The organism is Cupriavidus sp. 2SB (genome assembly GCF_005503625.1).
Lineage (GTDB): Bacteria > Pseudomonadota > Gammaproteobacteria > Burkholderiales > Burkholderiaceae > Cupriavidus.
The window spans coordinates 1-42276 of sequence record NZ_SCMX01000062.1; the positions used below are offsets into that span (position 1 = coordinate 1).

At 61.0% G+C, this 42276-nt stretch carries 37 protein-coding genes and 2 pseudogenes; 25 read left to right on the plus strand and 14 right to left on the minus strand.

Annotation, left to right across the window (positions count from 1 at the left end; translation table 11 throughout):
• The coding region (locus FFS21_RS32300; protein WP_212745266.1) for a hypothetical protein at positions 1 to 230 on the plus strand (230 nt) is incomplete at its 5' end.
• Between the two features lie 39 nt (positions 231 to 269).
• Here FFS21_RS32300 and FFS21_RS23645 read toward each other — a convergent pair.
• A complete protein-coding gene (locus tag FFS21_RS23645) occupies positions 270 to 581 on the minus strand; it encodes a hypothetical protein (RefSeq protein ID WP_017513085.1) in 312 nt (103 codons plus the stop codon).
• 120 nt (positions 582 to 701) lie between these two features.
• Positions 702 to 1106 (minus strand): hypothetical protein, encoded by a 405-nt coding sequence (locus FFS21_RS23650; RefSeq protein WP_227874024.1) that lies wholly within the window; start codon positions 1104 to 1106, stop codon positions 702 to 704.
• Between the two features lie 311 nt (positions 1107 to 1417).
• On the opposite strand from FFS21_RS23650, the gene FFS21_RS32965 reads away from it, so the two are divergent.
• From FFS21_RS32965 to FFS21_RS23665, 3 genes and pseudogenes are all read left to right on the plus strand, one after another.
• On the plus strand, positions 1418 to 1744 hold the full coding sequence (locus tag FFS21_RS32965; RefSeq protein ID WP_011229381.1) for a hypothetical protein: 327 nt from the start codon (positions 1418 to 1420) through the stop codon (positions 1742 to 1744).
• Positions 1636 to 2340, plus strand: a pseudogene (locus tag FFS21_RS32970) (IS3 family transposase); the annotation flags it as partial. The gene FFS21_RS32965 and the pseudogene FFS21_RS32970, both read left to right, overlap by 109 nt.
• A 148-nt stretch (positions 2341 to 2488) precedes the next feature.
• Positions 2489 to 2806, plus strand: a complete 318-nt coding sequence (locus tag FFS21_RS23665; RefSeq protein WP_017515035.1) for an H-NS histone family protein — start codon at positions 2489 to 2491, stop codon at positions 2804 to 2806.
• A 125-nt stretch (positions 2807 to 2931) separates the two neighbouring features.
• On the opposite strand, the gene FFS21_RS23670 is transcribed toward FFS21_RS23665, so the two are convergent.
• Together FFS21_RS23670 and FFS21_RS23680 are read right to left on the minus strand one after the other, a co-directional pair.
• Positions 2932 to 4572 (minus strand): P-loop ATPase, Sll1717 family, encoded by a 1641-nt coding sequence (locus tag FFS21_RS23670; protein WP_017515034.1) that lies wholly within the window; start codon positions 4570 to 4572, stop codon positions 2932 to 2934.
• Between the two features lie 1047 nt (positions 4573 to 5619).
• The gene (locus FFS21_RS23680; RefSeq protein ID WP_011229384.1) at positions 5620 to 6498 is read right to left on the minus strand and encodes an alpha/beta fold hydrolase; all 879 of its coding nucleotides are present in this window, start codon (positions 6496 to 6498) and stop codon (positions 5620 to 5622) included.
• A gap of 341 nt (positions 6499 to 6839) precedes the next feature.
• On the opposite strand from FFS21_RS23680, the gene FFS21_RS23685 reads away from it, so the two are divergent.
• The 6 genes and pseudogenes from FFS21_RS23685 to FFS21_RS23705 all read left to right on the plus strand — a co-directional run bounded on the left by FFS21_RS23685 (position 6840) and on the right by FFS21_RS23705 (position 14888).
• Positions 6840 to 7859 (plus strand): tripartite tricarboxylate transporter substrate binding protein, encoded by a 1020-nt coding sequence (locus FFS21_RS23685; protein WP_011514836.1) that lies wholly within the window; start codon positions 6840 to 6842, stop codon positions 7857 to 7859.
• Positions 7860 to 7979: 120 nt separating this feature from the next.
• A complete protein-coding gene (locus tag FFS21_RS23690) occupies positions 7980 to 9236 on the plus strand; it encodes a TolC family protein (RefSeq protein WP_011229386.1) in 1257 nt (418 codons plus the stop codon).
• The gene (locus tag FFS21_RS32730) at positions 9233 to 9514 is read left to right on the plus strand and encodes a hypothetical protein (RefSeq protein WP_051069083.1); all 282 of its coding nucleotides are present in this window, start codon (positions 9233 to 9235) and stop codon (positions 9512 to 9514) included. Before FFS21_RS23690 ends, FFS21_RS32730 begins: the two co-directional genes overlap by 4 nt.
• Before the next feature lie 21 nt (positions 9515 to 9535).
• Positions 9536 to 10426 (plus strand): annotated as a pseudogene (locus FFS21_RS23695) (efflux RND transporter periplasmic adaptor subunit); the annotation flags it as partial.
• Complete coding sequence (locus FFS21_RS23700) at positions 10423 to 13653, plus strand: CusA/CzcA family heavy metal efflux RND transporter (RefSeq protein WP_008642698.1); 3231 nt, start codon at positions 10423 to 10425, stop codon at positions 13651 to 13653. The pseudogene FFS21_RS23695 and the gene FFS21_RS23700, both read left to right, overlap by 4 nt.
• Before the next feature lie 8 nt (positions 13654 to 13661).
• Positions 13662 to 14888 carry a Mef(A)/Tet(V) family efflux MFS transporter gene (locus FFS21_RS23705; RefSeq protein ID WP_008642699.1) on the plus strand — a complete coding sequence of 409 codons (1227 nt, stop codon included), beginning with the start codon at positions 13662 to 13664 and terminating at the stop codon, positions 14886 to 14888.
• Between the two features lie 652 nt (positions 14889 to 15540).
• Here FFS21_RS23705 and FFS21_RS23710 read toward each other — a convergent pair.
• Complete coding sequence (locus FFS21_RS23710; RefSeq protein ID WP_008642700.1) at positions 15541 to 15786, minus strand: hypothetical protein; 246 nt, start codon at positions 15784 to 15786, stop codon at positions 15541 to 15543.
• Between the two features lie 272 nt (positions 15787 to 16058).
• Here FFS21_RS23710 and flgB point away from each other — a divergent pair, with 272 nt between their 5' ends.
• The 3 genes from flgB (at position 16059) to FFS21_RS23725 (ending at position 19138) form a co-directional block, all read left to right on the plus strand.
• On the plus strand, positions 16059 to 16481 hold the full coding sequence (gene flgB, locus FFS21_RS23715) for a flagellar basal body rod protein FlgB (RefSeq protein WP_008642701.1): 423 nt from the start codon (positions 16059 to 16061) through the stop codon (positions 16479 to 16481).
• A gap of 194 nt (positions 16482 to 16675) precedes the next feature.
• A complete protein-coding gene (locus FFS21_RS23720; protein ID WP_008642702.1) occupies positions 16676 to 17011 on the plus strand; it encodes a hypothetical protein in 336 nt (111 codons plus the stop codon).
• A gap of 9 nt (positions 17012 to 17020) precedes the next feature.
• Positions 17021 to 19138, plus strand: coding sequence for a putative bifunctional diguanylate cyclase/phosphodiesterase (locus tag FFS21_RS23725; RefSeq protein WP_011229389.1), 2118 nt, complete (start codon positions 17021 to 17023; stop codon positions 19136 to 19138).
• Positions 19139 to 19234: 96 nt separating this feature from the next.
• On the opposite strand, the gene FFS21_RS23730 is transcribed toward FFS21_RS23725, so the two are convergent.
• Positions 19235 to 20515: an MFS transporter gene (locus FFS21_RS23730; RefSeq protein ID WP_008642705.1), complete on the minus strand. Its 1281-nt coding sequence runs from the start codon at positions 20513 to 20515 to the stop codon at positions 19235 to 19237.
• A 513-nt stretch (positions 20516 to 21028) separates the two neighbouring features.
• On the opposite strand from FFS21_RS23730, the gene FFS21_RS23735 reads away from it, so the two are divergent.
• Positions 21029 to 21871 (plus strand): class I SAM-dependent methyltransferase, encoded by an 843-nt coding sequence (locus FFS21_RS23735; protein WP_223277385.1) that lies wholly within the window; start codon positions 21029 to 21031, stop codon positions 21869 to 21871.
• A gap of 736 nt (positions 21872 to 22607) precedes the next feature.
• Here FFS21_RS23735 and FFS21_RS23740 read toward each other — a convergent pair.
• From FFS21_RS23740 to FFS21_RS23755, 4 genes are all read right to left on the minus strand, one after another.
• Positions 22608 to 25778, minus strand: a complete 3171-nt coding sequence (locus FFS21_RS23740; RefSeq protein WP_011229391.1) for an efflux RND transporter permease subunit — start codon at positions 25776 to 25778, stop codon at positions 22608 to 22610.
• Complete coding sequence (locus FFS21_RS23745) at positions 25775 to 27340, minus strand: efflux RND transporter periplasmic adaptor subunit (RefSeq protein ID WP_011229392.1); 1566 nt, start codon at positions 27338 to 27340, stop codon at positions 25775 to 25777. The genes FFS21_RS23740 and FFS21_RS23745 overlap by 4 nt, the downstream gene beginning before the upstream one ends.
• Entirely contained in the window at positions 27337 to 28644 is a 1308-nt protein-coding gene (locus FFS21_RS23750; protein ID WP_008642714.1) for a TolC family protein, read from the minus strand. The genes FFS21_RS23745 and FFS21_RS23750 overlap by 4 nt, the downstream gene beginning before the upstream one ends.
• A gap of 72 nt (positions 28645 to 28716) precedes the next feature.
• The gene (locus FFS21_RS23755; RefSeq protein ID WP_008642716.1) at positions 28717 to 29112 is read right to left on the minus strand and encodes a copper/silver resistance protein SilD; all 396 of its coding nucleotides are present in this window, start codon (positions 29110 to 29112) and stop codon (positions 28717 to 28719) included.
• A gap of 281 nt (positions 29113 to 29393) precedes the next feature.
• Between FFS21_RS23755 and FFS21_RS23760 the strand changes: the two genes are divergently transcribed.
• The 7 genes from FFS21_RS23760 (at position 29394) to FFS21_RS23790 (ending at position 36042) form a co-directional block, all read left to right on the plus strand.
• Positions 29394 to 29789 carry a hypothetical protein gene (locus FFS21_RS23760; RefSeq protein WP_011514840.1) on the plus strand — a complete coding sequence of 132 codons (396 nt, stop codon included), beginning with the start codon at positions 29394 to 29396 and terminating at the stop codon, positions 29787 to 29789.
• 278 nt (positions 29790 to 30067) lie between these two features.
• Positions 30068 to 30838 carry a class I SAM-dependent methyltransferase gene (locus FFS21_RS23765; RefSeq protein WP_171020481.1) on the plus strand — a complete coding sequence of 257 codons (771 nt, stop codon included), beginning with the start codon at positions 30068 to 30070 and terminating at the stop codon, positions 30836 to 30838.
• Entirely contained in the window at positions 30835 to 32460 is a 1626-nt protein-coding gene (locus FFS21_RS23770) for a glycosyltransferase family 39 protein (protein ID WP_011229394.1), read from the plus strand. The genes FFS21_RS23765 and FFS21_RS23770 overlap by 4 nt, the downstream gene beginning before the upstream one ends.
• Positions 32457 to 32840, plus strand: coding sequence for a GtrA family protein (locus FFS21_RS23775; RefSeq protein WP_011229395.1), 384 nt, complete (start codon positions 32457 to 32459; stop codon positions 32838 to 32840). The genes FFS21_RS23770 and FFS21_RS23775 overlap by 4 nt, the downstream gene beginning before the upstream one ends.
• The gene (locus FFS21_RS23780) at positions 32837 to 33940 is read left to right on the plus strand and encodes a glycosyltransferase family 2 protein (protein WP_011229396.1); all 1104 of its coding nucleotides are present in this window, start codon (positions 32837 to 32839) and stop codon (positions 33938 to 33940) included. Before FFS21_RS23775 ends, FFS21_RS23780 begins: the two co-directional genes overlap by 4 nt.
• A 204-nt stretch (positions 33941 to 34144) precedes the next feature.
• Complete coding sequence (locus tag FFS21_RS23785) at positions 34145 to 35212, plus strand: porin (protein WP_008642729.1); 1068 nt, start codon at positions 34145 to 34147, stop codon at positions 35210 to 35212.
• Positions 35213 to 35745: 533 nt separating this feature from the next.
• Positions 35746 to 36042: a hypothetical protein gene (locus tag FFS21_RS23790; protein WP_008642731.1), complete on the plus strand. Its 297-nt coding sequence runs from the start codon at positions 35746 to 35748 to the stop codon at positions 36040 to 36042.
• A 225-nt stretch (positions 36043 to 36267) separates the two neighbouring features.
• On the opposite strand, the gene FFS21_RS23795 is transcribed toward FFS21_RS23790, so the two are convergent.
• The 3 genes from FFS21_RS23795 to FFS21_RS23805 all read right to left on the minus strand — a co-directional run bounded on the left by FFS21_RS23795 (position 36268) and on the right by FFS21_RS23805 (position 38076).
• Positions 36268 to 36846, minus strand: a complete 579-nt coding sequence (locus FFS21_RS23795) for a site-specific integrase (RefSeq protein ID WP_223277383.1) — start codon at positions 36844 to 36846, stop codon at positions 36268 to 36270.
• A 404-nt stretch (positions 36847 to 37250) separates the two neighbouring features.
• Positions 37251 to 37460, minus strand: coding sequence for a hypothetical protein (locus FFS21_RS23800; RefSeq protein ID WP_008642736.1), 210 nt, complete (start codon positions 37458 to 37460; stop codon positions 37251 to 37253).
• Positions 37461 to 37659: 199 nt separating this feature from the next.
• Positions 37660 to 38076, minus strand: coding sequence for a copper resistance protein CopE (locus FFS21_RS23805; RefSeq protein WP_223277382.1), 417 nt, complete (start codon positions 38074 to 38076; stop codon positions 37660 to 37662).
• A gap of 391 nt (positions 38077 to 38467) precedes the next feature.
• Between FFS21_RS23805 and FFS21_RS23810 the strand changes: the two genes are divergently transcribed.
• Positions 38468 to 38929, plus strand: coding sequence for a CzcE family metal-binding protein (locus FFS21_RS23810; RefSeq protein WP_011229397.1), 462 nt, complete (start codon positions 38468 to 38470; stop codon positions 38927 to 38929).
• Positions 38930 to 39051: 122 nt separating this feature from the next.
• Complete coding sequence (locus tag FFS21_RS23815) at positions 39052 to 39288, plus strand: hypothetical protein (protein ID WP_008652083.1); 237 nt, start codon at positions 39052 to 39054, stop codon at positions 39286 to 39288.
• A gap of 109 nt (positions 39289 to 39397) precedes the next feature.
• Here FFS21_RS23815 and FFS21_RS23820 read toward each other — a convergent pair whose 3' ends face one another.
• Positions 39398 to 40663, minus strand: a complete 1266-nt coding sequence (locus FFS21_RS23820; protein WP_008652084.1) for a type II restriction enzyme NmeDI-related protein — start codon at positions 40661 to 40663, stop codon at positions 39398 to 39400.
• 161 nt (positions 40664 to 40824) lie between these two features.
• On the opposite strand from FFS21_RS23820, the gene FFS21_RS32735 reads away from it, so the two are divergent.
• Positions 40825 to 41097, plus strand: coding sequence for a DUF2933 domain-containing protein (locus FFS21_RS32735; protein WP_008652085.1), 273 nt, complete (start codon positions 40825 to 40827; stop codon positions 41095 to 41097).
• On the plus strand, positions 41090 to 42276 hold a 1187-nt coding region (locus tag FFS21_RS23830), incomplete at its 3' end, for an HAD-IC family P-type ATPase (RefSeq protein WP_137927171.1). The genes FFS21_RS32735 and FFS21_RS23830, both read left to right, overlap by 8 nt.

Consider the following 42276-nt stretch of genomic DNA (forward strand, 5'->3'; position numbering starts at 1 on the left):
TCGCAATGCTCCGGTTGCCGAAGGTTGCCGAAGGTCGCCAGCGTGCCAAGAGCCAAGAGCCAAGAGCCAAGAGCCAAAAGCCAAAAGCCAAAAGCCAAAAGCCAAAAGCCAAAAGCCAAAAGCCAAAAGCCAAAAGCCAAAAGCCAATGCGCCAGTCAGGAAATCACGGCGTGACGCATGCGCAAGAAGTACTGCCGCTATCGCCTCCAATCGGCGGTTACCGACCCTGAGCAGACACCCAATTCGCCACGCTGGTCACCGCGAAGCGGTCATCCACGCAAGGACCGAGCTATCGTATTGAGCCAATCTGGATAAGCGTCATTTTCAGCGTAGTAGACAATCGCTGCGACCCGTTGAGCCGGTGAGAGTTGGCTCGCGAGTTCGCCTAGTACTTCATCGAGAGCTATTGACACCTCAAGAAAATACTCAAAGCCCTCTTGCAGTACGTTGCTAGGAATGCGGTACTCGTCGGTCAATGAAACCAACCGTGCGTCCGAGTTTGCGGTCCATGGTCGTTTTGCGACGATGGTGAGTGTGTTATCGACCGACTCCAGGTCCGCGATGAGGGAAGCGAGGTTCATGTAAATCCGATTCTCTGTCGTCGTACGTGTGCAACGCGAAGCAGCCTCTAGTGAGCGACCGGTGCTGGCCGATAGGCGGTAGCCGCAGCAAAACACTTCTCCATCACGACGTTGGACAGCCTAAGCCCCGATGAGCATACGCAGCTTACCTAAGTCTGTGGTCTCTGATTCGATGTGAAAAAGGTCGTCGGCCACGCCGCTTGCGTTATCCGCAATGCCAATGACGAAATCGCGCCCGAATTTCGAATGCAGTTGGGCCAAGCGCGCCACAACTCGTTCGATGTCAGCAAACCAATCAGTTGGCTCGAATTCAGGCTCGGGCAGGGTCAAGTTGACTCCTAGGTCCCAGTCCGGCAAGTCATCTGGTCGGCTACCAGCGTGCATGCTCTTCTGGTTCACCACAATTGGGCGCGAAGCGACCCAGCCTGACGAGTCTGCAAGTGCGACGAGCTCCCGCTCGATAGCCACTGCAACGTCGTCGAGGTCAGTCCCATCTACATACGCATACAGGGTGTGTCGTTGCATGGTGCGGTGGATGCCTTTGAGGACCAGACTACGTATTGTGTGCAATGTGGTGGTGGTTGTCGACTGGCCGCTTCTGGCCGGTCCCCGTCGTCCGCCCCAGTCACAGGCCAGGCCCGGCTCCATCGGCGGCTCGCGACGCTGAGCGGTCATTGGGATGGGCCAGAGAGTGATATCCATTAGACCGGGAGAATGCCCTCAGCGCTTTGTTTTCAGCGCCTCTTGTATTTGCTGGATAACGAGGGCTTCGATATCCCCCTGAACCGCCCCGGGATTTGGCTTGAGGAGGCTCCAACTCTTGAGAGAATGGAGCCATGAACAAGACGAACAAGTTCTCACCCGAGGTGCGCGAGCGTGCCGTGCGCATGGTGCAGGAGCATCGAGGCGAATACCCCTCGCTATGGGCAGCCGTTGAATCCATCGCGCCCAAGATTGGCTGCGTATCGCAGACGCTGCTGGACTGGGTCAAGCGTGAGGAGGTCGACAGCGGGCAACGCGAGGGCCTGACCAGCAGCAAGCGCGAACGCCTCAAGCCGAGCGGCCCAATCAACTATGGGTGTCGGACTTCACCTATGTCTCGACCTGGCAGGGTTGGCTGTATGTGGCGTTCGTCATCGACGTATTTGCGCGGCGAATCGTAGGCTGGCGCGTGAACAGCACCATGCGTACGGACTTCGTGCTGGATGCCCTGGAACAGGCTCTGTATGACCGCCAACCGGCCAGCTCCGATGCCTTGGTTCATCATTCCGACAGAGGCTCCCAATACCTGTCCATTCGCTACACCGAGCGCCTGGCCGAGGCTGGCATCGAACCCTCGGTCGGCAGTCGTGGCGACAGCTACGACAACGCGCTGGCCGAGACCATCAATGGGCTGTACAAAGCCGAATTGATTCACCGCCGAGCGCCCTGAAAGTCCAGGGAATCCGTGGAACTGGCCACCCTGCAATGGGTGCGCTGGCTCAACCACATCCGACTGCTTGAGCCCATCGGGTACATCCCTCCGGCTGAAGCTGAGGCAAACTACTGGCGGCAACTCGCCAGCGAGGCGCTGTGGCGGCCTCAACTTAAACCAATCGGCCTCCTCGAAAACCGGGGCGGTTCACAAGGTAATCTGTCCAGGGAGCAAGCGCGAGCCGACGTGTTCGACTATATCGAGCGGTTCTACAACCCGACGCGCCGACATTCGACGCTCGGCTATGTCAGCCCGATAGAGTTCCAAAAGGCGCAAGAAGCTTAGGTCGGTGTCCACCGGACCGGCAGCAGCCCAGTACTCAATCGCTAGCGCGTAGCGCGTTGAAATGGCATGGGCCGGCTTAGGAACTTCTATACTGGACGAGATTCGGTAAAATTTTAGACTTCTCTAACCGCTCCATTGAGGATTTTGCATGGCAACCTACAAGCAACTGCTGGTGCAGAAGGAAGCTCTGGAAGCTCAACTCGCAGAAGTTCGCGCAACAGAAGTGGCAGGGGTCATCGATCACATCCGGACGCTTATGGAGCAGTACGGTCTGTCCGGCGAAGACATTCAAGGCAAGCGCCGTCGGGGTCGACCCGCCGGTAGCGGAGCCGCCAAGGTAGCAAAGGAACCGCTGCCTCCGAAGTATCGTGACCCGAAGACAGGTGCGACCTGGTCGGGCCGCGGTCGCGCACCGGCGTGGCTGGGAAGGAATCCGAACAGGTTCCTGATTGAAGAAGCTGCCTAAGCACCGAATGGATGGGGACCACATTTGAGGCCCCCTGATTGTCCGGCAGTTCGCACGGTGTTCATCCATCATGGACGAACCGAATGGCACTTAGAACCGCGAGTTGCGGTCGAGGTGTCACTTAATTAGGCTACCTTCGTTTTGAGTTCCTTGCTGGCAGCCTTCTGCCGGTCGTCGCGCCGGCGACTATCTATCCGAACAGGCTGAACGATATCCAAGGCGCGCCAAAGCATTGGATGCACATTGATTGCCGAGCTCTTCTTGTACTGGCCGTCGGAGATTCCGCGGTCATCGAGATGCGACCAGCTCACCCGTTCCGTGGCCTCTGGTTTGATGCCGATTATCGATGTCGTGTAGAGGACCTTCAAAATCTGAATAATGCAAGAGTTGGCAGAGCGCGTGCTCTGCATGTAGTCGTTTGCTGCAATCCTTAAAGGGTCAGTCTCCTCGATTTCAGTCCAATGCTCCTGGACGCAATCAGCCAAGTCTTGTTCGGTGATTTCGGAGTACTTGAAATGGGATTGTCTCCCCCGGATGAGTTCAGCGCATGCGTTGAGCGAAGAATAGTGGCCACTCCACTCGTCACGGAGAGATCGCAATCGCCCCATAGAGTACTTGCGCTCTGCGTCTTGAACGACGGAAGGTGGGACCGCCTCCTTTCCCTCGCAAAGCTCAATGCAGCAGTTGACGAACGAGATGGCGTCGCGTGGTCTGAATAAAGTTCTGCTGAGAAGGTAGTCGATGGCGGATTCGTTTCGAACTGCGCCCCGGAAAACGTCGTCGAATGTGACCTTCCTCTGCGTGAACTGTTCTCTGATGAGCTTCTCGATACGAAGGTCCAGGAGCTGCCTAAGCTGGGCTTTGCTCCACCTCAGGCGGAGGATAAGGCTTTCGAATTTTTCTTCCTGGAAGCCTGCCTCGCGAGTTGACTCGAAGACCGTCCGCAGCAGGTCTTCCCGAACCGCTATAACGACCTTGACTGACCTGACGCGCTGGAATGCCCTGATTGTCTCAACGAGAGCTCGAATCAGCTTGTATCGGATGCGATCGTCAACCCAAGACTCGTCTAGCCTGTCGATGACGATGTAAAACCTATTTTTGGGGTCGGTGAAGATCTCATCCGCCAAGAGCGTAATGATCTCTCCAAGCTCCCGAACCTGATTCTCGTTGACGACGGACTGGGCCTTATGGATGACTTCTGCCTTTACCTCGTCAGTAAGGTTTTTCGCCGCTGAAGCATTTAGTGAGAAGCCATGAACCTTTGCATCCAGCGTACCGGCAAGCTTGCGCTCGAGTTTGGTGGTGAACTCTTTGACGCGTGTCTCCGTGTCCTGCCAGAATTGGTCGTTCCACTGGCGGAGATACTCCACGGCGCGTTTCTTTGCCTGGTCTTTCTGGAAGAGATCCCGGAAATTATCCAAAAAGCCCCAGGGTTCATGCTCGGTAATCTTGTAACGCCGCCGAAGTAGTTCCACCACGAAAACATGCTTCCACAGTAACTGGTAGAAGAGGTCAAGCTTGACGCCGGCGGACTCGAAGAACTGGATGATGTCGGAGTTCGCCACATAGCTCAGCGATAGTGTCTCCGCGCGAAGCTCGAAGGCATTCGACTGGGTCTCCAGGAGCCGCGCAAGTAGAGCGCTTTTCCCTGCGCCAACACGGCCAACGACAATACGTTTGGGGTTGTCGGAGTCAATCAAAGACTCCAAGTCTCCCGTGTCGAGAAAGCAGTCGCGCAAGAACTGCTCGTCGGACTCGGCGTCCATGGCCCCCACTGAGCTGTTTCTGCGAAAAACATACTTCATGTGACCCCCGTTCTATTTGTTCGATGGGATGCGTATTTTTGCCGGCAGTTATGAAGGCGAGGATGATCGTGCAATTATCCGCGATTACTGCTTACATTGCCTTCACTGTCCGCTGCTTCCCGTCCGCCTTCGGGTTTACGTAACCAGGCGCGAGTGGGGCGCTGTCGGCGCCATACAACGCTAGCGGATCAGCAAGCCAGAGCGCGAATTGTGGACCCGTAGACTGTGGTCCGGTGAGCAGTCGACATTCTAGCGTCTTAGCATGTAGCCAGCATTTGCAGCCCGTACTTTCACCTTGCGTACCCCCTCCGGCGTGTCGTAGTCCAAGCAAGCTGCAAGACCACCGGATGCGGAACTGCCTCTGTAACGGCTTCCGGCGGGGGAACGGGAGCCCTGCAATCGGGCACGTCGATAGTACCCGAGAACTGAATGCCCGTTTTGGGGGGTACGTTCGCAGTGACCGTTCCTGGCCGAACGCGGAAGTTCGTCGGTCGCCAAGGCCCGCCGGAACCGTGGACTTCCGTTCCCGACCCATTTCGGCCACTGGGGCCTACGCATCATCAGCGGAAGCTCCCAGTTGTAGAGCAGTCGTTCGCCTTACTAAGTCGGCCAGCAGGCATATCAGCCGCGTCAAGGGATGGCGCATCTTCAGCAAGACCCGGAAGCATGTCGGTCAATGAGTGCGGTCAAGGTCGGCCCCCGAGTCGTCAGCGCTGTACCGTTGGCTGCATCGGCGCCGGCACGCAGGCGTTGCGAAACCTGTCTTGCCCGGCGTCCCGCCGGGGCCTAGCACCCCGGTCAGATCATGTCGTGGCGGGCGATCGCGAAACGCGATCACCTGGCGCAGAATGCACCTGATGGTGCTTAACGAGGAAGCGCCGTTCTCGTGTCGGTCGGACAGATAGCGGACGCACGGCGTCGCGAGTCGGTTCCCTTACCTGTCGCGCGCGCGGTCAGCGCGGTAGGCGTTCGGGCCAGTCCGAAACAGGTGCTTCAGGTGACCACCGTTCAGCTTTCGGTCAAAGCCTGGTCCAACACCTTATCGAATGCCGCGGCTTCCTCGAACTGCACCCAGTGGCCCGCGTTGGGGATGATGCGCAGCCACCTGAATGCCGGTGCCTTGCTCAGCGCACCGGCGATCAGGTCCGTGCGCCCCCGATAGAGCGCATCCTGTTCGCCCCAGATGCCGAAGAGCGGGCACCGCACGGCAGGCAGGGTACGCTGGATGACGTCCGTCTGGTGCAGACGACGCTTGGGCATGCGGTCGCGCAGCAGGTCAGCGCGGTAGAGATGGAAGGCAAGGCTGTCGTCATCTGTCGTCGCCTCGCGCGCGAGCATCAGCGCGCGCATATTGGCGTGCATGACATCGTCACGCTCGGGCCCGGGAGACAGATGCATCCACGCACGCAGGCCCAGCGGATTCGCCGGCCCGATGCCGAGCGCAGGCGCACCGACCAGCACCAGCCGTCTTACGCGATGAGGCCAACGCGCGGCGATGAAGCTGGCGACCATGGTGCCGAACGAAAAGGCGACCAGATCGTACGCGGCGCCGTCCAGCAGTTGGTCGAGTGCCCGCTCGACAGGTTCAGGCAGCGCGTCAGCATCGGTGCCCAAAGGCGGCCGCGCAGAGTCACCGAAACCGGGCAGGTCGGGCACCCAGACGCGCCGGCCGGCACTGACGAGCGCGCTGATGTTGCGCGCCCAGTGGACCCAACTACCCGAGCCGCCGTGCAGCAGTACCGTAGGCCGCCCCCCAGGCAGGCCCCAGGCACGCACAAGGATGTCACCGTCGCCGCAGGGCACCACAAAGCGACTCGACGCCGCATCGAGCGCCGCCGCATCGGCCAGGGTAACGACGGCGGTGGGAAGCGTGCAAGCTGTTGACATGGAGATATGGAACGCCAGGGTTCCAAAGTCAAAACACCCTACCCTACCACGGGCGACCACCACGGATTGACGACGCCCTCCACCGATAAGCTCGCTCTCGGTCAGTCCCCGCTGCCTTGATGGAGGCCGGCCCCTTGTCGGCCTCCATCTCGGGGAATGTACCGAGAGTTTCACACGTGCTGTCGGCCGCTTCGAATTCGACTCTTAGATTCGGCAGTTCATCAGCTCTGTCGCTGCGACAAAGGTAACGGTCGGCCGCCCAAAGCCTGATACATGCACAACGATCAAGAATCGCTGAAGATTTTGCGATAGACGCCCATGCGTCGCCGAAGGACCATTGCTTGTTTTCAAAGGAGACGACGTTGACGCAAGTAGATAGGAGCGAGTTTTGCCTGAGCCGGCGAGCAGTTCTGCGCGGAGCTGCGGCCGCGGTTGCAGCGGCTGCCCTCCCTGCGCCTGCGCAAGGTGCTTGGCCGTCAAGGCCTGTGAGAATCGTCGTGCCGTTTGCGGCCGGAGGCGGCTCGGATGCCATCGCGCGCTTTACCGCCTCCAGGCTCAACGCCGCGTTGAAGCAGCCGTTCGTGGTCGACAACAGGCCAGGAGCAGGCGGTAACCTTGGCACGGAGCAGGGATTGCACTCAGCGCCCGATGGCTACACGCTGACCCTCATCGCTTCGAGCTACAGCGTGAACGCTGCGGTCTACAACCTTGGGTTCGATCCTGTGGCAGACATGACGCCCATCGTCCAGATCTCGAATGGCCCGCTGCTCATCGTCGCTAACCCGAAGACCAACATCAAGACGATCGGTGACCTGATTCAGAAGGCCAAGACCAACCCGGACAAGATCAACTATGCGACCTCCGGCGCGGGCGGGGTTGCTCACGCTGCGACGGAACTCTTCATGGATCGCGTAGGCATCAGAATGACGCACATCCCCTACAAGGGCGCCGCGCCTGCAATGTCCGACACTCTTGCAGGCACATGCGACGTCTACTTCAGCAGTGTTGCAATTGCCTTGCCGCACATTCGCGCCGGCAAGCTTGTTGCTGTAGCGGTCACAACGCCAACCCGCCTTAACGCCCTGCCGAACGTTCCGACGGTTGCCGAGTCGGGGATACCCGGTTTCGACGTACCCCACTGGCATGGTCTGATCGGACCGAAGGGCCTCTCGCAAGAGGTGGTCGCAAAGGTGAACTCGGCCGTCAATGCCTTTCTGAAAGCGCCTGATGCCAACGAGCACCTGCAACGCGATGGTGTTTCGGCCGCTGGCGGAACACCTTCCTTGCTGCAGGAACGGATCGCTCGCGAGGTGGCGGGATGGAAGAAGCTGGCAGCAAAAGGGCGGCTCAAGGTCGACTGACGAAGAAAGGGCGCTCGCAGCGCCCCTGTCATGTGCCGACGAGCGATTTCGACGTGCCGACGACTTGTGTATCCGTTCGCGCCGCGTATTGATAGAAGTAGCAAAGCTTACGACTCTCAGATGACCCAGGTAACCTTGTTCACGCCAGCCAAAGTGCACTACATCGGTGCCGTCTTATGGCTCCTGGCTTCGGTGCGAGGGGTCGCGGCGGAAGCCCCGCCCTATAGTGTCCTGTTGCAGCAATCGATGGCAAGTGCCCCGGCGATGATGGCGCAGGCCGCCACCGTCCGCGCCGCAGATGCCGATGCCAATCAAGCACGTGCCTGGCTGAATCCACGGATCGATACGGTCCTGGAGAACCTCGGCGCACCGTCAAGCGACGGCACGAGCCAGCGCCAGAACACCTACTCGATTACCCAGCCATTTGAGGTTGGTGGCAAGCGGGGCGCACGAATCGAAGTGGGGGACCGCAACTATGCCGCAGCGCAAGCGCGTGAGCGCCTGGCACGGGTTGCTTACGCGGCAGAACTAGCGGTTGCCTATGCCGCCGCGGAGGCCATGGCCGCCCGGATGGCGCTGGCGACGGAAAACCTGGCACGTGCGAACGAGGAGTTCACTGCTGCGCGTGCGCTAGTGCAGTCCGGAAAGGAAGCAGCGCTGCGCAGCGCGCAAGCGCAGGCAAGTGTGGCGGCCGCTCAGGCTGCGCAGGCCGCCGCCGACAATGACGCCACGCATGCACTGGCGCGGCTGTCGGCCATGACGGGAGCTGCCGAACCGTACACCGCGGTGTCCAGTTCCCTGCTAACGACACAAGGCACCGTGCCGACCGCGGCACTCCCCGGACAGGAGGCCCCGACCGTCGCTGCGGCAGAGGCCGAGCGCAATGCGCTGGATGCACAAGTTGGCGTGGAAAGAAAGCGCTGGATTCCGGACGTGGGCGTAAGTGCCGGCGTGCGTCGATACGGATGGACGAACGCCAGCGGATATGTTGTCGGGGTGACGGCATCGATTCCCCTGTTCGATCAAAACCGCAGCGGCATCAATGCGGCCGTGGAGCGCGTCGCGGCCGCGCAGGCCAGGCTCGACAACATGCGACTGGAAGCCGTAGCGGCGCGCCGATCCGCCATCTCGCAGGTCAGCGCAACGGATCGCCAGATCACCGCGGCCGAGGAGGGTGAAAGGGCGGCGGCAGAGGCCTATCGAATGGGCCGCGTCGGTTATAACGCCGGCAAGACGCCGCTGATGGAATTGCTTGCCGTCCGGCGTGCCTTGCTGGAGGCCAGGCAACTCACCATTGACGCGCGTCTGGCGCGCGTGCGCGCACTGGCGGTGCTTGCCCAGGCGGACGGCCACCTGGCATTCGAGGACACCAAATGATGAAGAACAAGCGTCAGCCTGCAAGCTGGCCGGTGGTTGCAGGCGTTGCTGCGGTAGCAGCGTTGATGGGATTCGGCGTCGCGCGCGTGCTGTTGCCGGGGAATGGGCCCGTTCCCGCGAAGGCAGCCGACGCGCAAGCCGCATCGGAAGCAGCGGCAGCCAAACCGGCAGGCCCACGAGAGGTTCGAATTCCGACCCAGTATCTGGCGGCGGCAAACATCGCCGTCGAGCCGGTCGCCAGTGTTGGGGTGGGTTCGGAGATTCTGGCGCCTGCCTGAGTCGCCGCAGTACCGGGAGGCGAGGCTGTGATTGTGTCCCGTGCGGCGGGCACGGTGCTGCGGGTTCAACGTCGCCTTGGCGAGGGTGTGCGCGCCGGTGATGTGCTGGCCACCGTCGAAAGTCCGGAGGCTGCAGCGATGGCTTCGGAACGCAGGGTAGCACAAGCCAGGGCGGATCTCTCCCGCAGGACGTATGAACGTGAAGCCAGTCTGTTTCAGCAAGGCGTGACACCGCGCCAGGAAATGGAATCAGCCAAAGCGGCACTGGAGGTCGCGCAGGCCGAGGCGCAGCGCGCCACAACGGTTGCCGAGGCTGCGCACCTGACAAGCGATGGCCGGGCGGTCGCGGTGGTCAGCCCCATCGCCGGCAAGATTACTGCCCAATCGGTGACGCTGGGCGCGTATGTCGCGCAGCAGGCCGATCTGTTCCGTGTGGCTGGCCTGGGCGCCGTGCAGGTCGAGGCCGCCGTCACTGCAGGGGATCTGGGCCGTATTTCACCGGGTGGCCAAGCCGCGATTCTGCTTTCCAACGGATCGCCGTTGCCGGCGAAGATCCAGGCTGTCACGCCAACCGTATCGGGCAGTGCACGCGCGGCCACGGTCGTCGTGATTCCGGAGCAACCTTCGGACCGCCTGGTGGTAGGCGAAGGTGTCCAGGTTCGCTTGCGCGCCAAGGCAAACAACAATGGCGAGTTGTCGGTTCCCGAAGATGCCGTACAGAACATTGATGGCACCGATGCGTTATTCGTGCGCACGGAAAATGGATTCCGTGCGCAGCCGGTTCTGGTCGGTACGCGCAGTGGCGGCATGGCGCAGATTCTCTCCGGTGTGCGCGCCGGGGAGCAGGTGGCAACGCGTAATGCCTTTCTGGTGAAGGCCGAGATGAACAAGGCAGCTGGGGACGACGAATGATTGGCAATGTCCTCAGTGGATCGATTCACTACCGATGGCTTGTTCTGTTCCTGACGGTCGTGATTGCCGCAATCGGCGCCTGGCAGCTCAAGCTGCTGCCGATCGATGTCACGCCCGATATCACGAACAAGCAGGTGCAGATCAACACGGTGGTGCCAACCCTAAGCCCCGTGGAGGTCGAGAAGCGCGTGACGTATCCGATCGAAACCGCTATTTCAGGGTTGAACGGCGTCGAGAACACGCGGTCGATGTCCCGCAACGGGTTCAGCCAGGTCACCGTCATCTTCAAGGAGAGCGCCAACCTCTACTTCATGCGCCAGCAGGTATCGGAGCGACTCGTGCAGGCACGTCCCAGCCTGCCCGCAGGCGCCGAGCCGCAGATGGGTCCGGTTTCCACTGGTCTGGGCGAGGTATTCCACTACAGCGTGGAGTATCAATACCCTGATGGCAAGGGCGCACCGCTCAAGGACGGGGCGCCGGGCTGGCAACGCGATGGAAGTTTCTTGACCGAGCGCGGGGAACGGCTTGATGACCGTGTGTCGAAGCTTGCATACCTGCGAACCGTGCAGGACTGGATCATTCGCCCTCAGTTGAGGACAACGGCTGGTGTGGCCGACGTGGATTCCTTGGGTGGCTATGTCAAGCAGTTCGTGGTCGAGCCTGATGCTGCAAAAATGGCCGCCTACGGCATCTCATATGGCGACCTCGCACAGGCTCTGGAGGATGCCAATCTTTCGGTGGGTGCGAACTTCATGCGCCGTTCGGGTGAATCGTACCTGGTGCGTGCCGATGCGCGCATCAAGTCGGCGGACGAGATCTCGCGCGCCGTGATCGCCCATCGCCAGAACGTGCCGATCACGGTCGGCCAGGTGGCGTCCGTCAAGATTGGCGGAGAACTTCGCTCCGGTGCGGCCAGCCGCAATGGCCAGGAAACGGTGATAGGCAGCGCGCTGATGCTGGTTGGCGCGAACAGCCGTACCGTGGCGCAGGATGTTGGCGACAAGCTGGAACAAATCTCGAAGACGCTGCCGCCGGGTGTAGTCATCGTTCCTACGCTTAACCGATCGCAACTGGTGACCGCCACCATCGAGACAGTCGCCAAGAATCTGGTGGAAGGCGCCTTGCTGGTGGTGGTAATCCTGTTCCTGCTGCTGGGCAACTGGCGCGCTGCCGTCATTGCAGCGCTGGTCATCCCATTGTCGATGCTGGTCAGTGCTATCGGCATGAATCAGCTTGGGATCTCCGGCAACCTGATGAGTCTGGGTGCGCTGGACTTCGGCCTGATCATCGATGGTGCGGTGATCATCGTCGAGAATACCCTGCGGCGATTGGCGCAGCGTCAGCATCAGGAAGGTCGTCTACTGACGCTGAGGGAACGCCTGGACGAAGTGTTGCTGTCGTCACGGGAAATGCTTCGCCCCACGATCTATGGGCAACTCGTGATCTTCCTGGTATTCCTGCCGTGCCTGACATTCCAGGGCGTGGAGGGAAAAATGTTCTCGCCGATGGTGATGACGCTCATGCTGGCGCTGGCGTCCGCATTCGTGCTGTCCCTGACCTTCGTGCCTGCGATGCTGGCTGTGCTGCTACGCAAGGAAGTTTCCGAAAAGGAAGTACGGGTGATCGTCGCGACCAAGCAGTGGTACCGCCCGTGGCTGGAGCGGGCGGTGGCGCGACCGATTCCGTTTGTCGGCGCCGGCTTGCTGGTGCTGGCACTGGCTGCAGTTGCGTTCGCCTTTGTCGGTCGCGAGTTCATGCCAACGCTTGACGAACAGAACCTTAACCTGTCCTCCGTTCGCATTCCATCGACATCGATCGATCAGTCGGTGGCGATTGATTTGCCGCTGGAACGCGCCGTGCTCTCGCTCCCTGAGGTGAAGACTGTGTACTCCAAGGCGGGTACCGCCAGCCTGGCGGCTGACCCCATGCCGCCCAACGCCTCCGACAACTACATCATCCTCAAGCCGAAGAGTGAATGGCCGGATGGCGTAACCACCAAGGAACAGGTGATCGAGCGTATCCGGGAGAAGACGGCACCGATGGTGGGCAACAATTACGACGTCACCCAACCCATTGAGATGCGCTTCAATGAACTGATCGGTGGCGTGCGCAGCGATGTCGCCGTAAAGATCTATGGCGAGAATCTCGACGACCTGACCGCCACTGGGCAACGCATTGCCGCCGTCTTGCGCAAGACACCCGGAGCAACGGATGTGCGCGTACCGCTGACCAGCGGGTTTCCCACCTTCGACATCGTATTCGATCGCGCCGCTATCGCGCGGTATGGGCTGACGGTGAAGGAAGTGGCCGATACCGTCTCGGCAGCGATGGCGGGCCGCCCGGCAGGCCAGATATTCGATGGCGATCGGCGCTACGATATTGTCATCCGCCTGCCAGGCAATCAGCGGGAGAACCTCGATGTGCTTGGCGCGCTGCCCGTGATGCTGCCAGCCGCCTCGGACCAGGCGCGGGTTTCCGTGCCATTGCGGCAGCTTGTCGAGTTCCGATTCACACAGGGCCTGAACGAAGTGAGCCGCGACAACGGCAAGCGTCGCGTGTACGTGGAAGCCAATGTGGGCGGGCGTGACCTCGGCAGCTTTGTAGACGATGCTGCTGCGCGGATCGCGCGGGACGTCAAGTTGCCTCCCGGCATGTACATCGAATGGGGCGGCCAGTTCCAGAACCTGCAAGCCGCGACCAAGCGACTCGCCATGATTGTGCCCGCCTGCTTCGTGCTGATCGCCGCGGCGCTGTATATGGCGATCGGCAATGCAATGCTGACCGCGACAGTTCTGACGGCTGTGCCCCTGGCGCTGGCGGGAGGCGTGTTCGCACTACTGCTGCGCGGCATCCCGTTCTCCATCTCCGCAGCAGTGGGTTTCATTGCTGTCTCGGGCGTGGCCGTTCTCAATGGTCTCGTCCTGATATCGGCCATCCGCAAACGGCTGGAAGACGGGGTGGCGCCGGACGCGGCCGTGATCGATGGCGCGATGGAACGGGTGCGACCGGTGCTCATGACTGCCTTGGTGGCATCTCTGGGCTTCGTGCCCATGGCCCTCGCAACGGGGACGGGTGCGGAGGTGCAAAAGCCACTGGCAACGGTCGTGATCGGTGGATTGATCACGGCCACCGTGCTCACGCTCTTCGTGTTGCCCGCGATATGCGGCATGGTGGTGCGCCGGAAACGGGGCGCGGGCGTGGGTCGCGACGAACTCGCTGAAGCTTAGGAGGTTGCATGCTGGACGTATTGCGGAACCGAACCTATCGGCACCTGTTCGGTGCGCAGGTGATCGCGCTGATTGGCACCGGGCTTGCGACGGTCGCGCTGGGTCTGCTCGCCTATGATCTGGCTGGTGCGAACGCGGGTAGCGTCCTGGGAACCGCGCTGGCAATCAAGATGGTTGCCTATGTGGGCATTGCCCCGGTTGTGGGTGCGTTCGCCAACAGGCTTCCGCGTCGCGCATTCCTTGTTGCGATGGACCTCGTGCGGGCGCTGGTGGCAATTTCTCTGCCGTTCGTGACGCAGATCTGGCAGATCTACATCCTGATTTTCCTGTTGCAGTCGGCATCGGCGGCGTTCACGCCAACTTTTCAGGCGACCATCCCGGACGTCCTTCCTGAAGAGAAGGCCTATACGAATGCCTTATCCCTGTCGCGCCTGGCGTATGACATGGAGAGTCTGGTGAGTCCGATGCTGGCCGCCGCGTTGCTATCGGTCATCGGCTTTCACTGGCTGTTCGGCGGCACTGTCGTGGGCTTCCTGGTGTCGGCTGCGTTCGTCGTTTCGGTGCGTTTGCCGCAATCCAAGGCGATAGCTCGCAAGGAGAGCCTGTATGCCAAAACGTTTCGGGGTATGTCGATCTACCTTCGGACGCACCGCTTGCGAGGGCTTCTGGCCCTGAACCTCGCCGCGGCCGCCGCCAGCTCGATGGTCATCGTGAACACGGTCGTCTATGTGCAAAGCAAGCTGCAGCGTCCGGCGTCTGATGTCCCATTCGCTCTGGCGGCCTTCGGCTGCGGATCGATGCTTGTGGCACTGTTACTGCCGAGGCTGTTGGCGAATCGTCCTGATCGTCCAGCCATGCTGGGCGGCGCCATCCTTATGTCAGCCAGTCTCGCTTTTGGAGTAGCACTGACCGGGTTCGGGCAAGTCATCGAATGGCCCATGCTTCTGCTGACGTGGTTTGCCACCGGCATCGGGTACTCGATGACGTTGACGCCAAGCGGACGTCTGCTGAAACGCTCGGCGGCTTCAGCCGATCGCCCTGCAGTGTTTGCTGCGCAATTCTCCCTCTCGCATGCGTGCTGGCTGATTGCCTATCCGCTCGCGGGGCAGGTGGGGGCGCGATACGGGATGCGTGCAGCATTTGTGGTGCTTGCGTGCGTTTCTGTTGTCGGATTTCTCGCTGCCTGGCGCGTGTGGCCAGCAGCAAATCATGAGGATACGGTCCCGGTGCGCTGACACAATCCCTCGCGGCGTGAAGGGTTGGCGAGAAAATTGCCATGATTGACGTGCTGACCGGTGGCGCAGGTCCAGAACCAACGGCCAGACTTTTCGTACGTCAGCAGCGCGTGCTGGGACTGGTCGGGGGCAGCCGCAATGATCAACCAGAGTTCGTGCGGCCTGGCGGCCATCCATGCCAAACGGGTCATCTATCAGGTGATTCCGCAGCAGCACATTGCCGATGCGTTCCAGTTGCAACACGCCGGTGCTTACGCCGGAAAATCTACCTCGACAGAATTGACAGCGAGCCAGTCATCTGGGCATCCGCGTGGGGCACTACGGGGGGCCAGGAAAAGCACTTCGCCGCCCGCTGTGGTTCCGACGAAATTCGTTCCGGTAGAACGGAGTGCGTTTCCACCGGACTGGTCGTTCCGGACAGTGTGGGTGGGGGCACCTTTCCGTTCAAGTTCTGATGCGCCGCATGGCCGTTAGCATGGCGCTAGCCCAGACGCGCACCCAAGAAAATGGCTTGCCTCCGTAGGAGGCAAGCCACAAGCTCTTCGTGCCACGGTAGAGGCAAAAGAGCAGCACCGGAAGCCAGTCAACCTGGACGGATGACTGGCTCCCCTCACACTTGTGCAAGTGTCAAACTGGCATGGGCGTCAACCTGTCAGAGCCCGTGAGCGCCGTCGGTGAAGACGTCTCGCGCCCCAATACGTGCTCCGTCGGTGAAAACGTCACGCTTGTCGATGCGCGCGCCGCCGGCGTACACGTCGCTGGCTGAGGCTCCGGCGCGTGCGCCGTCCGTGAAGGGATCGCGAGGGCGATGGACCTGCCCCTCGGCGGGAGCGGCCACGGCAGTGCCTGCGAGGATCGAGAGTGCGGCGGTAAGAATGGCAGTGTGAAGCTTCTTCATGGAAAGTTCTCCGGAGTCATGTTGGCGAGTCTGTCTCGCTCACCGTGTGCACAGTCTATCGGCCCGACACGATCAGTCGAATGACTCGAATATTACGAACCGGTCATCTGAGGGAAATGCGTCCAAAGCAGGCGAATTCTGTACGGCACAACGGTGTCAAGATCATTGCAACTTGGTCATTTGAAACGTTGATAAATTGATCGCTTATCCTCGCAATGACGCGGAGTGGGGTAGGCTAGTCTGCCCTCTTCCGAATGCGTTGGAGAGGCGAGATGGAAACCGCATTTATCCAGAATGCTGCGCGTAGCGCGGAAAACGCTCATGAACTGGCGCTCAGGCTGCGCACTCGCCGGCTGGAGTTTCTGGCAGCCAATATCGCCAACGCGGATACCCCGAACTACAAGGCGCGGGACATCGACTTTGGCGCCGAATTGGAACGGGCGATGGCAAGCGGCAATGCGTTTGTGGGCATGGCGACGACTTCGCGGCGGCATTTGGAGTCCCGTCCGTCAGCGGCGGAGGAGGCATTGCTCTACCGGGTGCCGATGCAGTCCGGCATCGATGGCAATACGGTCGAGATGGACGTCGAGCGCGTGGCATTTGCGGAGAATGCGGTGCGTATGCGGTTTTCCATTCAGAAGACGGCGGGTGAATACAAGGACATGCTCAAGCTCTACCAGGATATGCGTCCCTAGGCGGTATCCACGGATACTCACTAGTAGGAGTAGAAACTCAAAGCATGGCAACTCTTGCGGGCCCACGTTTGATGGGTAGTCGGTGGCAGGAATGTCTGGTACAAACGGCCCGCGAAGGATGTCGTGCTGCGCCGGATTTGCGTGCGGTGCTTCCTTGGCGCGTTCGATCTTGGATCGGAAAGGTTAGTGTCGGAATGGAGAAACGTCGTCAGAAGCGATTGCGCGCCCACATCAAGGAGTTTGTCCTTCCGCCAATTACCGATGGGCTCGTGCTAGGGCGCGCCTCGCCAATTGGACACGTTGCGGTCGGGCGAGCACTCAGTTTGCTGTCAACCACGGCCTTCGAGCATATAGAAATCGACGACGACGTGATTTCTGACATCCTCATTCGAAAGGCGATTCTCAGAAAGATCCCCGCCGCAGAGCTCAAGACGTTCATCCTGGATGAGATCAAACCGGCCATGGGAGCCGAGGAAATCCTTCACCTGGCGCTGGAAGTCGAGTTGTTCGTGGATCAAAAGCTGGGATAAGGCTTGCAGATGGACACATTGCTTGTTTCGGAGTGCCTCGACCTGACGGCACGCCGCGTTGCGCTCGACCAGCGATATCGGGATCTGGTCGGGGTCAATCAGACATCGACGAACGTCTTCTCGGTCTTCGATGACGACGGCACGTTTCTCGGTGTCGTGACGGACCGGCAGGCGACGCTTTTTCCAGCACGGATTTTCGCGGATCTGATCGCACGACGTCCACCCGAGCCCGTGCAGGGGCATGCCAGCGCGATCCAGTTGCTCAAGCGCATGCGTAAGGAAGCTTGTGAGCACCTACCCGTCTTCGATGCGCAAGGGCGATACATCGGCATTGTCTCCATGGCGTCCTTGCTGGCCGAGTTCGTTTGTCGCAGTGACATCAATCGTCGTGAACGCGAGGCGCTGGTTAGCCAATTGCGTACTGAGCTGGAAAACCGCAAGATATCGGCCAATGTGCTCGAGTCAACTAGTGACGCGGTGCTGGTAACGGACGCTCGCTTGCGCATCCAGTACATCAATCGTGCCTTCACAGCCGCGACGGGCTATCCCGGCGCGGATATTGTCGGGCGGCCGGCCGGATTCTTACGGTCTGGCCGGCATGGACGGGGCTTCTACGCGGAGATATTTGCAACCCTGCGCGATGGCGGACGCTGGGAAGGGGAGGTCTGGCTATTGCGGGCGGACGGCTCGATCGCGCCCGACTGGGTAACGATCAAGACGGTTCACGACGAGCATGGCGAAGTGTTCAGTTTCGTGGCGATGTTCGCGGACATCATGCAGCGCGAAAGCCTGCGCGCCCAGTACATGCACCTTGCCTACTACGACAGCCTGACCGGTCTGCCAAATCGACGCTTGTTCCAGGACCGGCTTGGCCATGCGATCGAACGTTCGGCGAACAAGGGTACGGAATTTTCCCTGCTTTTCCTTGACCTCAACCGGTTCAAGGACGTGAACGATACACTGGGCCACTCGTTTGGCGATCGGCTACTCGAGGTGGTCGGGGAGCGCTTCAAGCGACTGGTGAAGGAAGCGGATTTTGTCGGCCGTATCGGCGGCGATGAATTCACATTCATTCTGCACGACACCGCGGATCCTGCTCAGGTCGAGTCGATCGCGCGGCGGATCTTCGATGAACTGGCCAAGCCGATTGTCCTGAACGGTACGCAAAGCTACGTCTCCGCGAGCATTGGGGTCAGCCGATTTCCCGCCGATGGCACGACCGCAGAAGCGCTGATCATGAATGCCGATGCGGCGATGTACCGCGCCAAGGAGGATGGCATCGGCGCTTGTCATTTTTTTTCTCGCGGCCTGCATACGAAGGTGCTCAAGCGCCTCGACATCTCCAACGCGCTGCACCGCGCGCTCGAGGCCAACGAATTTTCGCTGGCCTGGCAACCCCAGGTGTCGCTCACCACGGGCAAGGTCATCGGTGCGGAAGTCTTGCTCCGCTGGATGCGAGATGGCAGCGTTCCCGTCTCGCCGGCCGAATTCATTCCGGTAGCCGAAGAGACCGGGGTAATCGGCGCGATCGGGGATTGGGTATTGCGCGAATCCTGTCGATACGTCGCGAAGCTCGAGGCACTGGCGATCGATCCGGAATTCAGGGTGGCGGTGAACTTCTCGCCCTTGCAACTGAGTTGGCACAGGCAGGAGCCTGTGCTGCAGACTATCGCGCAGTTTGGCGTTGATTGTCGGCGCTTCAAGATTGAGCTGACGGAGAACGCGTTGTTCGTGCACGAGGAAGGGCTGCTAGAATTTGTGCGGGAGCTGGGCGCCGCGGGCGTCGGAATTGCCATCGACGATTTCGGGACTGGATACAGCAATCTGTCCAGTCTGAAGCACTTACCGGTCACCGAACTCAAGATTGATCGCGCCTTTATCCATGACATGCAAGGCTCGCACAGCGACAGGCAAATCGTGCAGGCCATGATTAGCATGGCGCATATGCTTGGGCTGCGCGTCGTGGCCGAAGGGGTCGAGTACGTTTGGCAAGTGTCGGTGTTGCGGGAGTTTGGCTGCGAGGTGGGGCAAGGCTACCTGTTCAGCCGGCCGATCGACTTTGACGCGCTGGTCAAGCTACTCGATGCGCCCGCCGTCGACGTACAGGCGATGCTTGCCGACGGCTAGGCGATCTTTGGCGTCCCGACGGTCGGCACGACCGCGCGGATGGCTCGTGGCGGGGACTCCCGCACTGCGCTCGATCTCCGGGCGATGTGGCGAGATTTAGATGTGCCGTAATCTCGCCAGCATGACTGTGCCGGCCGCCATGGTGATGGTGGCGAATGCGAAGCCGAGGACAGGTGATAGCGCCGACCAGATGAGACCGACGCCGGCGCTCGAGATGAACTTCGCCGTGCCGTTCGTGGTGCCGAGCGCGCCGATGCTCATGGCCAAGGTGTCAGCCGACACCATCTCGGCGATCACCGTCGGCTCCAGGGCTTCCTGGACGGCCGTGTACAGGCCCGCAAGCAGGAAGACGGCCGCGAGCAGTGCGAGGGTGTTGACGTGGAGCCAGAACGTGATGGCCATGAGCAGGCCGGTCATCGCGCCTAGCGCATAGCCAAGCACGAGAATGCGCAGCGCACCGACGCGATCCGCCAGCATGCCGACTGGAAATGACGCCGCCGATTGCACGACGTTTCGCCAGACGTAGAGGCCACCGGCGATTTGCGCGGCCTGCACGATGCCGAGTGCGGGGGTCAGCAATTTCGTGGCGCCGAGGATCAACAGGCTGTGGGAGAAATCACCCATGCCAAACAACCCGACGGCGCCGAGATAGCGCTTGAATTTTGGCGGAAGGCCGCGCAAGGCCCGGAAAAATCGCAGCCCGGGATTTGGGGAAAATGCCGGATCCTTGACGAAGCCGAGGAAAGCCAGGACGGCCAGAACCCCCGGGATGACACTTAGCCATAGGACCAGACGGAACGGACCGATGGGGTCGTTCCACCCATGATGGCTTTGGGCCCAGCCAAGCAATGCGACACCAAGCAGCGGTCCGACTACTGCGCCAATCGTATCCATAGCCCGATGAAACCCGAAGGCACGGCCTCGCGCGCGCGGCGGGATTGCCTGGATGACAATCGCGTCGCGAAGCGGGCCGCGCAGCCCTTTTCCGAACCAGGAAATGATTCGCCCCACAAGTAGCATTGGCCACGCCGTGGCCAATGCGATTGCGATCTGACCCGCAGGCGTCAGGGCGTAGCCGACCAGCACCAGAAGCTTTCGATGTCCGAGCTTGTCGGCGACGTAACCCGAAATCATCTTGGTAAAGCTCGCCACCGCATCGGCCAGGCCTTCGATAAGTCCCAGAACCGCCGCCGGGATCCCGAGTATTGCCAGGAAGCCGGGCAGGATGACGGTGGTGGTCTCGTAGCAGAAATCGCCTAGTGCACTCGTGAGCCCGGCACCGACAACGGTGCGATTCAGCCATTCTCGCTGCAGCGGCACGGGGGCTGCCGGGGGCTTGTCATTCGACAGCGGTGCGGTGTCCTTTGAATCTGTCATGCTGTCTCGCGATCGGGCGCATTGCCCACGACGATCGAAACCAAAGTTGGCCAAGGCCGGGCTGACGAAAACGCTGAGCGCACTGGTCTGGCGCGGCGCTGTCCAGGAAATCCCTAAAGTCTGCAATCACAAGTCGCCACAGGCGCGGTGTGGATTGTCGGCGTCGAATCCATGACATCGTTCGCATCTGTTGGAAAAAGGCCGCGCCGCCGTGCATGTTGTCCGATGTTGCCGCAGATAGCAACGGGTGCGGCGCCTGGTAATTTCCCCGTCATGTTTGCGACAGGTCATCTCCATAAAATCGAATGTCAGCCTTCTGACCGCGCGCATGGATGTGTGAGTCGGATACGCGTCCAGACGACTTCGCCAGCACGCCGCCGCATCGCGCGTGGGCTCAACGCCAGCCTGGGTGAGTACGAGGATTCTGCAAAGCGATGGAGGGCCCCTTGCGGGAGGGCCTCCGATTTCAATCTGAGGCCGGCGATGCGATCGTGCGTGAGATGTGGCAATGCATTGTCCACGCAGGGGTGGCATTGCTGGTCCTGCGACTGGCAGCCGCCGTCGACATCAGGCATTGTGTGCCTCGCACCCGAACTGATCGGGGATCACGATGGGAATCAAGCGTCGCTGTTGCGGGAATTTGCGCACGTTGAAGACCGGAACTTCTGGTTTGCATATCGCCGCCGACTGATCATCGAGGCCTTGTCTCGGTGGTTCCCGCAGATTGAGTCATTCTTGGATCTGAGCTGCGGTGCGGGAAAATTCCTGGATGATTTCCGGACATGCTATCCGGCCGCCACGCTGGTCGCGGCCGACCGTTGCGTGGATGCACTACGCGAGGTGCGCCGGGAATATGGCTTTTCCTGTTTGCAGATGGATCCTATGCACCTGCCGTTCGCGGACGCCTTTGACGTCATCGGGGCGTTCGACGTCCTGCAGCATGCCGCGTCAGACGGGATAGTGCTTGACCAGTTGCGTAAGGCTTGTCGCCAGGGTGGCGGTATTGTCGTGACCGTACCGCATCAACGAACGCGACGACTGCGCGGCAATGCCCCGAGGGCGCCAGAAGCGCGCTACACGCTTCCCGCACTGATTCGCAAGGTCAATGCCGCAGGTTTCACTGTCGTACACAGCCAGACATTCTGCACGTTGGCATTGCCGCTTATGACGCTGAGCATGAGCAAGCAAAGGACGCGTCCGTTCCCCATGGCGGTTGGCGACCATCGACGCCGTGGTCCCATCCTGAATGACATGTTTGGCGGACTCTGCATGATCGAGAGGCAATTGGAGAAGGGCGGCGTGCGGTTCGCCAATGGCGATGGTGCGCTGATCGTCGCCGTGCGCCGATTCGCTTGAGGATGGCGTTCACTGAGTACGCACGAGAGGCGGCCTGCCACACAGGGCGATTGGAAACTTGAACCGATATTACGTCTTCGATTTGCCGCATGGCGTGCTGTCCTCGCTATTGCTGGTTGCCGTGCTCTGCATCATTGCGTTCCTGGCATTTGTCATCTATCTGAATCGCACCTATGGTCGCGGGCGCCCGCGGCTGCCGCGCCGGGGCCGGCCCCGAAAGAGCCCTCGCTCTGGCCGTCGGAAATAACGGCGGCCTACCCGCGTTCGTACAACTTGGCGTCGCCGCTGTTGGGCCGCAGCACTGTCCGCAAGGTCATTTGCGCAAGCGCCCTGGTTTGGGACTCTTGCTGCGGTGCTTGCGAGGCGGCGGTTGGCTGCGATGCAGGTGCCGGGCTAGCAGGACAATCAAGCTGAGGATGGTCACCAGCCCGACCAGAATTACCGCGACGACCGCGGGCGGCAGATGCAGGATGGGAGGCGGACGCATACGGGGATTTTCGGGCCTGGTGTGCTAGCTGTCCAGAAGGTGGGTCGCGGCGATTTGCCGACGGAGGGTGCCCTACGTGTTGCGGGAGCTCACCAGCGCGGTGTCTTGATATTGTGGCGGCACCTCGAGCAAACGCCCGGGAAGTGCCGTAGGGCGGGTGCCCTCTCATGGATGCGCGCCGCACTGGTGAACGTTCCCAATGCACTGAAGACTGGCCTGGCGGCCCCCGGGACTCGCCAGGCACAGTTGCTACACGGCCCGCTCCAGTTCTGCCTGCTTGGCGGTGGTGGAGGGCGAGGGCAACAAGCGCCGGCGCAGCAACAGATATACGGCGGGCACGACGAACATCGATAGCAGCGGCGCTGTCACCATGCCACCCACCATTGGCGCAGCAATCCGTTGCATGACCTCAGACCCTGTGCCATGTGACCACATGATCGGAATCAGGCCCGCCAGGATGACCGCCACCGTCATCGCCTTCGGCCGGACGCGCAATACCGCACCCTCCTGGATGGCGTCGAGCAACGCATCTAGCGTATCTTCACCGCGCGCCAACCGGTCGTGCCACGCGTGCTTGAGATACAGCAGCATGATGACGCCGAACTCTGCGGCCACACCCGCAAGCGCGATGAACCCAACTATCCCAGCCACAGAGAGGTTGTAGCGCAACAGATACAGCAGCCAGAAGCCGCCTATTAGGGCCAAGGGGAGCGTGCCCATGATCAGCATGGCTTCATCCAGCCGGCCGAAAACTAGATAGAGCAGTACGAAGATGATCAGCAAGGTAAAGGGGACGACGACCTTGAGTTTGGCCGTAGCACGCTCCAGATACTCGAACTGGCCTGACCAACTGAGGGCATACCCGGCGGGCATTGGTACGGCCTTCGCCACGGCGGCCTGCATGTCACGCACGGTGGACCGAAGATCTCTGCCGCGAATGTCAACATATACCCAACCGGAAAGACGTGCGTTCTCACTGCGCAACATCGGTGGGCCCTGCATGACAGTAATGCGGGCCACATCGGCCAGCGCAATCTGTAAGCCGCTGTCGGTCACAATTGGCAGGCGCCGCAGTGCATCGATGGAGTCCCGATCGTCGCGCGGATACCGAACGTTGATGGGGAATCGTGCGAGTCCATCGACCACCTCACCAACGGTTTCACCCCCGATGGCCGAGGAAACAATCGATTGGACGTCCTCGATGTTCAGACCGTAGCGGCCTGCTGCCGCGCGGTCGATGTCGACATCGATGTAGCGCCCGCCCGTGAGCCGTTCGGCCAGCGCAGATGTCACGCCGGGGACTGTCTTGACGGCCTCTTCAATACGTGTGGCGAGTCTGTCGATCTCCTTGAGGTCCGTGCCGGCGACCTTGATACCCACGGGACTCTTGATGCCGGTCGCGAGCATGTCAATGCGATTGCGGATCGGCGGTACCCAGATATTGGACAGGCCCGGTACCTTGACAATGCGGTCCAATTCTTCGACCAGCTTGTCGGTTGTCATGCCGGGACGCCACTGATCCTTCGGCTTAAAGCGAATGGTCGTCTCGAACATCTCAATCGGCGCGGGGTCCGTCGCACTGTCGGCGCGGCCGGCTTTGCCAAACACGGACGCCACTTCAGGGACCGTCTTGATCAGCCGGTCGGTCTGTTGCAGCAACTGCGACGCCTTGCCGGCCGCAAGCCCTGGCAGAGCGGAGGGCATGTAGAGCAGATCGCCTTCGTCCAGCGGTGGCATGAATTCCCCGCCAGTGCGCATGATGGGCCAGGCGGTCGCAACCAGGAGCACGCCCGCCAGCGCCACGGTGGTCTTGGGGTACCTGAGCACCTTGTTGAGCAGCGGGTGATAAGCGCGGATCAGCAGGCGGTTGAGAGGATTGGCTTGCTCGGAAGGGATCTTGCCACGAATCATATAGCCCATTAGCACGGGGATCAATGTGACGGAGAGACCCGCCGCCGCCGCCATGGAGTAGGTTTTGGTGAACGCCAATGGCGAGAACAACCTGCCCTCCTGTGCCTCCAGGGTAAAGACTGGAATGAACGACAGGGTGATGATCAGCAATGAGACGAACAGGGCAGGACCGACCTCTGCGGCCGACTCACCGATAAGGCGCCATCGCTCTTGCGCCTCAAGTTCTTGCTGTGGATGCTTGACGTGCCAGTGTTCCAGGTGCTTATGGGCGTTCTCGATCATGACGACCGCGGCGTCGACCATCGCGCCGACTGCGATTGCAATACCCCCCAGTGACATGATGTTGGCGTTCACGCCCTGATAGCGCATGACAAGGAATGCCGCCAGCACGCCAAGCGGCAACGAGATGATGGCGACCAGTGCCGAGCGCAAGTGAAAGAGAAAGAGCAGGCAGACCACTGCGACGACCGCAAACTCCTCCAGCAGCTTGGTGGTGAGGTTGTCGACTGCGCGACTGATCAGCGCCGACCGGTCGTAGACGGTGACGACCTCGACGCCGTCAGGCAGGCTTTTCTGCAAGGTCTGCAGTTTGGCCTTGACGGCGTTGATCGTCTCCAGCGCGTTCTTCCCCGATCGCAGGATAATGACCCCGCCCGCGACTTCGCCTTGGCCGTTGAGCTCCGCGATGCCGCGGCGCATCTCTGGGCCCAGTTGAATCACGGCGACATCGCCCAGTCTGACCGGAATACCGGCGTCGCTCGTCACGATCGGCACCTGCCGAAAGTCATCCAGCGTCTTCAGGTACCCGGTAGCGCGCACCATGTATTCGGCTTCACCCAGTTCCAATACTGAGCCCCCGGTTTCCTGATTGGCCCCCTTGAGTGCGGCCAGCACCTTCCCTTGTGACAGGTTGTAGGCGCGAAGCCGGTCGGGCAACAGCACAATTTGGAACTGCTTGACCATCCCGCCCAACGAGGCAACCTCTGCGACATTGGGCAAGGACTTGAGCTCAAATCGCAAGAACCAGTCCTGAAGGGCGCGCAGCTGTGACAGGTCATGCTGTCCGCTCTTGTCCACGAGCGCGTACTCATAGACCCAACCCACGCCGGTAGCGTCGGGACCAAGCGCAGGCTTGGCGGCGGCCGGCAGCCGGGACTGGACCTGGTTCAAGTACTCAAGAACGCGTGAACGGGCCCAGTACAGGTCGGTGCCGTCCTCGAACAATACGTAGACATAGGAGTCGCCGAAGAACGAGTATCCGCGCACGGTCTTCGCGCCGGGCACCGACAGCATCGTGGTGGTCAGCGGATAGGTGACCTGGTTCTCCACAATCTGGGGAGCCTGCCCAGGGAATGGGGTGCGAATGATGACCTGCACGTCGGAGAGGTCGGGCAGGGCATCCAGTGGCGTACTTCGCACGGCCCAAAGCCCCCACGCGGTCAGCATCACCGTGGCAAGAAGGACCAGGAAGCGGTTGCGGATGGACGCAAGGATCAGACTGGCGATCATGGCTTGGCTCCCGCGGTCTGGACTTGCGGCGCGACGGTGACGAGCGTCGCCATGCCGTGGGGATCCAACCGGAAGCTGAACGCGACGCGATCGCCCGCTTTCAGTCCCTGCGGAAGGCCGGCAGGTGGCGCGGCAAACTCCATTGTCATGGCGCCCCACTGGGCTGACGGGATGGCCTCGTGAGCGATGATCAGGCTGCGCTCGCCGATGGACTGGATGCGCCCTACTGCACGATGCTCGGGGCCAGCGGCCGACGCCTCGGAGGCGGCGCTGTCAACCGGGGGGCCGGAAGTAGTTTCCTGCATGCGTGCGACGGTCCCGCGCAGGCTCGCTTCTGAATCAATGAGGAACTGTCCGGAAACCACGACTTGCTGGCCCGCCTTCAGGCCCTCGAGGATCTCGCTCTGGCCACCGGCGGTTGCGCCCGCCTTGACTTCTACCGGATCAAATCCACCTTCGCCTTTGGCCACCATGGCAATGGTGCGCGCTCCGGTCCGGATTAGTGCCTCGCTGGGCACGAGCAGCCGTTCTGTTGCGCCCGCCGGCACCATGCGTACCGACACGAACATGCCCGGCAACAGTTTCCTGTCCTTGTTCTGCAGTTCGATCCGTACCTTGATCGTGCGCGTACCGGCGCTGACGTCCGGCAAGATCGTGTCCACCTTGCCGGGCAGCGCCAGATTCGGCAGCGCCGTGGTGCTTGCCATTACCGCCTGGCCAGGCCGCAGGGCAGCCGCCTGGCTTTCAGGCACTTCGGCGAGCACCCACACCGTTGCCAGGCTGGCGATGCGAAAGAGCGTCATGCCAGGGGGAACGGTCATGCCGTCCCGAGCGCCGACCTCAGTGACAATGCCGTCGACCGCGCTATTGACCGTGAGCCGCGGTTGGAGCTTGCCGCTTGCCTGCACTACGCGGATCTGGCCGTCTGTCATGCCTACCTGCCGCATGCGCGCCACCGCGGCGTCGCGCAGTTCGGGCTGCGGGTTACCCGGCATGCGCGCGACGGCCAGGTACTCTTCCTGCGCCGCCACCCAGTCTGGCGAATAGACCTGGGCGAGCGCCTGGCCTTTGCGGACCGTTTCCATGGTGGTCCGCACGTAAGTGTGTTCGACGAACCCGGTGGTTCGCGCCTGAATGACTTCGATGCCGCGCTCGTTGATGGCGACATTGCCGGGGACCTGCAGGGCCATCTCCAGCCGGCCGAGCTTTACTTCCGCGGTCCGGACGCCGAGGTTCTGCGTCACGCGGCCGTCGATGCGCACCGCGGCGCCGTCGGCATTTTCCTCTTCATACACCGGTATCAGCGGCATATCCATGTAAGGGGATTTGCCCGGCTTGTCAAAGCGCTGCCCCGGTACCATCGGGTCGCGCCAGTAGAGAATCCGTTTGCCGGTCTTGAGCTCGGCGCCCGCGGCCGGATCATGGCCGTCGTGGGGCCCATTGACCGTTGCGGATCCGGAAGCTTGCTGATGACGTTGCTGTTGTCCAAGGTAATATGCGCCACCCAGGCCCGCCGCAACGGCGAGACTCATCGCGACGCGCGCGATTGCGGTCGTTTTCATGGTTGATCCCCTTGCGTGGATGCCGGCATTGCTTCAGTCGCAAGCGGCATCAGGAAATTGAGCTCGGCCCACAGCCGGGCCGTCGCGGCCTCCAACTTCAGGCGTTCCAGCGAGAGATTGAGCGCTTTGCGGCTCGCGTCGGCGACTGCGGAGAGCGTGCCGGCACCGGCGCGATACGCCGTCAGTGCTGCTTCTGTCTGCGTTCTGGCCAGCGGCACCGTGACGTCGCGATAACGTTCCAGCCGCGACTGGTTCAGGCCGAGTTCGGCTCGCTTGCCGCGCAGTTGGCCCTGTAGCCCACGTCGAACCGCTTCGGCTTGGGCTCGCGCTGCATCGGCCTGTGAGAGCTTCGCGGCGAGCTCACGATCTTGCCGGTTCTTCCGATCCCAGGGCAAAGGCAGGGATAGGTTGACCGAAACCATGTTCGAGTACGCTGGGCCGCGCTGGCTGTACATCAACTCCACGCTGACGTCCGGAATCCTGTTTTCCCGCGCCACGCTGCCCTCGGCCTCCGCGACGCCGACCTGGGCCTCGGCGGTGGCCACATCGGGCAACTGGGACACGACGCTGCCATCGAGATTGGCGAGCCACGCGGGTATCGCAAGCGTCGGACTGTCACCCAGGGGGCGCACGGCGGCGTCACCGACCCAGCGCTGCAGCATTGCTCTGGCTGTCGACACAGCGGCGCGCGCCTCGTCCTCCCGGTCGCGCAATTGCTGCAACTCAAGTTCAGCGGTCAGGATATCGGTCCGGGGGCCGCGGTTGCCACGATAGGCAGCGCGGGCAGCGTCGATCATCAGCCCGATGGACTGCGCCTGTTCCGCCAGCACGACGGTTGCCCGCTCGGCATAGAGCCGATCGAGCCACGCCTGTGCCGCGCCACGCTGTACGGCGGCGAGCGCGGCCGTGCGTTGCGCCTGCGCCGACGAGGCCTCGGCCTCGAAGCGTCGTGCGCGCGCTTCACGCTTGGCTGATCGCGTCAGTTCCTGCATCACGCTGATCGAGCGCATCGTCATCGATTCCGTGCCGATTGAGAAGCGATCCCGTCCATCGGCGGGCACGTTGTTGACGCCAACCTTGAGAACCGGGTCCGGCAGTTGCCTGCCCGCAACCGCCATTTCCAAGGCGGATTGGATTGCTGCGCGCGACGTCTCAGCGTCCGAGGCATGCGCCGAGGCGAGCACCACGGCTTCCTGCAACGACAGGGGTGCGGCCGATTGCGCCCATCCGGGATGGGCGGCCGCGATGAGCGAGAGGGCGAGCGACCACCGCCGCCCGCGCGCTAGGGGAAAACGCAAAAACATAAAGCCTCCACAAAGCAACGACTCCCTTGGTCTTGACGACTCAGGGCACGATAGCGGACGTTGCTTCGCGGGCTAAATGCGGAAACAGCAATGGAGGATCGCGAGCGGGCGGGGAGGCGGTCGTGGGACGGGGTTGCCCGTGGCCAGCCGATACCCGCCAAGGATCGGTGTCAGGTCAGGTGTGGCTACCGGGCTAACCGAGGCCGCCTGGAATACGGGCAGTTGCGGGCTCGCATGATCGGCAGATTTGCTGTCCTGGTGGCAATGCGCCTGGCACAGGCCTGCATGCGAATGGCCCCGCTTGATTGCCATGTCCGGACAGGATTCCGCCATCCCGGTCATGCTCGCCGTCAGGCTCAGCGCATACCGGCTGCCCTCACAGGCGTAGGCGGCCGCTGCCAGTTGAACTGTCAGGAACGAAATCAACAGGAATGCGGCAATCCAGTGCCGGCGATAGGAGGCGTGCATGAGCCGGGAATCAAGTGGGCGAATCCTAGCAGCCTTGATTTTACTTCCGGCAATAAGTCTGCAGTGGGTTGTCCTGGATCAAAGACGCTCACGAAGTGCGGCACTTGACCATCGGTCGGAAAAGCCGACGATGGTCGTGCGCAAGGGATTCGGTCCGTCTGGGCGCCGTGCGCCCCGCCTGATTCTGGTGCATGGCGGCCCTGTCATGTGTGAGTCATTTTGCTGACAGGCCGGCTCTCTAGAATACGCTGAGACGAAATTCCGCCTTTCTGTGCCGTCGAATGAGACGCTTGCTGTCCCGCCTCCTGCTGTGGTTCATGATCCTCGCATTGCCGCTGCAGGCGATGGGAGCGCCCGTACACGGCGGTTGCCCAGCGCATGACCGGTTGCGCAATGATGCGGCAATGGGCCTCGAGATCGACGTGGAGGAAACAGTCACCAACCCGGACAAGCCGTGCCACCACAATACACAGCACAGCGCTTCGCGGGGAAAACTGGATCCTGATGCGGACGGTCACACGTGCGACGCTTGCATTGCCATGAGCCAGGCCCCCGGATGGTTCTCGGGCTTCTGGCTGCGGCAGCCGGAATCGTTCGAGGTGGCGGGCAGGACGGCCGCGCTCCTCGCCAGTTTCATTCCAGACGTGCTTCTTCGTCCACCCTCCACTCCTGTGTGAATTGGGGCTTCACCCCGATCGCAGTCCCGCCCTCATCGGATTGCGACGCCTTGCTGCCTAGTACCTAGGTATCTCAATTCACTTGCCACGTCATCGCGTTGACGCGTTGCCGTGGGACAACCTCGCCCGTGCGTCGGCAAGCCAACGCGTGGAGCAGGAACCTCGAACGGGAGACGACCATGCGCGCATGCATTCAGTGCAGAGCCCCTATCAAGCACGAAATCTGGAGTTGCGCCGCGTGCGGCTGGCAACCGATGAGTCAGGATGGATTGGTCTGCATGGCGCCGGCCATGCTGGCCGACCATGATGGCTATCACGAACCTCTCTTCGAGGAGTACGAAAAGCTCGAAGCCACACACTTTTGGTTCGTTCATCGGCGGCGGCTGATTCTTGACGTCCTGCAGAGCCATTTCCCGACACTCAGGTCCTTCATGGACATCGGGTGCGGGACCGCCGAGAACCTCAAGGCCATCGAGCAGCGCTTTCCGCATGCGCGCATTTGCGGTGGGGAGGCGTCGCTGCAGGCACTGGCCTCGGCCCGCAACAAGTCCAACGCCCAGTTCATCCAGATGGACGCCCGCGCGCTGCCCTTTACCGCTGCCTTTGATGTGATCGGGGCGTTCGATGTGATCGAACACGTCGACGACGATAAGCGTGTCTTGGCAGAGATGTACCGGGCTTGTCGCGCTGGCGGCGGCCTCATCCTTACCGTGCCCCAGCATCCTAGCCTGTGGAGCCATCTTGACGATGCGGCGAAGCACAAGCGACGCTACACATACAGTGAGTTGCTTGGCAAGGTGCGGGCCGCCGGATTCCAGCCCGTCTACGCCACCTCCTTCATGTCGCTGCTTCTGCCGGCGATGGCGCTCTCGAGATTGCAGCAAAGGCTCAAGCCGCCCAAGGACGCTGTGGACGACGGCTTCCGAATTGGCACGACGCTTAACCGCATTTTCGGCGGCATCTGTGCCGCCGAGCGACAGTTGATTCTTGCCGGTCTGAGGTTTTCGCTAGGCGGCTCCCTACTTGTCGCCGCGAGGAAGCCTTCGTGAAGTCTCGCGTTCTCTGGTTTTCGCTCATTGTCATTGCCATCTTGCTATGGTTCGCGACCCTTTCGATCCGGCCGCTCTACGAGCCGGATGAGGGGCGTTACGCCGAAGTTGCCCGGGAGATGTTCGTCTCGGGCGACTGGGCGACCCCTCGGCTGAACGGCGTCAAGTTCTTTGACAAGCCGCCACTTCAGTATTGGGCGACCGCGGCGGCGTTTGCGGTGTTTGGCGTCAGTGAATGGAGCGCGAGACTCTGGAGTTCGTTGATCGGGGCCAGTGCCATCCTGGTCGCCGGTTGGTCGGCGACGGCACTCTTCGGGCGGCGAGTGGGGCTCACCTCCACCCTGGTGCTGGCCGGCTCGCCGCTATGGATACTAGGCTCCAACCTGACCACGACAGATATCGGCGTCGCCGCACTGCTAGGCAACGCCATCCTTGTGTATGCGGTGGCGGCAAGGAATGCCGATAGACGCCTCTATCCGCTCGTCTGGGGCCTGTTGGGACTGGCCTTCCTTGCCAAAGGATTGATTGCGATCGTGCTGCCCGCCGCGACCATTGTGGTCTACGCCGTGCTCACCAGGCAGTTCGGACTGTTCAGACGTCGCGACTTCTGGATATGGGGGCTGTTCGCGTGCGTCCTCGCGCTCCCGTGGATCGTCACAGTGTCGGTTCGCAATCCGGAATTTCTCAATTATTTCTTCGTCCACGAACACCTTGCGCGCTTCACTTCCTCCGTTCATGCCCGTAACAAGCCTGCTTGGTTCTTCGCCGCGGTGCTGGTCGCGGGAATGCTGCCGTGGGCCGGCGTCATCCCCGCCACAGTCTGGCAGCGCTACCGACCTGCGAGGCGTTCGGGGACATTTGACCCGCGTTTATTCCTGTTGGTGTGGACGCTGATTGTGCTTGTCTTCTTCTCTGTCTCGCGATCGAAGCTGCCCCTGTATATCCTGCCGGCATTTCCGCCGCTCGCCGTGCTCGTTGGTGACGCCATCCTGCGCGTGCGCACGAGATGGGTAGTGGTCGGATGCTCGCTGATGGTCATACTCGGCATCCTGATCGCGGGACTGCAATGGATCCCCGAGCTATCGGACAAGGTGCTCAGGCGCGGGATCTCGGATCTTCGTCATTTCTCCTTCTGGAGCACGCTAACCATCGGCGCCCTGGTGGTTGGCGGGCTGGTTGCCGGTGCCCTTGCCCTGTCAGGTCGACGTGGCATTGCCGTTGCAGTGGCAGCTCTTGCATCGATTGGCAGCCTTCAGCTGGGGCTCGTGGCATCCATGGCCTTCGAATCCCTGTCGATCAAGCCGATTGGCCTAGCCGTCAAGGCATTGCGCCGCGCCGATACCGAACTGTTCAACGTCGGGCAGATCGATAGGGGCCTGGCGTTCTACTCCGGAATGCTTCCCCAGGTGGTGGTTGCCAGGGACGAGCTGGATCTTGGCTATTCTGTCGAGCCCCAGCGGTGGATCGATAGCTACGCGACATTCCTGCCGCGCTGGGGCGAGCCCGGACACAAGCTCGCCGTTATGCGCGAGGCAACCTATGCGCAACTGTCCCCAGACCTGGGGCCTGAGAGTCTGGTGGTGGCGCGTAGGGGCACGACGGTGCTCTTGGAGAAGCGATGACAGTGTCGTCCAAATTTCTCCGCTACCTGGTCACCGGCGCGACCGCGACCGGCGTGCATTACCTCGTGCTGATCCTGCTTGTTAGGCAGGGGGATATTGCATTGTTGGGTTCGATTGTCGGCAGCGTGGCGGGGCTCCTGACGAATTATTTCCTGAGCAGTCGGTGGGTGTTCGTGCGCGCGTCGGATGCTTCGTCGCGCTTTGCGAGATTCCTAGCAGTCTCGGTGCTCGCCTTCGGGCTTAACGCTGCGTTCATGTGGATCGGACTGCGGGCGGGGCTTCACTACCTTCTCGCACAGGTCCTGTCCACGTTTCTCCTCATGCTCATCAACTACACATTGCATGCCAATTGGACGTTCCTGAACAGGGAGTCACGATGAGTTCGGATAAGCGGTTGCAGGGAACAGTATCGGTGGTCGTTCCCATTTTCAATGAGGAGCAGGTCTTGCCCCTGTTCCATGCGCGTCTCGGCGCCGTCCTGGGAACCCTTCCCTATACGTCGGAAGTTATCTACGTGGACGATGGAAGCCGGGATCGGACCCTCGATGTGCTCAGGACAATACGGGGCGCCGATGAGAAAGTCGGCATCATCGAATTGAGCCGGAATTTCGGCAAGGAAGCCGCATTGACCGCGGGATTGGATGTCGCGTGCGGCGACGCCGTCGTCGTCATCGACGCCGATCTGCAGGATCCGCCGGAACTGATCCCCACCCTGATTAACAAGTGGGAGCAAGGTTTCGATGTCGTCTACGCGACCCGGCGGACCCGGGAGGGCGAATCCTTCCTGAAGAAAGCCACGGCCCACTGCTTCTATCGCCTGATGGGGAAGGTGAGTGACATCGACATCCCCGCCGACACCGGCGATTTTCGTCTGATGAGCCAGCGCGCGGTCGCGGCCATCGGCCAGCTCCGCGAACAGAACCGTTTCATGAAAGGTCTGTACGCGTGGATTGGGTACCGACAGACCTCTATCCTCTACGACCGGGATGCGCGCGCTTCGGGAAAAACGAAGTTCAACTACCGCCGCTTGTTGAAGCTCGCGATCGATGGCGTCACGGGATTCTCGACAATTCCTCTGCGGATCGCCACGTCGGTCGGCTTGATCGTCGCTGTCCCGGCGTTTTGGATGGCGCTCTATACCGTTGGCAAAACGCTGCTATTCGGCGATCCGGTGCGAGGCTATCCGTCCCTGATGACCGTCGTGTTGATGCTTGGCGGACTGCAACTCTTCTTCCTGGGCATCCTTGGCGAATATGTGGGCCGTCTGTTCAACGAAGCCAAGCGCCGGCCGCTCTATCTCGTTGCGGGCTATACCCCCGCTAGAGAGATGGATGAGGAGGGTATCCCATTCCGAAGGGTCTCGGATGCAACGAGGTCTATGGATGTTGTCGTCAGGGCTGTGCGGCGTGCGGATTCGGTGGAACATTCTCCCGCGCCCCTTGACATTGCATCGTCGGAAGTAAGAAAGAATTGGACGTGATGCGGAGATGATATAGGTACGCATCGGTATAGGAATTCAAAAAATACTGAGATCAAGGCATAGTGGTAAACGATAAATTTATAGATGGGCGTTGTCATTTAACAACCAAAAATGTTCAAGTAATCGCCCTGCAAGGTATGCGTAATATTCAATCTAATATTCTCCCGATCACTGCAGGGCCTACCTTTGAAGGAGAAATGTGAAATGAAGATTCGATGTGGAGTCGTGGCTGCGACAGCCAGTTTGATTGCGGGCACGGCGTTCGCGCAGTCCAACGTGACGCTTTACGGTGTCGCGGATGCGGGTATTGAGTACCTCAGCAACGCGCCTTCTGCTAGCAATGGATCGAACTTGGTCCGCATGAGTTCCGGCAATATGTCGACGTCGCGCTGGGGTCTACGCGGTAGCGAGGATCTCGGCGGCGGTCTCAAGGCTGTGTTCGAACTCGAAAGCGGCTTCTCGCTGGATACGGCTGTGCTGAGCAGCAGCCCTCGACTGTTTGACCGGGCCGCCCTGGTTGGCCTGGGCAGCAAGTATGGTCTGGTGACCCTGGGTCGCCAAACCACGCCGATCTACGACGTGGGCCTGCAACTCGACCCCATGGGCTTCGCACCGCGCTATTCGCTGTATCGCAGCGATGACATTATTGCCGGTCGCGCCGACAATGCGGTCAAGTATCGTGGAACGTTCGGTGGCCTGACCGCCACCGCCTTGTACAGCTTCAGCCGCACAGGTGGGGGCGAGATCCCCGGAAATTTCAAAGTCGATCGTAACATCGGCATCTCGCTGATGTACGAGACCGGCGGTCTCGCCGTTGGCGCGGTCTATGACGAGTTCCGCGGCTCGACTGTGGCAACGGACGAACGAAAGGACCGTCGCGCGTTGGTGGGTGCGAGTTATGCATTCGGTCCCGCGAAGGCCTTCCTGGGGTATCGCTGGTTCAATGGTAACGCCGGCACGCTGGCTGCCAGCGGGGCTAACCTGTACTGGGCCGGTCTGCGCTACAGCATGACGCCGGCGCTGAGCCTGACGGGCGCTGCCTACTACACGGATACGCGCAACTCCAGTGCCGATCCGCTCATGTTCGTGGCGTCGGCCGACTATGCCTTCTCGAAGCGCACGGACGTCTATATGAACGTGGCCTATGCGAGGAACAAGAATGGCTCGCAGCTCGGCCTGAACGGCTACAACTCGCTTTCGGGTGCACCTACCAGTGTCGCGCCGGGCAAGAACCAGGTTGGCGCGGTCATCGGCGTACGTCACAAGTTCTAATCGAATTCTTCAAGATCGACACTCCCTTGCTAACAACAAGAGAGCTTGAGGCCACCATATCGGTGGTCCTTTTTTTGTACACATTCATAGAGACATTGCCGTATTCCGGAAATTATTGACGGTATAGAATTTAAAAACGTCTTGACGAATATGTCATGCCATCGTGGCGGTCGGGATTCATAACCTTCTGAACTGCTACTACTATCCGCTCTACAGCCAACTGCTGGTAACGGCAACAACACGAGTTACCTTCCTGCGGCGGGCATCACGCTGAAGGCGATGTATCAGCACCGCTTGTGAATGCGCGGCAAGGTCTCCTTGCCTTGTCATCCGTCGGATCCACTATTGCGGGCCGGATAGCCGGGATGCCGCGGTGAGGCGGCTGGTCGCTGATGTGTCCGTAGCGCCGCAGGAGCACGAGGCAGTGTGGCTGGAGTCGCGAAGCATCTCAATGACAGACAGCCCGGATGTCAGGCTTGGCCGGTCACCTCTTGCCATCTCAGCTAGAGATGACATAACGAAGCACAGCCCCGGTGATTCGGTTACCACGGCGCGGCTACAGCGGGGCGCCATCAGAAGACGACAGGTATCTTCCCGCGTTCGCGCCATCGCTGCACGTCTTCACCGTGTGGGGCGCCACGTGGCTGCACGCCTCGGATCTGCTCGGCAGCACAGCCACGCTCAAGCTGTATGGTGAGGCCGGGGCGGCCTGCGCCATGGCATGCGAGGCCAACAAGGCCCCGGCAGCGGCCATTAGTATGCATCGTCGGATCATCATGGTTTTCTTTGCCGCGCTTATGCACGGCTTCTCCAGCCTGCGAACACTGTAGTTTCCCGTGCCTCACGCAAGCATGATGCGCGCGTTACGATCCTGTTAAGCTCAGGCGCGGCAATGTGCCCCTGGGCCTATCGGCTTGCAGCTCGATGCCGGTAGCGGCTTGGTGGCGAGCGCTAGGATGCGGCCAATCGCGGATTTCCTTTGACGTTGCTTCGCGGTGCAGGCGCGCTCAATTCAGGAAGATCACGCCATCCGCGAAAAGCGCAAGCTCAGCATGCTATCGGCGGATGGTCTGGGCGAGGCGGTCCGCTGTCCGATTGCTCGATAGTCCGAGGCGTCGCGTGATTTCGTCACGCCGCAGCCCCTGGAGGAGGGCGCGTCGGCAGTACGTGTTGCGTAGAATCCGCGGGCTCATATCCACCACGTCGAAGCCGATGGCATCGAAGGCCTCGCGTACGATCTTCCCAAGACTCATGTACGTGATGGGGGTGCCGGTGCGCTTTAGGGTGAACAGCAGGTCGCCATAGACGGGTGCCTTGCGGCGGATGGCCAGCCATGCTGACAACGGCGCGACGGAAAAGGACTCAAGGTCGATGGTGCGAGGCAATTTCTGGGATTTCGCCGGCACATGCAAATAGAGGGGCGCCGCGTCGGGGAGCAGGTCTTGCACGCGGGTCATTCTACCCTCGCCGGCAGTGACACCCGTGCCGAGAAAAAATGCAACGATCGCGCGGCATCGCAGTTGCGTGGGGTTGTCGCCGCTTAGTGGTTGTACGAATTCCTGCAGGCGTGCATCCACTTCCTCGGAGAGGTAGAGGCACTCGGGATCGTCCTGAAGCCATTGGTCGGCCAACATCAGCTCCGCAACAGGGTTGGCTGCACGCAGGTCAACGAGGACCAGGTGGCGGCACAACCTGTCCAACAGTTTGAGAAAGCGCAACCGGGCGGCCGTGTCGGCGGCCCCTGCCGGTCACAGCTCGTAGCTCGGCGTTCGTAGCGATACCTGTCGATAGGTCGATGCTGTGCCAGTCCCCAGTCCCCAGTCCCCAGTCGTCTGGAGGATCGTTTCGCAAAAAAAAGAGCGGTTGCCCAGATCGAAGCAACCGCTAAGGGTTCCACCGGGGGAACGGCAGATTTCAAGGATATCGGACCCAGCGATGCGAAGACGAGGGCCAGTGGAGGAGTGGGCCGATATCGTGTCCTGTGTTCGTACAAGTCAGACGCCGCGAGGCTGGCATCTTCGCTGCATTCCTGGATGGGCTATTTCGCGATGTCTTCTCCCACGCGATGCTCAATCGTTGCACCACCGCCGTACACATCGAAGTCCGCGGCTTTGGCGCCGTCCGTGTACGGATCCCTCGGTCGATGAATCTGTCCACGCTCAGCATTGCGCGCGGTTTCTGCAATGGCGCTGCCGATACCGATGATCGAGACCATGAGAGCGAACAGGGCCGCAGTGGTGCGTTTCATGAGTTGCCTCCTGTTGAGTTCTATTCAATATGATCCGGTCCCCCTTTGGACAAGGATCGTCTGCGCGTGTGCCGGAACGCAATGGGCACGACGGTCGGGGGCGCGATACGCCCTAGCAATTCGACAATGTCAGTCTAGTCCGGCCAACCGAACCTACAGATGACCCTCCCATTACAACTGCAGAAAGCTTTGGGGTGAACTAGGTCTCGTTGCGAGGAGCTGCAAATCGGCGGCGATCTTCAGCGATTACCCATTTCGCGAGCGCGGAGTCGGACAACTGTGTCGCACACAGGCCGTACCACTGGCGAATGGCATCCGCCCAGATTCTTCTCTCGGCGGCTAGCGACGCGAGGTAGAACTGGAGCTCCGCCGGCAATCGGGCAGGATGCCCGTCTTTGCTGCCGATCGTCAATTCATCCAGAGCTCGCTGCAGGCCTTCGCGTCTGTGCGCCCACCACGCGTCTTTGCCGCGCTCCGCCAGCAAACACTGCAAATGGGCTCGCAGGGCGACGACCTTGGACCAGGTGACGACAGGCAGTTCGTCGTTGCTGCTACGTAGCCAGCTCGACAGCGCGTCGACGTCAGGTTCTCCCGCACTTCCGAGGAGGCCTGGCATGTATGAAGCCATCGGCGAGACGGCGTCCTGGAGCAGTTCACGGCTAACGGCCGATGGCAGGGACCGCAGCCACTCGATAAGAGCGTAAGGCGGTGACAGGGAAATTGGGGTGGGGCAAGCCATAAGCATGTTGAAGCAGCAAAAAAAGGTTCTCGTCCTTCGGTCTGAGATGGGCATCGCATCGGTGCCACTAGCCCGTCGGAACAGGTCACGATGCATCGTGACGCGAGGCTTTGGCGTAAGCGTCTGGAAGGCTAACGCAACGCTGACAATCTCGGTTGCGCTATTCGCGGAGCTTTCCGAGTTGTAACGGGTGGGTAAGGTGTTCGTATGGGCTGGATGGCTAACATCGTTGGCAAGGGTTAGGCCCGAAACTTATAAGGAGAACATCATGACATCTCAAAAGCCCTCGATCGCGTCGTTCATGCTCGGCGTCGCCGCACTTCTCGCAACCTCCGTTGCATGGAGCGCTGACAAACTCGAATCCACCAACCCAGCCGGGTGGTCACAGCAGGCCCAGATTCAAGTGGCTGCACAGCATGATCATGGCGCCAGAGCCGGTCTCTCTTCGTTGTCCGCTATCAAGCCCGGTCCGGAGGCTTCCCTGTTCGGCAGCGAGGCGCCGGCGGGAAGCACCTCGCGCGTCGTCGACGTTGCGCCGGGCCTGAAGTATGTGAATGTCGATTCGGGCGAGACCGTAACGTTCAAGAGTGGGGCGAGCGAGATCACTTTCGCTTTTGCGCAGTTGGACCGTAACAAGGCCGTTGCCCTCAACGTGCTCTTCCCGGAATTGCCTGGTGGCCAGGGCGTCTGGGTGTACATCGAGCAGAGCGAACTCTACATCGGCGGTTGACCCGGCGACAGTGCCAACAGCGCACCTGTCTGTTTTGTCATGTTCCGGTCAGGCTGGGGTCGGCAACCGTCACGTAAGCTGTATATCAACGGTTCGCTGAACCCAACCTCTTGGAGATTGCGATGAAAACGCTGAAGAAGAGTGTCCTGCTGGTGCTGGCAGTCGCCACGCTTGGTGGAACGGCAGGAGTCGCGAACGCCGGGGTAACTTCCCCGCGCGATCCCTATACTGATGGCGGCCACTCGATGGGGGGGCGCGATCCGTTCACGGATGGTGCGCATTCGATGGGCACGCGTGACCCGTTCACCGACGGCGGACATTCCATCGGAACCCGCGATACGTTCTCTGACGGCGCTTGATCGTCAAGGTCCTGGCTGAGACGGCACGCGCCCATGGCGCACCGAATAAGGCTCGGTGTCGTCCATGGGCGTTGTGCATTCTGGAGCCCCGCCGGCCGTGAAGCGCGAACTACAAGGATTTGGCGATCGCCTCGATCGGCTTGATGCCCATGCCAAAGCGTGCGATGTTCTCCCGATGCTCGCGAAGGCTGGAGTATGGGACGTATCGCATGTTGAGTTCCGCGACACGGCTGAATGCCGGCCGGCTGAGTTGCGCACGGACTTCCGCTTCGCGGTTATCTGGCGCCACGAGGAATAGATGTTTGGTGGCGGATTGACTGGTGCCCAGGGCAAGATCCAGCAGCCGCACGATGCCGGAGTAGATCGATGTCGAATGCTCGACCTCGAACGCGGCGGCCACCTCAAGGGTTGCGGGATCCAGCCAGACCGCGTCGATCAGCGGGACCGTCTCACCGCCCGAGACGAGCAGCGTCGCCGGTAAGGCGGACAAACACCCAAGACTAAGGGGCTCGCCATTGTATTCGCGCCCCCGGTCGTTGGTCGCGATCCAAACCGCGTAGCCGAGCGACTTCCCGAGATCTCTTAGCCAGCCTTGGACTTCGGTATGCGTGGCATCTTCAAGTTTGTCTGCCTGGATCTGCTTGGCGAGTGCGGACGCCTGTTCCCTGACCTTGGCCAGATCGTCTTCCCACGCGCTGACCTCGCCGGGCAGATCGTTGCATGGCGGAGCGGGATAACGCCCTGTGCCGACGTCAAATAACAGGCCGGCCAGCGCGCCAAGATCATTGGAAAGGACATCACGATAGCGATGATTGAGCGCCAGGATGCGATCGCGCATCGCAAGGTAGTGATCCCACTTGCCCAGCTTGACTGCCGCACCGGTCAGGGCGTTGTAGCCGTTCACGATCGCTGTATTGAACGGTGGAAGCAGGGTGGGGTGGATAAAATAGAGCAGGTTGGCGACGGCGGGGCCGAGGCCTTTGATCCCCACGCCGCTCAGTCGCTGGATCGCGGTGAGCATCTCTGCTTCGGTATCGCAACAATTGCACGTGTGAAGCAACCTTGCGAACGCACGCTGGTTGTCGGCGTTCTCGTAAATATCGGGAATGCGCAGTTTCGGCTTCCAGAGAAACGCGTGATCGGCACCCTTGAAGATCTGCCGCTGTTCGGCAACCGAAGCGACAACGGTCTCCAGCGACGATCCTCGGTACGCATTGCCAAAGGTGCCTGCGTGAATTTCCTCGACGACGGCGCCGATCCCGCGCCGGATGGATCTGAAATTCTTGAGGCGTTTAGGCCAGAGGAACCAGGTTTGATAGGTGCCGCTTGGATCGGATTTCCAGCGTTCGATGAGGGTTCGGGTGGTGTCTGTCATGGCGTCACTTTTTTGCCGGGCAGTGTATCACCGCGGACCCGGAATACTGTGCGCCAAAACGATCGCAAGCGAACTTGACCTTCCCATGGCGGGAAGGATTATGGTGTATCGAGTTAGCGTTGTCGGGTCGTGGCTTGGCTAATTGTCTGAAAGGTGACGTCATGGATTCCCACGTAGTACAGGATGCTGGGTCGAAGACCGGGTTCAACCGGCGTGCGATTGCGGGGCTTGCTCTTGGGGCCGTGTCGATCGTCGCGCTCGCTTTCGCTGCCTCGGACTGGAAGCGGCTTGCATCGATGTTGCCTTTTGGGCTAGTGTTGCTGTGCCCGTTGATGCATTTCCATCACGCCGGGCGTCACCGGAATTCATCCTCGGCGAGAGGTAACGAGGCAAACGAACAGCGCGTCGGAATACAGGAGTCGCACAATGAATGACCGTAGCCCGCTCCCGCCACACGAGCACTCTGCGCACGGCGGAGCGTCGCCAGGCGATCATGACGCGCATCATGACCATTCGCATGCCGGGCATAGCTCGCAATGCGATGGCAATCGCGCGTCCGAGGCCGACTTGAAAGATCCGGTGTGTGGAATGGCCGTATCGACGGAGTCAAAATTCCGAGCCGAACACGATGGCAAGCAGTATTACTTTTGCAGCAACTCCTGCCATCAGAAGTTTCTGCAGGAGCCGGCGAAGTATGTGGGGGTGAAGACCTCTGATACCACGGAACCGGTTGCCGCGCCGGAAGGGACCATCTACACGTGCCCAATGCACCCGGAGATTCGTCGGGATCGTCCCGGGAACTGCCCGAAGTGCGGGATGGCGCTGGAGCCGCTGTTGCCGGATATCGAGGACGGCGAAAATCCAGAGCTGACGGATTTTCGACGCCGCTTCTGGTGGACGCTGCCGCTGACCGCAGTCGTCTTTGTACTCGCGATGTTCGGGTCTCGGCTGGGCTTGATGTCACCCGACATGCAAAGCTGGATGGAGTTTGTTCTGGCGACGCCGGTCGTCCTGTGGGCGGGTTGGCCATTCTTCGAACGCTGCCTGCAATCGTTCATCAATCGCAGTCCGAACATGTGGACCCTGATTGGGCTGGGAACTGGTGCTGCCTATATCTATAGCGTGGTGGCGACGATTGCGCCGGGCGTTTTCCCGCCCGCGTTCGCCGCGCATGGGCGTATTGGCGTGTATTTTGAGGCCGCCGCGGTCATCATCTCGCTCACCCTGCTCGGGCAGCTTCTTGAGCTCAAGGCGCGCTCGCAGACCTCCGCCGCAATCAAATCTCTGCTCGGCCTGGCACCAAAAACTGCCCGCCGCATTGGCACCGACGGACAAGAGGAGGATGTGGCCCTGACCCACGTTCACGTGGGAGACCTGTTGCGGGTCCGGCCCGGCGAAAAAGTACCCGTGGACGGCGTCGTCACGGAAGGTAGCAGCTCCATCGACGAATCGATGATTACGGGCGAGCCGATGCCGGTTTCAAAGCGCGCGGGTGACCACGTCATTGGCGCGACGATCAACACTTCGGGCAGCCTGATCATTCGGTCGGAGAAGGTCGGTGCGCAGACCATGTTGTCGCAGATCGTCCAGATGGTTGCCCAGGCGCAGCGGTC

Bases quoted from the DNA above. Each gene is read 5' to 3' on its own strand.
- FFS21_RS23645 (WP_017513085.1), bottom strand. From the start codon at position 581: ATGAACCTCGCTTCCCTCATCGCGGACCTGGAGTCGGTCGATAACACA.
- FFS21_RS23650 (WP_227874024.1), bottom strand. From the start codon at position 1,106: ATGCAACGACACACCCTGTATGCGTATGTAGATGGGACTGACCTCGAC.
- FFS21_RS32965 (WP_011229381.1), top strand. From the start codon at position 1,418: ATGAACAAGACGAACAAGTTCTCACCCGAGGTGCGCGAGCGTGCCGTG.
- FFS21_RS23665 (WP_017515035.1), top strand. From the start codon at position 2,489: ATGGCAACCTACAAGCAACTGCTGGTGCAGAAGGAAGCTCTGGAAGCT.
- FFS21_RS23670 (WP_017515034.1), bottom strand. From the start codon at position 4,572: ATGGACGCCGAGTCCGACGAGCAGTTCTTGCGCGACTGCTTTCTCGAC.
- FFS21_RS23680 (WP_011229384.1), bottom strand. From the start codon at position 6,498: ATGTCAACAGCTTGCACGCTTCCCACCGCCGTCGTTACCCTGGCCGAT.
- FFS21_RS23690 (WP_011229386.1), top strand. From the start codon at position 7,980: ATGACCCAGGTAACCTTGTTCACGCCAGCCAAAGTGCACTACATCGGT.
- FFS21_RS32730 (WP_051069083.1), top strand. From the start codon at position 9,233: ATGATGAAGAACAAGCGTCAGCCTGCAAGCTGGCCGGTGGTTGCAGGC.
- FFS21_RS23700 (WP_008642698.1), top strand. From the start codon at position 10,423: ATGATTGGCAATGTCCTCAGTGGATCGATTCACTACCGATGGCTTGTT.
- FFS21_RS23705 (WP_008642699.1), top strand. From the start codon at position 13,662: ATGCTGGACGTATTGCGGAACCGAACCTATCGGCACCTGTTCGGTGCG.
- FFS21_RS23710 (WP_008642700.1), bottom strand. From the start codon at position 15,786: ATGAAGAAGCTTCACACTGCCATTCTTACCGCCGCACTCTCGATCCTC.
- flgB (WP_008642701.1), top strand. From the start codon at position 16,059: ATGGAAACCGCATTTATCCAGAATGCTGCGCGTAGCGCGGAAAACGCT.
- FFS21_RS23720 (WP_008642702.1), top strand. From the start codon at position 16,676: ATGGAGAAACGTCGTCAGAAGCGATTGCGCGCCCACATCAAGGAGTTT.
- FFS21_RS23725 (WP_011229389.1), top strand. From the start codon at position 17,021: ATGGACACATTGCTTGTTTCGGAGTGCCTCGACCTGACGGCACGCCGC.
- FFS21_RS23730 (WP_008642705.1), bottom strand. From the start codon at position 20,515: ATGACAGATTCAAAGGACACCGCACCGCTGTCGAATGACAAGCCCCCG.
- FFS21_RS23740 (WP_011229391.1), bottom strand. From the start codon at position 25,778: ATGATCGCCAGTCTGATCCTTGCGTCCATCCGCAACCGCTTCCTGGTC.
- FFS21_RS23745 (WP_011229392.1), bottom strand. From the start codon at position 27,340: ATGAAAACGACCGCAATCGCGCGCGTCGCGATGAGTCTCGCCGTTGCG.
- FFS21_RS23750 (WP_008642714.1), bottom strand. From the start codon at position 28,644: ATGTTTTTGCGTTTTCCCCTAGCGCGCGGGCGGCGGTGGTCGCTCGCC.
- FFS21_RS23755 (WP_008642716.1), bottom strand. From the start codon at position 29,112: ATGCACGCCTCCTATCGCCGGCACTGGATTGCCGCATTCCTGTTGATT.
- FFS21_RS23760 (WP_011514840.1), top strand. From the start codon at position 29,394: ATGAGACGCTTGCTGTCCCGCCTCCTGCTGTGGTTCATGATCCTCGCA.
- FFS21_RS23765 (WP_171020481.1), top strand. From the start codon at position 30,068: ATGGCGCCGGCCATGCTGGCCGACCATGATGGCTATCACGAACCTCTC.
- FFS21_RS23775 (WP_011229395.1), top strand. From the start codon at position 32,457: ATGACAGTGTCGTCCAAATTTCTCCGCTACCTGGTCACCGGCGCGACC.
- FFS21_RS23780 (WP_011229396.1), top strand. From the start codon at position 32,837: ATGAGTTCGGATAAGCGGTTGCAGGGAACAGTATCGGTGGTCGTTCCC.
- FFS21_RS23785 (WP_008642729.1), top strand. From the start codon at position 34,145: ATGAAGATTCGATGTGGAGTCGTGGCTGCGACAGCCAGTTTGATTGCG.
- FFS21_RS23795 (WP_223277383.1), bottom strand. From the start codon at position 36,846: ATGTTGGCCGACCAATGGCTTCAGGACGATCCCGAGTGCCTCTACCTC.
- FFS21_RS23800 (WP_008642736.1), bottom strand. From the start codon at position 37,460: ATGAAACGCACCACTGCGGCCCTGTTCGCTCTCATGGTCTCGATCATC.
- FFS21_RS23805 (WP_223277382.1), bottom strand. From the start codon at position 38,076: ATGCCAGGCCTCCTCGGAAGTGCGGGAGAACCTGACGTCGACGCGCTG.
- FFS21_RS23810 (WP_011229397.1), top strand. From the start codon at position 38,468: ATGACATCTCAAAAGCCCTCGATCGCGTCGTTCATGCTCGGCGTCGCC.
- FFS21_RS23815 (WP_008652083.1), top strand. From the start codon at position 39,052: ATGAAAACGCTGAAGAAGAGTGTCCTGCTGGTGCTGGCAGTCGCCACG.
- FFS21_RS23820 (WP_008652084.1), bottom strand. From the start codon at position 40,663: ATGACAGACACCACCCGAACCCTCATCGAACGCTGGAAATCCGATCCA.
- FFS21_RS32735 (WP_008652085.1), top strand. From the start codon at position 40,825: ATGGATTCCCACGTAGTACAGGATGCTGGGTCGAAGACCGGGTTCAAC.